Origin of the sequence: Microbacterium sp. SLBN-111 (assembly GCF_049739645.1) — a bacterium.
GTDB lineage: Bacteria > Actinomycetota > Actinomycetes > Actinomycetales > Microbacteriaceae > Microbacterium.
This window is the reverse complement of the sequence record NZ_JBMGQH010000001.1, coordinates 2,788,261-2,844,192: the sequence shown is the minus strand read 5'-3', so window position 1 is coordinate 2,844,192 and position 55,932 is coordinate 2,788,261. Positions and strand designations below refer to the sequence as shown.

Here is a 55,932-nt window from a genome sequence, read left to right as displayed (position 1 = left end):
GCGCCGACTACTTCGCCGGTCACACCGTCAAGGCCCGCGCGACCGGCGCGCTCGCATTCGCCAAGTACGTGACCGAGGTCGCGAAGAACTACCCCATCACGGTCGCGCTGCACACCGACCACTGCCCGAAGGACGCGCTCCCCGGGTTCGTGCTCCCCCTCCTCGAGGCATCCGAGGAAGAGGTCAAGGCCGGCCGCAACCCGATCTTCCAGTCGCACATGTGGGACGGGTCCGCCGTGCCGCTCGACGAGAACATCGACATCGCCGCGGAGCTGCTCCCCCGCCTCAAGAACATCAACGCGATCCTCGAGATCGAGGTCGGCGTCGTCGGTGGCGAAGAGGACGGCGTCGCGCACGAGGGCTCCAACGAGGCCCTGTACACCACCGTCGCCGATGTCACGAAGGCCGTCGAGCGTCTCGGCCTCGGCGAGAACGGCCGCTACATCTCGGCCCTCACCTTCGGCAACGTGCACGGCGTGTACAAGCCCGGCGGCGTGAAGCTCCGCCCCGAGCTCCTCGGCGAGATCCAGGAGGGCATCGCCGCGAAGTTCGGCACCGGCCCGAAGCCGCTCGACCTCGTCTTCCACGGCGGCAGCGGCTCGACCGACGCCGAGATCGCGCTGGCCGTCTCGAACGGCGTCGTGAAGATGAACATCGACACCGACACGCAGTACGCCTTCACCCGCTCGATCGCGGGCTACATGTTCTCCAACTACGACGGCGTCCTGAAGGTCGACGGCGAGGTCGGCAACAAGAAGCAGTACGACCCCCGCGCGTGGGGCAAGGTCGCCGAGTCGGCGATGGCGGTCCGCGTCGTCGAGGCGACGAAGCAGCTCGGCTCCTTCGGCAAGTCCCAGGGCTGATCCCCGCCACGAACGCCCCGGCTCCGGCCGGGGCGTTCGTGCGTTCCGGGCCGCGAGGGTAACGGCATCCGCAGGGGCTTCCTCACGCCGAGACTTCATCCGCCTGACATCCCGCGCGCATCCTGCAGCCGAGATGCCAGCGGCGTGCAGTCTCGCGGACAGACGCGACCGCAGGGCGCGCCCGGACGTCGGCTAGGACCGGTACATCTCCAGCACCGTCGGGGCGTCGGGCGGCGACGAGACGACTTCGACGGCGTCCCCGGCGTGCACCTCACCGGCGCGGCGCACCCGCAGGTAGGCGCCGAGGCGACCCTCGTCCGAGAACCGCTTCACCCAGCCGCGCGACGCCGCGCCGCCGACCCAGCGCGCGAACGTCGCGCAGGGGGTCCGGGGCATCGTGACCTCGAGCCGGACGGTCTCGCCGATCCGCCACACCTCACCGATCCGCGCCGCGTTGACGTCGATGCCGTCGAGCCGCAGGTTCTCGCCGAACCACCCGGGCGCGAGCTCGCGCCCGAGTTCCCGCTCCCAGAAATCCGCGTCGTCCTGCGCGTAGGCGTAGACGGCCTTGTCGGGGCCGCCGTGATGCTTGCGGCTCGCCTGCACGTCCGCCCGCACGCCCAGCGGACCGATCCGCACCGCGCCGTCGAGCGCGCGCTTGTCGATGGCGGTGACCCCGACGGATCCGGAGTCCGGGCGCAGGGCGTGGACGGCGCAGACGGCGAGGAGGCTCGGCATCCGTCGATGCTACGGGCTGCCGAAGTCCCGTCGCATCACGACGCGGTCGCCGTCGGCGGTGCGGATCTCGATGGAGTCGATCCGGGATGCCGACACGTCGGTGCCCGCGCTCAGCTCCGTCGTCGATCCGGGACCCGGCGCGCCACGTCGAGAGCATCGTCGTCGCACCGGAGTCGTCGGTGACGGCGAGGGCGTACGGCCAGCCGCCGGGCGGGGCGTCCAACACCTCCCCGCTGTAGCTGCACACGAGGTCGATGCGCGTACCCCACTCGACGGGGGTGAGCTTGACGGATGCCTCGAGCGGGGCGCCCGCGACGTCGTCGAGGGCGTACACGGTGCCCGTGCCGTCGGTCGGGGTGCTGGTGAGCGCCACGACGCTCGGAACCGCGATCAGGACGAGAGCCGCGGCGACCGCCCCCACCCACAGCGCGACCGTCCGGCGTCGGCGGCGCCGCACCGTGCGGACCAGCCGTCCGCGCAGCGCGGGGTCGGGAGCGCGGGGTGCCGCGCGCAGGGCAGGATCCCCGCCGTCGATCGCGCGCGCCCGCTCGGGCGACAGTCGCGACAGGAGCCCCGCGGTGGGAGCGAGTTCCGCGACGGCGGCGCGGCACAGGACGCACTCGTCGAGGTGGCGCTCGTACTCACCGCGATCCGCGGCCGACAGCGCACCCAGCACGTACGCGCCGTCCCAGGTGGCGAACCGCTCGTGTTCGGAGGTCATCGCGTCACGCCCCTCTCCTGCAGCGCGAGGCGCAGCGCGCGCACGGCGTAGTGCAGCCGCGACTTGACGGTTCCGGCGGGGATGCCGAGCTCCTCCGCAGCCTGCGCGACGCTGCGACCGCCGTAGTAGGCCGAGACGATGACCGCACGATGGTCGGGGGTGAGGGTCGCGAGCGCCTCCTCGACGAGCAGCGCGTCGAACATGGCATCCGTGTCGTCTCCGGCCGCCGTCTCGGGAAGCTCCTCGACGGGCTGCTCGTGACGACGACGCGCGCTGCGGGCGTCGTCGATGACGATGTTGCGGGCGACGGTGAACATCCACGAGCGCAGGCGCGAGGGGTCGTCCGCCATGACGCGCGGCGTGCGCCAGGCGCGCAGCAGGGTCTCCTGCACGACGTCGTCCGCCCCGGCATGGTCGCCCGTGAGACTGACCACGTAGCGCCAGACGGGTGCCGCGTGCGCGTCGTACAACGCGGTCAGCTGCGCGTGATCGTCTCGCATGCCGGCTCCCTCCTGTCGTCCTCAGGAGAACACGGGATGCCGGGCGCAGAGGTTCATTTCAGGAAGGCGCCGGTGAGAGAAGAGAAGTACGAGGGGTCGGACGTCAGCGCGATCGTGACGCACACGCTCGCTACCACCGTCGTCGCGACGAACCCGACGAGCGGCACCCAGAACGCGATCCGGCCCCGACGAAGACGACGCCACGTCAGCCACGCGGTGAGCAGGTACCCGACGCCGTAGACGACGGAGGCGATCGCCCCCCAGACGTAGCCGGCGCTCAGAGCCGTATACGTGGCCTCGACACCGAAGAGCCGAGCGGCCCGCTCGGCGTACCCGGGGAAATCGAGCAGCTGGATGATCGTCGTCACGACATTGACGAAGCCGTAGATCAGGAGACCGAAGGTGACGAACCGATCCGCGAGCGGACCCGGCTTCGGGGCTGCGGCCGGAGGCGCAGCGATCGGCGGCTCCGGTCGGGGAGCCACTCCCGCCTCGAGCGACTCCGTCACCTCGGGACGTCGGATCCGCGCACGCTGCTCCTCGGGAGTCGCGTATTCGCCGTACTGCGGCCGCGGTCGTTCGTCGCCGTCGGTCACGCGCGGCCCCGGCCGCCCAGGGCACGCTGGTCGCGCTTGCCCGAGGCATCCTGACGAAGCTCTTTGGGGAGCGAGAACATGAGGTCCTCCTCGGCCGTGCGCACTTCCTCGACATCGCGGTAGCCCGCACCCGCGAGCTCCTGCAGCACCTCGGTGACCAGCACCTCGGGCACGGACGCGCCGCTCGTGACGCCCACGGTCTCGACGCCCTCGAGCCATTCCTGACGCACCTCGTCGACGTAGTCGACGCGGTACGCGGCCTTGGCGCCGTGCTCGAGCGCGACCTCGACGAGCCGCACGCTGTTCGAGGAGTTGGCCGAGCCCACGACGATCACGAGGTCGGCGTCCCGCGCGACCTTCTTGATCGCGACCTGGCGGTTCTGGGTCGCGTAGCAGATGTCGTCGGACGGCGGATCCTGCAGCTCGGGGAAGCGCAGCCGCAGACGACGGACGGTCTCCATGGTCTCGTCGACGGAGAGCGTGGTCTGCGAGAGCCACACGACCTTCGACGGGTCGCGCACCTCGACGGTGTCGGCGTGCTCCGGCGAGTTGACGACCGTGACGTGCTCGGGAGCCTCGCCCGCGGTGCCCTCGACCTCTTCGTGTCCCTCGTGGCCGATGAGCAGGATCTCGAAGTCGTCGCGGGCGAAGCGCACGGCCTCGCGGTGCACCTTGGTCACGAGCGGGCAGGTCGCGTCGATCGCCTGGAGGTGCCGATCGGATGCCGCCGACACCACGGCCGGCGAGACTCCGTGCGCGCTGAACACGACGTGCGAGCCCTCCGGCACCTCGTCGACCTCGTCGACGAAGATCGCGCCCTTCTTCTCGAGCTCGGTGACGACGTGGATGTTGTGCACGATCTGCTTGCGCACGTACACCGGCGCGCCGTAGCGCTCGAGCGCCTTCTCGACGGCGATGACCGCGCGGTCCACACCCGCGCAGTAGCCGCGCGGCGCCGCCAACAGCACCTTCTTCTGTCCGTGGACGGGGATATCCTGGAGCCGCCCGCGTCGACCCGGGATCCGGGGAACGGGCAGGTGGACGGCAGGTGTGCTCACTCCTCGATTCTACCGGGGCGCCCCTGGACGACGGCCGAACCGCCCATCACCGACCCCCTGAGAGAGCATGACCTCCTTCCGACCCGAAGCCGTCGAGGGCCAGGCGCCCCCGGCCGACTCCGTCCACCCGCGCGACTCGAAGAACGAGGCGCCCACGTCGGTGTCGCGCCTGAACGACACCATCCGCGGGTTCATCGAGCGGTGGGGCTCGGTGTGGGTCGAGGGCGAGATCACGTCGTTCAACCGCCGCGGGGGCAACGTCTTCGGGCGTCTGAAAGACCTCGGCAGCGAGTCGACCGTCGCCTTCCGTATCTGGTCGAGCACGCTCGCGCGGCTCCCGAAGGACTTCGAGGTCGGCGACCACGTCGTGGCGTGCGTCAAGGCCGACTATTTCCCCCGCACCGGCGATTTCTCGTTCGCCGTGTCGGCGATGCGGCACGTCGGCCTCGGCGAGCAGCTGGAGCGCCTCGAGCGCTTGCGCGCGCAGCTGCGCTCCGAGGGGCTGTTCGACCCCGCGCGCAAGAAGAAGCTGCCCTTCCTCCCCCACTGCATCGGACTGATCACGGGCGAGAACTCGGATGCCGAGAAGGACGTGCACCGCAACGCCGAGCTGCGCTGGCCGCAGGTGCGCTTCCGCACGCGCTACGCCGCGGTGCAGGGCGACCGGTGCGTCCCCGAGACCCTCGCCGCGCTGAAGGCGCTGGACGCCGACCCCGAGGTCGATGTCATCGTGATCGCGCGCGGCGGCGGGGATCCGCAGACGCTGCTCGGGTTCAGCGACGAGCGACTGGTGCGCGCGGTGGCCGCGGCATCCACTCCTGTCGTGAGCGCCATCGGCCATGAGAACGACCGTCCTCTCCTCGACGACGTCGCCGACGTGCGCGCCTCCACACCGACGGATGCCGCCAAGCGCGTCGTGCCGGACGTGAGCGAGCAGCGCGCCCTCGTCGCACAGCTGCGGGCGCGCCTCACGAACCGGCTCACCCAGCGCGTGCTGCACGACATCGCGCAGCTCGAACAGCTGCGCTCCCGACCGGTGCTGCGCACGCCGCACTCGATGCTCACCGCCCGGGCGCAGGACGTCTGGATGCTCGCCACCCGCGGGCGCGACGTCGTCGACCGCCGCCTGCAGAGCGAGGAACGGCGCACGCGCGAGTTGCGGGCGTCGCTCCGGGCGCTCTCGCCCGAGGCGACATTGGCGCGCGGGTACGCCATCGCGCAGGTCGAGGGCGGCGGAATCGTGCGCGACGCGGCGCAGGCGCCGGCCGGAACCCGCGTGGTCGTGACCGTCGCCGAGGGCGCCTTCGGCTCCTCCTCCACAGGCCCGATCGGCGAGGCGGCCTCCTCCGCCGACGGCGGCCCGGCCGACGGGCGAGCCTAAGATGGATGCCATGACCGCGACGCCTTCCGGCCCCTCCGCCGACGTGGCATCCCTGTCGTTCGAGCAGGCGCGCGACGAGCTGGTCCGCGTGGTCGCCGAACTCGAGCAGGGCGCTCCGACGCTGGAGGAGTCGCTCGCGCTGTGGGAACGCGGCGAACGACTGTCGGCCCGCTGCGAGGAGTGGCTGCTGGGCGCGAAGCGCCGGCTGGATGCCGCGCGCGGCGAGGGCGAGGAGTCCTGATGGCACGCGTCGTCGCCGAGCTCGGCCGCCCCGAGACGCCGGAGGAGACCGCCGCCCGCAAGGCCGAATCCTCGCGGCGGTACCGCTCGAGCAAGACCTTCCGCAACCTCATCGCCGCGCTGCTCGTCACCGTCGGCGTGGTGCTGGTCGTGATCGCGGCCGTGCCCCGCGGCGAACCCGCCCCGCGTCCCCAACCGGACGTCGCAGCCCTCGCCGCCGACCTGTCGAAGGACATCGGCCGCCCCGCCCTGTCGCCGACGCTCCCCGACGGCTGGCGGGTCAACCAGGCCACGACCGAGGGCCAGGGCGGCACCGAGGCGTGGACGATGGTGTACGTCCGCTCCGGCGAGTCCGGCTTCGTGCGCGTCGCGCAGGGGCTCGACACGGGCGAGGAATGGGTGGCGCAGATCCTCGGCGGCGCGCGCAGCACCGAGACCGTCGCGATCGACGGCATCGACTGGAACGTCTACCGCCCGAGCGACCCCGAACGTGCGGGGAACGTCACGTACGCGCTGTCGACCCCGGCCGGCCCCGACCAGGTGCTGATCTACGGAGACGCCAGCCCCGAAACGACCGCGATCGCCGCGGCATCCGTCACCGCCCAGGTTCGAGAACTGAGAGAGACCCCGTGAGCGATGCCCTGACCCCCCAGGCCGTGTGGACCCAGATGCTCGAGGGGAACCGGCGCTTCGTCTCGGGCGATCCGGCGCACCCCCGCCAGGACGTCGAGCGCCGCGCCGAGCTGGCGAACTCGCAGCACCCCACCGCCGCGTTGTTCGGCTGCTCCGACTCGCGCCTCGCCGCCGAGATCATCTTCGACCAGGGCCTGGGCGACCTCTTCGTCGTCCGCAACGCCGGCCAGGTCATCTCCGACTCCGTGATCGGCAGCCTCGAGTACGCCGTCGGCGTCCTCGGCGTGCCCCTGATCGTCGTGCTCGCCCACGACGCGTGCGGCGCAGTCGGCGCCGCGATCGACAGCACCGCCGTCGACGCCCCGAATCTGCCCCCGTACATCTGGCGCCAGATCGCGCCGATCGTCCCGGCCGTGCGCCGCGTGATCCGCGAGGAGGCCGCCGCCGGCCGCCCGACCGATCACGTGGATGCCGAGCTCGTGGGCCGCGAACACCTTCGCCACACCGTCGCCGACCTCCTCCGCGCTTCCGAGCTCATCGCCGAAGCCGTGGCCGAGGGCCGGGTGGCGGTCGTGGGAGCCAACTACCGACTCGCCGACGGGGAAGCCGTCCCCGTCGTGAGCGTGGGCGACGTCGACGACGCCCACGCCGCCTGACACCGCACGACAAACGATCTGGAGGAACGACGACGTGACCGACATCGAGTACCGCATCGAACACGACACCATGGGTGAGGTGCGGGTGCCCAAGTACGCCCTCTACGCCGCGCAGACACAGCGTGCGGTGGAGAACTTCCCGATCTCGGGTTCGGGGCTGGAGTCGACGCAGATCGCCGCGCTCGCGCGCATCAAGAAGGCCGCCGCCCTCGCGAACAAGGAGCTCGGCACGCTCGACCCGCGCATCGCAGACGCGATCGCCCAGGCCGCCGACGAGGTCATCACGGGCGCGTACGACGCGCACTTCCCGGTCGACACGTACCAGACCGGCAGCGGCACCTCGTCGAACATGAACATGAACGAGGTCCTCGCGACCCTCGCGACCCGGATCCTCGGCGACACGGTCCACCCGAACGACCACGTGAACGCCTCGCAGTCCTCGAACGACGTCTTCCCCACCTCGGTCCACATCGCCGTGACCCAGGCCCTCATCGACGACCTGATCCCGGCGCTCGACCACCTCGCGGTGGCGCTCGAGGCGAAGGCCGAGGCATGGAAGGGCATCGTCAAGTCGGGGCGCACCCACCTGATGGATGCCACGCCCGTTACGCTCGGCCAGGAGTTCGGCGGGTATGCGCGCCAGATGCGTCTCGGCATCGAGCGCGTGCGCGCCACGCTCCCCCGCGTCGGCGAGGTGCCGCTCGGCGGAACGGCCGTCGGCACCGGCATCAACACCCCGCTCGGGTTCCCGCAGAAGGTCATCGAGCTGCTCGCGGCCGAGACCGAGCTGCCGATCACCGAGGCCAAGGACCACTTCGAGGCGCAGGCCAACCGCGACGGGCTCGTCGAGGCCTCCGGCGCGCTGCGCACGATCGCGGTGTCGCTGACGAAGATCAACAACGACATCCGCTGGATGGGCTCGGGCCCCAACACAGGCCTCGGCGAGATCCACATCCCCGACCTGCAGCCGGGCTCCTCGATCATGCCCGGCAAGGTCAACCCCGTCGTCCCCGAGGCGACCCTCATGGTGTGCGCGCGGGTCATCGGCAACGACGCCACCGTCGCGTGGGCCGGCGCGTCCGGCTCGTTCGAGCTCAACGTGGCGATCCCCGTCATGGGCACCGCGCTGCTGGAGTCGATCCGCCTGCTCTCGAACGCCATGCGAGTGCTGGCCGACAAGACCATCGACGGGCTCGAGGCCAACGTCGCCCGCGCCGAGGCCTTCGCGGGGATGTCGCCCTCGATCGTCACGCCGCTCAACAAGGTCATCGGCTACGAGGCCGCGGCGAAGATCGCGAAGCACTCCGTCGCAAAGGGCATCACGGTCCGCGAGGCCGTCGTCGACCTCGGCTACGTCGAGCGCGGCGAGATCACCGAAGAGGTGCTCGACGCCAAGCTCGACCTGCTGTCGATGACCCACCCGGGCTGAACCCGCGCAACGACCCCCGCAACGACGCCGAGGACCGCCATAATCGGAGGATGACCCCCCGCTCGAGACCCGTCTCGGCGCGCGTGCGGCTCCTCTCGGCGATCCTCGGCGTCGTGCTGCTCGGGCTCATCCTCGCCGGTGGCGTGACGTTCTTCGTCCAGAGCGCGCGGGTCATCGCGAACGCGGAGCGGCAACTCGACGGGTTCGTCTCGACCGTCTCGGTCAGCAGTCAGGATCCGGCGGACCTGGTCGCAGCGGCCGTACCGGGGCGCACCGACGGCACCCTCGCGCTGAACGACACGACGGTTCTCGCGACCACTCCGGCCCCGCCGGGGCTGGCGCTCGCCGGCGACACCGCGTTCCTCAGCGACCTCCGCGCCGCGTTGGATCGCGGCGACACGCGCGGTCGCCTGTCGTCGGCCGCCGGTCCCGTGCTGTTCGCGGCCGTCCGCGACGGCGACGCCTCGATCGTCCAGGCCATCTCGATCGACCAGCGCATGGAGCTCGTCACGCTCTCGACGATGACGTACGCGATCGCCGGAGCGGCGGTGCTGCTCGCCGTCGGGGTGGCCGGCTGGTTCGTCACGGGTCGTCTGTTCTCACCGCTCCGAAAACTCCGCGACACGACCGACGCGATCACGATCGCCGACCTCGGCACCCGCGTGTCCGCCGACGGCAACGACGAGATCGCCGATCTGACCGCCTCGGTGAATTCGATGCTCGACCGGCTGGCGATGTCGGTCGAGCAGCAGCGCCAACTTCTCGACGACGTGCGCCACGAGCTGAAGACGCCGATCACGATCGTCCGCGGGCATCTCGAGACGATGAACCCCGCCGACCCCGACGACGTCGTCGAGACGCGCGACCTCGGCATCGCCGAGCTGGACAGGCTCTCGCGACTCGTCGACGACATCGACGCCCTGGCGGACGTGGAGAGCGGGTCGCTGTCGTCCGGGGTCATCGACGTCGGCGCTCTCACCGATCGCGTCGGCGAGCTGGTCGCCGCCATCCCCGAGCACACCTGGACCGTCGAGGCCCGCGGACGCGGCACCTTCGTCGGCGATCACGACCGGCTCGTGCAAGCCTGGCTGCAACTGGCCGACAACGCCGCGAAGTACACCCCCGCCGGCAGCCCGATCGAGATCGGCAGCTCCACCGACGGCACGGTGGCGAACCTGTGGGTACGCGACCACGGACCCGGCATCCCTCCCGCAGCACGCCACCGGGTGTTCCGCCGGTTCGATCGCGTCTCGACGCGGCGCGGAGTCGACGGGTCCGGCCTGGGCCTTTCCATCGTGGATGCCATCGCCAAGGCGCACGAGGGAACCTGCAGCGTCGCCGACACCCCCGGCGGCGGCGCGACCGTGACACTGCACATCCCCCTGGGGGGCACGCACGCCGCGACCGATCTCCCCACGCCCGGTCCGCGCCGGCGATGTCGTCCTGCAGAGAGAGGCCACCGGATGACCCGCATCCTCATCGCCGAAGACGAGGAGCGCATCTCCGCGTTCGTGGCGAAGGGTCTCGAGGCCGCCGGCTATCAGACCCTCATCGTCGACGACGGGGCCGATGCGCTCGACACGGCCCTGTCGGGGGAGGTGGACCTCGTGCTGCTGGACGTGGGGCTCCCGACGATGGACGGCTTCGAGGTGCTGCGGAGTCTGCGCGGGCAGGGCTCCCCCATTCCGGTCATCATGCTGACCGCCCGGACGAGCACGCGCGACACGGTCGACGGGCTGGACTCGGGCGCCAACGACTACGTCGCCAAACCGTTCAAGTTCGACGAGCTCCTCGCCCGCGTGCGCTCGCGTCTCCGCGAGCCCACACCCTTGGGAAGCATCACGATCGCCCACGGCGACGTGTCGCTCGACGTCCTCACCCGACGCGCCACGGTGGGGGGACGCGAGGTCGACCTCAGCGCGCGCGAGTTCGCCCTCACCGAGGAGTTCCTGCGTCACGCGGGTCAGGTGCTCAGCCGTGAGCAGCTGCTGAGTCGCGTGTGGGGCCTGGACTTCGACCCGGGGTCGAACGTCGTCGATGTCTACGTGCGCTACTTGCGCGCGAAGTTCGGGGCGGCCCGCATCGTCACGGTCCGCGGCGCGGGCTACCGCTGGCAGTAGGCGCCGAAAACCCAAAAACCCCCGGTTGGGGGGAAACCGGGGGGATTGGGGAGATGATCCGCGGCGGTCTTCCGACGTACCCGAAACGTCGGTGACCTGCTCGGCGAACCGATCTCTTTTCATTTATCAGGGGGAACCGCCGGTGGCGGCGGCAAAGTTTCCCTCGCCGTTGAGACCACTCTGGTTGCTCCCCGTGAGAATCCCGAGAGCTGCAGATGAGAAACCTCTCATCTGCGCGGCACCGGACAGAGAAGGGGCCGGGATGCCTGGCATCCCGACCCCTTCTTCGCCCTGGTCAGGACAGCTCGCCGGCCTCCAGCAGTTCGGTCACGAGCGCGGCGATCGCCGAGCGCTCGGAGCGCGTGAGCGTGACGTGGCCGAAGAGCGCGTGGCCCTTCAGCGTCTCGATCACCGAGGCGACACCGTCGTGACGGCCGACGCGCAGGTTGTCACGCTGACCGACATCGTGCGTGAGCACGACGCGGGAGTTCTGCCCGATGCGGCTCAACACGGTGAGGAGCACGTTGCGCTCGAGCGACTGCGCCTCGTCGACGATCACGAAGGCGTCGTGCAGCGAGCGTCCGCGGATGTGGGTCAGCGGGAGCACCTCGAGCAGACCGCGCGCGAGCACCTCCTCGAGGACGTTGCCCGAGACGACTGAGCCGAGGGTGTCGAACACCGCCTGCCCCCACGGGTTCATCTTCTCCGCCTGGTCGCCGGGGAGGTACCCCAGCTCCTGCCCGCCGACGGCGAACAGCGGACGGAAGACGATGATCTTCTTCTGCTGCTGGCGCTCCAGCACCGCCTCGAGCGCCGCGCACAGTGCCAGGGCCGACTTGCCGGTGCCGGCACGCCCACCGAGCGAGACAATGCCCACCTCCGGGTCGAGCAGCAGGTCGAGGGCGATGCGCTGCTCGGCCGAGCGGCCGTGCAGACCGAACGCGTCGCGGTCGCCGCGGACGAGGCGGAACTCCCCGTCGCCGGTCACGCGGCCGAGCGCCGAGCCGCGCTCCGAGTGGATGATGAGGCCGGTATTGACCGGAAGCCCCCGGACGTCGTCGCTCGAAGCGACCTCCGCCTCGTACAGGTCGCTGAGGTCGTCGCCGGAGACGTCGAGGGACGCGATACCGGTCCAGCCCGAGTCCATCGCCTGCTCGGCGAGGTACTCCTCCGCGGTCAGGCCGAGGGACGCGGCCTTCACGCGCATCGGGAGGTCCTTGGACACGACCGTGACCTCGACGCCGCCGCGGGCGATGTTCATCGCCACCGCGAGGATGCGGCTGTCGTTGTCGCCGAGGCGCATGCCGGACGGGAGCACCGAGGGGTCGGTGTTGTTGAGCTCGACCCGGAGCGTGCCATCGGTGCCGACGGGCACCGGGAAGTCGAGGCGCCCGTGCTCGATGCGCAGTTCGTCGAGATGGCGCAGCGCCTGCCGGGCGAAGTAGCCGATCTCGGGATCGTGGCGTTTGCCCTCGAGTTCGGTGATCACCACGACCGGGATCACGACCGAATGCTCGGCGAAGCGGAAGAACGCCCGCGGATCGCTCAACAGAACGGAGGTGTCCAGAACGTACGTGCGCAGAGCCTGATCGGCTGAGGCATCCGATTCCGAAACACTGCTGTCAGCGACGTAAGCGTCGACGTTCCGCTGGTCGTACGGTGCTCGTGCAGTCACAACCCACTCCCGACCCGGGTGTCTCACCCGGCTGTCACGAGTCGACCTGTGGGTCACGAGTCGCGATCCGAAGGCCGACTCGATCGGGCTCCGTGCCCGATGACCTCACCGTAAGGCCTCGCGCGCCCCCGCCGGGGTCGCGAACACGCCCGGAAAAATGACGACTGCGTTAACGCTGGTGTCGCGGCTACTGACCGAAACGGCGATCGCGCGCGGCGAAGTCGCGGATGGCGCGCAGGAAGTCCACTTCACGGAGATCCGGCCCCAGCGCCTCGACGAAGTAGAACTCCGAGTGCGCCGACTGCCACAGCAGGAAGTCGCTCAGGCGCTGCTCTCCCGACGTGCGGATGACGAGATCCGGGTCGGCCTGACCGCCGGTGTACAGGTGCTCGCCGATCTGCTCGGGCGTGAGGCTCGCCGCGAGCTCCTCGAGCGTGCCCCCGCGCTCGTCGTGCTTCGCGATGATGCTGCGCACGGCATCCACGATCTCACTGCGGCCGCCGTACCCGACGGCGAGGTTGACGTGCAGCCCCGTGTGCGACCGCGTCCGCTCGGTGACCTCGTGCAGCACCTCGGCGAGAGCGGGCGGCAGCTCCTCGGAACGCCCCACGTGCTGCACGCGCCAGTCGGGCTCGTGCGACAGCTCGCGGGCGAGTTCCGCGATGATGTCGATGAGGTCTTCGAGCTCCCGCGGATCGCGCTTGCGGAGGTTGTCGTTGGACAGCAGGTACAACGACACGACTCGGATGCCGAGATCGTCGCACCATCGCAGGAACTCGTGCATCTTCGCGGCTCCGGCGCGGTGGCCGTGCGCCGCGCTGTCGAAGCCGAGCTGGCGCGCCCACCGGCGGTTGCCGTCGATCATCATCGCGACGTGGTGCGGCACGGTGGTCGGCATCTGGCGACGGAGGCGCTGAATGTACAGCCGGTAGAGGGGACCCCGCCCCTCGTTCCTCCACACGCGCGCCACGCGCCTACGCTATCGCGTCGCGGCGCCTGCGTCCGGCGCCGTGGGGCGCGTCGCTGGGCGTCTGCCCACAGAACGCTGTCCATGTACGGGGTCCGGTATGGGGCCCGTCGTACCCTCGAAGGGTGACATCCACCACCCCGACCGACGGACCCGAGATGCCCCAGCTTCCGCTCCTGGAAGCGGGGGCCGTCGGCGCGCAGGCCGATCTCAAGCCGACGTGGCGCGGCTGGATCCACGCCGGCACGTTCCCGGTGGCGATCGCCGCGGGGATCGTCCTGATCACGCTCGCGCACGGCGCCCCCGCGAAGTGGGCGTCGGCGGTCTTCACGGCCACCTCGATGCTGCTGTTCGGCAACTCGGCGCTCTACCACCGGTTCAACTGGAAGCCGAAGACCAAGGCCGTCCTCAAGCGCATCGACCACGCGAACATCCTGCTGCTCATCGCCGGCACCTACACGCCGCTCGCGGTGCTGGCCCTTCCGACGCCGAAGACGGTGCTGCTGCTGTCGATCGTCTGGGGCGGTGCGATTCTCGGCATCCTGTTCCGCGTCTTCTGGATCAACGCACCCCGATGGCTCTACGTCGCGCTGTATCTGGCGCTCGGGTGGGCCGCCGTGATGTACATCGTCGACCTGCTGGACGCGAACGTCGCGATGATGGTGCTCGTCGTGGTCGGCGGCGTGCTCTACACGATCGGTGCGGTCGTGTACGCCCTCAAGCGCCCGAATCCGTGGCCCGGCCACTTCGGCTTCCACGAGATCTTCCACGTGTGCACCGTGCTGGCGTTCCTGTGCCATTGGACCGCGTGCCTGCTGATCGCCCTCGCCCCGGCGTATCACGGTGGCTAGTCGAACGGATGCCGCGTCCCCGCGGCCACCGTCAGCTGCGAGGAGCGTCCCGGTCGATGTCCTCGTCGTCGGTCTCGCTCGCCGCCTGGGCCGCCCGCGCCTGCTCCTCGGCATCCAGCTCGGCGTTGACCTCTTCGCGGTAACGACCGCGGCGGATCCGGCGCAGCATGTCCCACACGAGCAGGATCACCGCCACACCGACGAACGCGACCGCGGCGAAGCCGAGCGGCCCCGGGGTCACGATCGATTCGTCGGGAGTCGACGCGGGGGTGGGCGTGGCCGCGAGGGCCGCGAGCGCGGTGAGCATGGAGTCCTTCGGTCCGGGCGGAAGCGCGTAGCCTGGAAGTCCAGCCTAAAGCCCGGGGAGACCATGACGACGCAAGCCGTGCTCGACGATCGCTACGGCCGCACCCGGTCGCCGCGACGGCGCATCGTGCAGTGGAGCATCGTCGGGATCGTAGCGCTCGGGCTGACGGTCGCACTCGGGTGGATCACCGTGTCCAACACCCTCGGGTCGGTCTCGACGACCGACACCGGATTCACGGTGGCGGACGCCCAGCGCGTGACGATCTCGTTCCAGATCTCCGCCCCCGTCGGCAAGCCCGTCGCGTGCGCCCTCGAGGCCCAGGACGAGGACCACGGGACGGTCGGGTGGCGGGTCGTGGAGTACCCGGCATCCCAGGATCACACCCAGGCGTTCTCGGAGGAGATCCCGACCGTTGCGCTGGCGACCACGGGTTTTGTCAACTCCTGCTGGGTGCCGTAGTCTCGATTTCCTAGACGCGCCCCGGCTCGAAGCCGGGGCGTTCGACATATGTCCCGGCGGGACCGCGCTTTCGTCGCCCCTCCCGTCGGCCGGATCGACGAAGGAGACCACCGTGTCCAGCGACGCTCAGGTGACGTTCCTCACCCAGGATGCCTACGACCGTCTCGCCCACGAGCTCGAGCACCTCTCCACCACGGGCCGCGAAGAGATCGCCAAGCGCATCGAGATCGCCCGCGAAGAAGGCGACCTCAAGGAGAACGGCGGCTACCACGCCGCGAAGGACGAGCAGGGCAAGCAGGAAGCCCGCATCCGCACCCTCCAGGCGCTGCTCAAGAACGCCAAGGTGGGCGAGGCCCCCGAGAGCACGGGCGTCGTCGAGTCGGGCACCGTCGTGACCGCGATCATCGCCGGCGGGGAGGAGAAGTTCCTCCTCGGCAACCGCGAGATCGCCGCCGACTCCGAGCTCGACGTCTACAGCGAGGCGTCCCCGCTCGGCGCCGCGATCCTCGGCCTCAAAGAGGGCGACAGCGGCTCGTACACCACGCCCAACGGCAAGCAGATCGCCGTCGAGATCGTGAAGGTCGAGACGTACTCGGGTCAGTGACCCGGAAACGCCGAGAGCCGCTCCCCCGGTCGGGGTGAGCGGCTCTTCGCGTTTCCGGGGGCGCCGCGTGCGCCTCAGTCCGAGATGACGGTGGCGGTGAAGCCGGCCTCCTCGAGCGTGCGGATGACCAGGGCACGATGCTCGGCCCCGCGCGTCTCGACACTCAGCTGCAGGATGACCTCGCTGATCTGCAGGCCCTGCCCGTGCCGCGTGTGCAGCACCTCGATGACGTTCGCCCCGACCTGCGCGAGCAGGTCCGACACGCGCGCGAGCTGCCCCGGGCGGTCGGGAAGCGGGATCCGCAGGGACATGTAGCGACCGGATGCCGAGAGCCCGTGGGCCACGACGCGCTGAAGCAGCAGCGGGTCGATGTTGCCGCCGGAGAGGATCGTGACCGTGGTCCCCGCGGCCCGGACCTTGCCTGCGAGGATCGCGGCGACGCCGACCGCCCCCGCGGGCTCGACGACCTGCTTGGCGCGCTCGAGCAGCACGAGGAGCGCACGGGCGATGTCGTCCTCGGTGACGGTCACGACCTCGTCGACGTACTGGCGGATGAGCTCGAACGGCAGGTCGCCCGGGCGGGCGACGGCGATGCCGTCGGCGATCGTCGGGGTCGTGGGCACCTGGATGGGGTATCCCGCCGCGAGGGACGTCGGGTAGGCGGCGGAGTTCTCGGCCTGCACGCCGATGATGTGCACGTCGCGGCCCTCGGCAGCCGCGCGCGCCTTGACGGCGGCGGCCACACCGGCCGCGAGCCCGCCCCCGCCGATGCCGACGATGATCGTGTCGAGGTCGGGGAGGTCCTCGACGAGTTCGAGCCCGAGCGTGCCCTGGCCGACGATGATGTCGCGGTGGTCGAACGGCGGGATCAGTACCGCGCCCGTGCGCTCGGCGAACTCGGCCGCGAGGCGCAGCGGCGTCTCGACGGTCGCGCCCTCCAGGATCACCTCGGCACCGTAGCCGCGCGTCGCGAGGAGCTTGGGCACCGGCACGCCCAGCGGCATGAAGATCGTGGCCGAGATCCCCAGCTGCTGCGCCGCGAGAGCCACGCCCTGGGCGTGGTTCCCCGCGGACGCGGCGACGACACCGCGCGCCCGCTCCTCCGCCGTGAGACGGGAGAGGCGGTATGTCGCGCCGCGGATCTTGAACGAACCGGTGCGCTGCAGGTTCTCGAGCTTGAGGTGCACCGGCACGCCGAGCAGTTCGCTCAGGTGCTGCGACTCGTCGAGCGGGGTCCGCGTGATGATGCCGCGCAGGGTCTGCGCGGCATCCTCGAACTCGGCCAGGGTGGGCGTGTCGTTCATGATCTCCTTCCGCGGTCGCGGGGCACGGTCTGCCAGATGAGGTCGGCGGAGTCGACGGAGGAACCGCCGTCCCGCCACGCGTGGCTGCTGAGGTACACCGAGACGACGTTGACGAACGCGGCGAGCGGCACCGCGAACAGCGCACCGGGGATGCCGCCGATCATGGCTCCCCCGGCGACGACCAGCACCACCGCGAGGGGGTGCACCTTCACGGCCGAGCCCATGAGGATGGGCTGCAGCACGTGGCTCTCGAGCTGCTGGACCCCCAGCACCACGATGAGCATGAACAGCGCGATGAGCGGCCCGTTGTAGACCAGCGCGATGAAGACCGCGAGCGCTCCGGTGACCACGGCTCCCACGAAGGGGATGAAGGCGCCGAGGAACACCAGGACGCCGATCGGGATGGCCAGTGGCACTCCGAGCAGGAAGGCGCCGAGGCCGATGCCGACCGCGTCGATCGTCGCGACGAGGAGCTGCGTGCGCGCGTACGTGATGACCGTCCGCCAACCGGCGCGTCCGGCGCCGTCGACGGCGGGACGCGCCGCCCGCGGGAACAGCCGCGTCGTCCAGCGCCAGATACCGCCGCCGTCCGCGAGCAGGCAGAGCAGGATGAAGAGCGTCAGCAGGAGCCCGGTGGCGACGTGGCCGATCGTGGTCCCGATCGCCAGGGCGCCCGTCCACAGCACCTCCGCCTGCTGCTGCAGGAAGGATCCCGCCTGCTGCAGGCCGTCGTCGATCTGCTGCGCGCTGAGGTGCAGAGGTCCGTCGATGAGGTACTGGCGGAACTGGCCGACGGCCGTGACGGTCCGCTCCTGGACCGAACCGAACTCGCGCGTGATCTGCCACACCGCCAGCCACACGAGACCCGAGATGATCGCGATCGTGCCGACGACCGTCACGACGATCGCGAGCCAGCGCGGCCACCGATGCCGCAGCAGGAAGGAGAACGCCGGCCAGACGAGCGCGGTGACGAGGATCGCGACGAGCAACGGCACCACGAGGAGCTTGAGCTGGATGACCAGCCAGACCACCACGCCGAGGGCGGCCGCGATGACGAGGAGTCGCCACGCGTAGGCCGTCGTCTGCCGCAGAGCGGGCGGAACGGCGGGCGACAGGTCGCTCGAGACGGTGCGTCGACGCAGGGCGTCGAAGAACGATCCGCGGTCCTCGGGATCGGTTCCGGTCATCCCGTCAGCCTACCGCTGCGCCCGCCGCTCCCACGCCGGGATGTCGGAGGTCCGGCCTACGGTGGAGTGCATGACGACGACCCTCCGCCGCGCCGACGCGCGTCGCATCGCGCTCGCCGCCCAGGGGTTCGGCCGTGCCCGTCCCACGACCGTCGGCACCCGCCAGATCACCGCGACGTTGCAGCGCATGCGCATCCTGCAGATCGACTCCGTCAACGTCTTCTCGCGGAGCCACTACATGCCGTTGTTCGCCCGCCTCGGCGCCTACGACACGACGCTCCTCGACCGCCTCGCGTTCTCGCGGCGCCCCCGGTGGGTGGAGTCGTGGGCGCACGTGGCATCCCTCGTCGACGTCGCCGACTGGCCCCTGCTGCAGTTCCGCCGCGACGCCGCGCGCGAGAAGTACGGCGACGACGACTGGGCCCGCGCGAACGCCGGCCTGCTGCAATGGCTGCGCGACGAACTCGCGGCGCGCGGGCCGCTGCGGCCTGCCGAGATCGAGCACGACGCCCGGGAGGGATCGCGCGGCTCCTGGTGGGGCTGGGACGACGTGAAGAACGGGCTCGAGCGCCTGTGGCTCATGGGCGACGTCGCCATCGCCGGGCGCCGCGGCTTCGAGCGGCGCTACGCGCTGGCCGAGGACGTGCTGCCGCCGGCGGCGCTCGACTCCCCTGTGCCGCGGTCCGAGGCCATTCCCGAGCTCGTCCGCCGCGCCGCCGCGGCCTACGGCGTCGCCACCGCGGCCGACCTCGCCGACTATTGGCGCATCCGCGATCGTCCCGCGGTCCTCGCCGCCGTGCGCGACCTCGTCGACGCCGGCGAGCTCGAGCCCGTGACCGTCGAGGGCTGGACGGTCGCCGGGAGGCCCGCGAAGGCGTGGCTGCATCGGGATGCCGCCCGCCCCCGCCGCATCGACGCGACGGCCCTCCTGACGCCGTTCGATCCCGTCGTGTGGTTCCGCGAGCGCGCGGAGCGCCTGTTCGACTTCGACTACCGCATCGAGATCTACACCCCGGCCGAGAAGCGGCGCTTCGGCTACTACTCGCTGCCCGTCATCGTGGGCGACGACGTCGTCGGGCGCATCGACCTCAAGGCCGACCGGGCCGCCTCCGCGCTGCGCGTGCAGTCCGCGTGGTGGGAGCACTGCGCACCCGCGGATGCCGCCGAGCGGCTTGCCGCGGAACTGCGGACCGCCGCCCAGTGGCAGGGGCTGGAGCGGGTCACGGTGTCGCGATGGGGCGATGCCTCGGACGCCCTGGCCGGTGCCCTCGCCGCGGAGCGGCACGAGCACCCTTCCGCGCCCACGGACGACGAGGCCCCCTCGCCCGTGGGGGCGTAGGGGGCATCGGAGTAAGCGTCAGAACTGGACGCGCGGCGGCTCCGAGATCGCGGCGCCATCGACGACCTCGAAGAATTCGCGGGCCTGGAAGCCCAGTTGGCGGGCGAAGAGGTTGTTGGGGAACACCTTGATCTTGGTGTTCAGCTCGCGGACACCGCCGTTGTAGAACCGGCGCGAGGCCTGGATCTTGTCCTCGGTGTCGACGATCGACTGCTGCAGCTGCAGGAAGTTCTGGCTCGCCTGGAGCTGCGGGTAGCCCTCGGCCACCGCGAACAGCGACTTCAGCGCCTGCTGCATGTGTCCCTCGGCCACTCCCGCTTCGGCGGGGCTCTGCGCCGAGATCGTCTCGGCGCGCGCCCGCGTCACGTTCTCGAAGACCGCCTTCTCGTGCGCGGCGTAGCCCTTCACCGTCTCGATGAGGTTGGGCAGCAGATCTGCCCTCCGCTTGAGCTGGACCGTGATGTCGCTCCAGGCCTCGTCGACCCGCACATTCAGGGACACGAGCGAGTTGTACGTCGCCCAGAGATAGATTCCCGCGATCACGAGGATCGCGACGATCACGATGAGGGGAACGAGCCACTCCCACATGTTCCGGTTCTCCGTTCGACGACTGCCCGGACAATCCTAACGGCGCGGCCATCGCCCGCCAGGGGCCTGGGGCCGACTCTCAGTCGATACGCACGCAGGCGACTCGATACGGCTGAACGACGCCCCCGCGGTACCCCCGGTGGGACTCGAACCCACACCTGGAGCGATTTTAAGTCGCCTGCCTCTGCCATTGGGCTACGGGGGCGGATGCCTCGATCCACCGTAGCGCGCGGGCGGACGGCATCCGGAAACGACGAAACCCCCGCACGCGAGGTGCGGGGGTTTCGAGCGGTGTCACTTGGCGGCGACGGCCTCGGGCTTCTTCTCGGCCGGGGCGTCGGCCGCGGGCTGCGCGGGGCGGGGACGCGCCGCGAACTCCTCGAAGGTCGCGCGGGGGTTCTGGACCGCCTCGAGCGACACGGTCTCGCGGCCGTGGAAGAAGTTCTGCACCCAGTCGCCGACGACGCGGAACTTGCGCTCCCACGTCGGCATCGCCAGGCCGTGGTAGCCGCGGTGCGCGAACCAGGCGAGGAGGCCGGTGAGGGCGATCTTGCCGGACTGGAACGCACCGTTGTACAGACCCAGGCCGGCGACGGCACCCAGGTTCTTGTGGAAGTACTGCTTGGGCTGCTCGCCACGGAGCACCGCGACGATGTTCTTCGCCATGAGCTTGCCCTGGCGCACCGCGTGCTGCGCATTCGGGACGCAGAAGCCGCCCACGCCACCACCGGACAGGTCGGGGACGGCCGAGACGTCACCGGCGGCCCAGGCGCCCTCGACGACCTCCTCGTCGGTGCCGACGCGGAGGTCGGGACGGGTGCGGATGCGACCGCGCTCCTCGACGGGCAGGTCGCTGCCGCGCACGACCGTCGGGTTCGCCATGACACCCGCGGTCCAGATGATCAGGTCGGTGGGCAGCTGCTCACCGGTCGACAGCTCGACGACGCCGTCGACGGCGCCCTTGACCTGCGTGTCGAGGTGCACGAACGCACCCTTCTTCGCGAGGTCGGCGAGCACCCACTCGCTCGTCTTCTGCGATACCTCGGGCATGATGCGGCCCATGGCCTCGATGAGGTGGAAGTGCGTGTCGTCGAACGCGAGCGTCGGGTACTGCTTGAGCAGCGAGGACGCGTAGGCGCGGAGCTCGGCGAACACCTCGATGCCCGCGAAGCCGCCACCGACGACGACGACGGTGAGCAGACGGTCGCGCTCGGGACCGGCCGGGAGCACCGACGCCTTCTCGAAGTTCGAGGTCAGACGGTCGCGGATCGCGACGGCCTCCTCGATCGTCTTGAGGCCGATGGCGTTCTCGGCGATGCCCGGGATCGGGAACGTGCGCGACACGGCACCGGCCGTCACGACGATCTGGTCGTACTCCTGCGTCCAGGTCTCGTCGCCCACGATCGGGGTGATGGTCGCGGTCTTGGTCGCGTGCTCGATGCCCGTGACCTTTCCGGCGATGACCGTGGTGCGCTTGAGGTGGCGGCGCAGGCCGACGACGACGTGGCGGGGCTCGATCTCGCCGGCCGCGACCTCGGGGAGGAACGGCTGGTAGGTCATGTACGGCAGCGGGTCGACGAGAGTGACCTCGGCCTCGTTGCGGCCGAGGAGCTTCTCGAGCTTCCACGCGGTGTAGAAACCCGCGTAGCCTCCGCCGACGATGAGGATCTTGGGCACGGTGCTGGTCACGATGGAAGAGACTCCTGGTTTGTGATGCGGCTCGGCTCGCGAGATGTGCGCGCCTTACGGATACGCCGGGCAGCAGCACTGACGCCGAGCGTGATCATTATAGCGGCGAGGGTCGCGCCCGCGAGCGGCAGCGTCCCGTACAGCAGGCTGTCGCGCGTCGGGAGGAGCGGGGAGGCCGCCTGTGGAGCCGACTCGACCGGCGGCAGCGGCGGGATGTCGACGGGCGCGGCGGTCGGTGAGCCGGTGGGCGCCGGGGCGTTCGCGCGGCGGTACAGCCGCACCCATTCCGCCAGGTCGCCGAGCGGGTTCGCGGACACCGTGGGCACGCCGGTGGCGGACACCGCGGCGGCGGCATCCACCAGTCCGTAGCCGTAGAGCTTGTCCTGGCCGGGTGCGGCACCGGCGGCCGGCTTGGCGGTGCGGATCAGCCGGTTCAGCACGTTGTCGGCGTTCAGATCTGGATGGGCGGCGCGGACGAGGGCCGCAATCCCGGAGACGATCGGCGCAGCGCCGCTGGTCCCGTTCCACTGCACGAGGGTGCCGTCGGCGGAGACGCCGAGGAGGCGCTCGCTCGGGGCGGAGAGGCCGATCGTGATGCCCTGCGTCGACGCGTCGTTGCTGGCCGTGCCGGAGGGGTCGACCCCGCCGACGGCGAGCACGCCGGGGATCGTCGCGGGAGCACCGACGCGGGACGTTCCGCTCCCCCGGTTGCCCGCCGCAACGACGATGACCACGTCGTGATCGAAGGCGTACTGGAACGCTTCGTCCCAACTGGGGTCCCAGTCGAGCGTGTTGGTCGTCAGCGACATGTTGATGACCGTCGCGCCCTGGTCGACCGCCCAGTGGATGGCATCCACGATCTGCTCGGTGAAGGGCTTCGACGTCACCGAGCCGAAGCCGACGGAGATGGACAGCAGTTGCGCGTCCGGGGCGACGCCGATCATTCCGGTCTGATCGCCCGTGCCGCGCGCCGCGGCGAGCGAGGCGACCCAGCTTCCGTGGTTGGCGTCGACCGCGCCGACCGGCGTGCGTCCGTCGGCCGCTCCCACGCCGGAGACGTCGGTGCCGCCCGCGACGGCGCCCGTGAACTCCACCGGCCCGCGGGCGATCCCGGTGTCGATGATCGCGATCTTCTGGCCCGCGCCGCGCGTCGTCTTCCACGCCTCGCGGATGCCGTACTGATCGAGCCAGTACTCCGCGGCGCGGGTGGGGTCGGTGGACTGCTGCGGATTCGGAGCCGGGGTCGCCGCCGCGCCCGTCAGCAGCACCGCGCCCAGGACGACGGATGCCACGGCCGCGACGACGCGTCTCATCCGCCCGCCCCGGGGGTCTCGCATTCGCACCGCTCGGGCGACCACGTGCCCCGCGCGAGGGCGCGGTCGCCGATCGGATTGACTCCGGGACCGGCCGCGAGCGCGTGCCCGGCGAGAGCGTGCAGGCACTTCACGCGCGTCGGCATCCCGCCCGCCGAGATCCCCGCGATCTCCTCCGGCTCGCCGTAGGCCGCGCGGTCGCGCAGATACGCCTCGTGCGCGGCCAGGTAGGCCGCGCGCAGGTCGTCGTCGGCGGCGAGCTCGTCGGAGAACTCCTTCATGACGTGCCCGGCCTCGAGCACCGACATCGCCGCCGTCGCCGCGGGGTGCGTCAGGTAGTAGAAGGTGGGGAACGGGCTGCCGTCGTCGAGACGGGGCGACGTCGCCACCACCGTCGGGTTCCCGCACACGCAGCGCGCGGCGATGCCGATCACCCCGCGCGGAACACGACCCAGCTGCGACCGCAGCACGTCGAGATCGGCGTCGGAGGCGGGGGGAATCAGCGGCGTAGTCATCGGTTCCAGGGTACCCGGCGCCCCCGACACGCTCGGTCGGCACCGTCGATCAGGGGGTCGGCGCGGGGTCCGGGACGCCGATGGTCGGTGCCGCCACCTGCGCCGCACCGGCCGAGGTCACCGACCGCACGAGCTGCGACATCCAGTCGGTGCGCGTCTGGCCGACATCCTGCGAGACGTCCTGCTGCTCCTGCGGGGCCTGCGACGCGGGAAGGTCGTCGTCGATGAGGTACACGACCTCGCCCGGCATCGTATAGAACAGCCGCTCGCGCGCCTGCGTCGTGATGTACGCGGGGTCGGACCAGCGCTCGCGCTGCGATTGCAGGTCGGCGACCTCGTTCTGGCTCAGCGCGACGGCGCTCTGCAGCGCCTGGATCTGCTGGCGCTGGTCCATGTACGTGCCGACCGTGGGCACAAGCACGAACGTCCCGAGCACGACCAGCCCGAGCATGATCACGACGAAGCCCGAGATGCGCAGTCCGCCGAGCCACTCCCGGACGTCGACGCGCGGCGCGCGCGCCGGGGTGGAGCGCACCGGTTCGCGCCTCACGGGCGTCTTCGAACGGCGCGCCTTCGTGGCCGGGGCCGCCGGCGTCTCGTTCCGCCCTCGCGGGGACGGGAGCGTCGGTCGATCCACGACGTCTCCTTCCTCACCGGCGCACGTGCACGCCCGGACGGTATCCGACTCTATGTCGCGCGCACCGGGCACCCCGGTGACGCGCCGGGCTCACGGCATCCGCTCGGCTTCCGCCGAGGAATGGCTCCGGAAACGACGGAGGGGGGAGCCTCGCGGCTCCCCCCTCCTCACGCGGGTGCGTTCAGCCCTTGAAGCGGGGGAACGCCGAGCGCCCGGCGAAGACGGCGGCGTCGCCGAGGTCCTCCTCGATGCGCAGCAGCTGGTTGTACTTCGCGACGCGCTCGCTGCGGGCCGGAGCACCGGTCTTGATCTGGCCGGCGTTCACGGCGACGGCGAGGTCCGCGATCGTGGTGTCCTCGGTCTCACCCGAACGGTGCGACAGCATCGACGTGTAGCCCGAACGGGTCGCCAGGGCGATGGCATCCAGGGTCTCGGACAGCGTGCCGATCTGGTTGACCTTCACCAGGAGCGAGTTGGCGACACCGAGGTCGATGCCCTGCTGGAGGCGCTTGGGGTTGGTGACGAACAGGTCGTCGCCGACGAGCTGGACCTTCGAGCCGATGGTCTCGGTGAGCTTCTTCCAGCCGTCCCAGTCGTCTTCGGCGAGCGCGTCCTCGATCGTGACGATCGGGAAGTTCGCGACGAGGTCGGCGAAGTAGTCGACGAGCTCGTCGACGCTCCACGCCTTGCCCTCGACGGTGTAGACGCCGTCCTTGTAGAACTCGGTGGCGGCCACGTCGAGGCCGACGGCGATGTCCTGGCCGGGGGTGAAGCCGGCCTTCTCGATCGCGCGGATCAGGAAGTCGAGGCCCTCGCGGTTGCTGGGCAGGTCGGGGGCGAAGCCGCCCTCGTCGCCGAGACCGGTGTTGTAGCCCGCGGACTTCAGCTCGCCCTTGAGGACGTGGTAGACCTCGGTGCCCCAGCGGAGCGACTCGCTGTAGGTGTCGGCACCGATGGGCGCGAGGAAGAACTCCTGGAAGTCGATGCCGTTGTCGGCGTGCTCGCCACCGTTGATGACGTTGAACAGCGGCACGGGCAGGAGGTGCGCGTTGGTGCCGCCGAGGTAGCGGAACAGGGGCAGGTCGGCGCTGTCGGCGGCGGCCTTGGCGACGGCGAGCGAGACGCCGAGGATGGCGTTGGCGCCGGTGCGCGACTTGTTCTCGGTGCCGTCGGTCTCGATGAGGATCTCGTCGATGATGCGCTGCTCGCTGGCCTCGACACCCTCGATCGCGGGGCCGAGCTCGTCGACGACCGCGGCGACGGCCTTCAGGACGCCCTTGCCGCCGTAACGGCTCTTGTCACCGTCGCGCAGCTCGTAGGCCTCGAAAGCACCGGTGGACGCGCCGGAGGGGACGGCCGCGCGCTGGACGATTCCGTCGTCGAGGAGCACCTCCACCTCGACGGTCGGGTTACCGCGCGAATCCAGGATCTCGCGCGCGTTGACAGCCTCGATAAGTGCCACGAAGGACTCCTCGTTGGTTCTGGGTGGAAGAGGGCGGAGCGTCGTCGGTCCGGGATCGAGTCTAGTGACCGCGGTCGCCGTCCATGTGGTCGGGATGGGTCCCGGATGCCACGGCGTCGGTGAGGACCGCGATCGCCAGGCCGTCCCACCCCTTGCGGTCGAGCGTCTGCAGTGCGGTGGCGTCGAAGCGGGGGTCATCGCCCAGCATCACGACGCCGGCACGCGCCCCGGCGACCTTCGTGTCCCCGAGCGGCGGATCGGCGACCGCCCCGGCCCGCACGACGTTGTCGAGCACGACCACGGTGCCCGGGCGCCCGAGCCGCGCGGCCCAGTCGAGGTACACGGGGTTCGACTCCTTGTCGGCATCCACGAAGACCAGGTCGAACGGCTCCTCCCCCGCGAGGGTCGGCAGGACGTCGGTGCCGCGGCCCACCCGGATGTCGACGCGGTCGGCGACGCCTGCCCGCTCGAGGTTCGCGCGGGCGATGGCGGCGTTGCGCTCCTCCGCCTCGATCGTGACGACCCGACCGCCGTCGGGGAGCGCGCGCGCGAGCCAGATCGTCGAGTAACCGGCGAGCGTCCCGATCTCCAGCACCCGCCGTGCGCCGCTGATCCGCGCCAGCAGGTGCAGGAGCTTCGCGCTGACCGGCGACACCTCGATCGCGGGGAGCCCGGCGTCCCGCTGCGCGGAGAGCGCGGCATCCAGGATCGGGTCGTCACCGACCAGGGTGTCGGTCAGGAAGCCGTCGACGTCGTCGTGGGTAGGCACTCCCCCAGCCTGGCGACGGGAACCGTGCGGGTCAACGGGGTCCGTGCAGGTGCGCCCGGGTCATCTCGTCGTACTCCTCGTCGGAGAGGTCGTCGTAGCTCTTCGCCTCGGCCCGGTCGGTGCGCATCCACCGAATCATGAGGATCACCAGGATCGGCACGTCGGCGAACTCGGCGATGAACCAGATGAGATCGCCGGCGAGGTGCTGGTCGTGCAGCGTCGAGGGCCACCACGCCGCCGCTTGCGTGGCATCCGGGATCAGGTCGAGCACCGAGTCGTTCAGACGCATCAGGAGACCCGGCACCGAGTCGATGAGCAGTTCGACGAACGCGAGCAGGAACTCGATCGCGATGAAGGTGCCGGTGTGGACGGCGCCGAGCGCCATCATCGGCAGCACCATCGCGAGTCCGACGAGCGGCACGACGATCCCGAGCGAGGCCTCGGTGACGGGGTTCACGCGCAGGATGCCGGCGACCGGCGTCAGGAACAGGCAGAACACCGCGGCGATGACGACGGTGGCGACCATCGCGTTGCCGGTGATGCGAACGAGGCGCGTCGCGAGCAGCCGGTCGAGGCGCGCGCGGCCCCGGTCGCCGGTCGCGAGCGAGTACAGATCGAGCGGGCGGCCGGCTGCGATGCCGGCGGGGACGGCGAAGATCAGCAGCGCGATGCGCGTCGAGAACGCCCACCGCAGCTCGGACGAGTACACCCCGAGGAAGCCCAGCTCGATCACGGTGTAGGGAGCGAGGCCGAGCGCGAAGAAGCCGATCGTGCGGAGCACCGGCCAGCTCTCCCCGCGACGTCGCACCCGCACGACCCCGCCGATGTAGAGAGCGGATGCCACGACGATCACGCCGAGCGGAACGGGCGCGGCGTGCCAAGTGGTCAGGAGAACGGTCAGAGGAGGCGTGCGGTCACGGTAGGCCGGACGGCTATGCGTTTGCCGGGACCGCGGCCGCCGCGAGCGCGGCGAGGACGGCGGGCAGCAGCGCCTCGGCCGTGCGGCGGTAGCCGAGGGCGCTCGGGTGGAAGCGGTCGACGCTGAACATCTCGTCCGGGCGCTCGGCGAACACGGGCCCGACGGCCCGCGCGAGGGGGACGACGCGGCCGCCCGCGCGGTGCACCGCCGCCGCCTGAGCCGCCGCGAGCTGCCGCGACGACCGCGCCGCGAGGGCGCGCAGCGGTTGCGGGATCGCACGGAGCGTCCCCAGGTCGGGGCACGTGCCGACCACCACCGGCACGCCGACGTCGCGGAGCGCGCGCACGATCCCCTCGAGCTGCTCCGCGGCACGGGACGCCGGGACGCGGTGCGTCACGTCGTTGCCGCCCACGACGATCACCGCGACGTCGGCTCGGTAGTCCGACGGCACGGCCGCGAGCTGCCCGGCGAGCGCCGAGCTCTCGGATCCGACCACCGCGGCCGTCCGCAGCCGCACCGGCCGCGCCTCTGCGCGGGCGATGCCCTTCGCGAGCCGGGCGCCGAGCGTGTCGCGGCGGTGTCCGGCGCCCAGACCCGCCGCGATCGAATCCCCGAGCAGCAGGAGCTCGACCGGCGGACCGGGGTGCTTCTTGCGGCGCCACACGCGGTCGGCATCCAGCGCCTGCTCCCCGAGGGGCTTGCCGATGCGGCGGCGCGCGATCGCGGCCTGTCGGGCGATGAGGGTGCGCACGCCCACCGCCGCCGTACCGAGCACCGCGACCGACGACGCGACGGTGACGGTGATCGGCCGACGCCTGCGCATGGCGTCATTCCATCGCGCCGGGGTGAACGGCGGGTGACGTCCGTTCGGCGCGAGGGGACCGTGCGCGGGGCTCAGGCGTCGGACCCAGCCCCCGCGCCCGGCTCAGGCTTCGACGCGACGCCGCCCCCGCGCCCGCAGCACGAGCGCGAGCACGAGCACCGCGACGGCGAGGACGATGTCGAGCCCGAGGCCGGCGAGCAGTTCGTCGCGGCCCTCGACGTGCGTGAACGACACGACCCCGCCGATCACGATGACACCGAAGGACAGCGCGATCTGCTGGGCCGTGCTGAACATGCCGCCCGACAGCCCCGCGGCCCGCACCGGCACCTCACGCACGACGAGCTGCGTCAGAGGCGAGAAGATCAGCGCCTGGCCCGCGCCCAGGATCACCAGGGCTGGCTGCAACCACAGGCCGATGTCAGAACCCCAGGCCAGCACCACGGTCACCGACATCGCGACGAGCGCCACGAGCTGCAGCCCGACACCCCACGCCAGCGTCGCGTCGCCCAGGCGTGCCTGCACGCGCGCGACCGTGAGCGACACCGCCGCGAACACCACCGCGAACGGCAGCAGCGCCAGGCCCGCCTGCAGCGACGTCATGCCGCCCGCCTCCACCGCGCGCGGGAAGACGTAGAGCAGCGCCGAGTACCCGGCGAAGAACAGCGCCGCCGACAGCAGCCCGAGCTGCAGCGGCCGCAGACGCAGGACGCTCGGGGGCAGCAGCGGCACGCGACCGCTGCGCTCCACGGCATCCTGGTGCCGCCACATCGCCACGAGCGCGACCGCGGCGACGAGCAGCACGACGTAGACCGGCCACGACCAGCCCCAGGCCGGGCCGAACGTCAGCGCGACGGACGCGGCCAGGATGCCGATGCCCAGCGCGGCGGTTCCGACGAGATCGATAGCGACGTGCTCGTGCGACCGACTCCGCGGCGCGAGGGGCGACAGCGCGATCGCGGCGGCGGCCACCAGCGCCACGACGACGAACACCGCGCGCCAGCCGTCGACCACGCCGAAGCTCGTCGCGGCGAGCGCGCCACCGGCCACCTGGCCGACCGCCGAGCCGATGCCGCCACTCGCGCCGAAGGCCGCGATCGCGCGGGTCCGCGCGGCTCCGCTCGAGGTCGCCTGGATGGTGGCGAGCACCTGCGGCGTGCAGAGCGCGGCTCCCACCCCCTGCACCACGCGCGCCACGATGAGCATCGCGACAGACGGCGCGAACGCGCACGCGACGGCCGAGACGAGGAACAGGCCCATTCCCACCGTGTAGAGGCGATGACGGCCGAAGCGGTCGCCCAGGCGCCCGCCGAGGATCAGGAGCACCGCGAAGGGGATCCCGTACCCGGCGATCACGAGCTCGAGCGAGACGTCGTCGGAACCGAAGCGGTCGCGCAGCGTCGGGAGGATGACGGTGACCGCGTTGAAGGCGAACGTCCCGACGCCGGGTCCGAGCAGGAACCCGATGTAGCGCCAGGTGGGGACCGCCGGGGAGGGGGATGCCGCCGGCACGGGCGACGCGCCGGTGGCGGGGTGCGCGGAAGTGGTCATGGTGCCAGCATGAAGGGTGCGGGATCCTGGTACCAGGAGTCTCCTCATCCTGGTACCGAGACCACTCCCCTCAGCGCGGCGCATGTCCGCCTCGCCCCCTATGCTCGCGTCGGAAGGAGACGCCATGACCCGATCCGACGACGCCCGCGCCGAGTTCGCGGCGTTCCTCCGCGGTCGGCGCGCACGGCTGCAGCCGGCCGACGTGGGCCTGCCGGACGGCTCCCGCCGCCGGGTCGCGGGTCTCCGACGCGAGGAAGTCGCGCAGCTCGCCGGCGTCGGTCTGACCTGGTACACGTGGCTCGAGCAGGGCCGCCCGATCGCGGCATCCGCCCAGGTCGTCGGGGCCCATCGCGCGCGCTCTGCGGCTCACCGACGACGAGCGCGACCACCTGTTCGCGCTCGCGGACCTCCCCCGGCCTGAGCGCGAAGCGCGCGGATGCGTCGACACCCCGCACCTCGACCTGCTCGAGAAACTGCTTCCGTACCCCGCGGCGCTGCAGACGTCGCGCTTCGAGATCCGCGCCTACAACCGCTCGTACCGGTACCTGTTCGGCGATCTGGACGCCCTGCCCGCCGAGCGGCGGAACTGCGCTGTGCTGCTCTTCACCGACGAGACGTGGCAGCGCGCGCACGTCGACCTCGAGCACGCGCAACGCCGCATGGCCGCGCGCCTGCGGTCCGCGTACGGCCGGCACCACGACGAGCCGTCGTGGCAGCGCTTCATCTCCGACCTCGAGCGGGCCTCGCCGCGCTTCGCCGAGCTGTGGAGCCACGGCGACGTGAGCAGCGAACGCCACTCGGTGAAGCACATCGTGAACGGTCGCGTCGGCGAGCTGCGTCTGGAGATGTCGAGCGCGTGGGTCGACGAGAGCCTGGGGTCCCGCGTGGTGTGGTTCTCCCCGAGGGATGCCGCGACGGCCGCGCGTCTGGAACGGCTGGCGTCCGAGCACCCCGATCAGGCCCTCATCAGCGCCGTGGCCTGACAAGAGTCCGGAGGTCAGCCGAGCGGCTTGATCTCGAGCGACTCGACGGCGCTGTCGGCGCCGACCGTCGCGAAGGACGTGTAACCGTCGGCGCTCGAACGTTCGAGCAGGGCCTTCATGTTCTTCGGTCGCTGCTCGAGTCGCACGCGGGCGCCGTCCGCGACGAGGGCGGCCTTGATCCGCAGCAGCTGCGCGAGCGGCACGTCGCGATCGTGCACCAGCACGAGGGAGCGGGAGCCCGAGTCGTCGGCATCCTGGAGCAGATCGACGATCCTCTCGAAGCCGATCGAGAAGCCGACCGCCGGCACGTCCTGTCCGAGGAATCGGCCGATCATGCCGTCGTAGCGCCCGCCGCCGCCGAGGGAGTAGTCGACGCTCGGGTGCGCGAGTTCGAAGATCGTGCCCGTGTAGTACCCCATGCCGCGGACCAGGAACGGGTCGAAGCGCAGCGGAGCCTCGGCACCGCGCGCGGCGGCGACCGTGTCGCCGAGGGCGACGAGGTGGTCGACGATCTCGTCCGGGATGCCGGCCGGCAGCGCCGCACGGATGCCCGCCGCGTCGAACCCCGCATCGTCCGCACTCGGCCGGTCGAGGTAGGCGGCGAAGGCGTCGACGGCATCCGGAGTCGCACCCCGCTCGCGGAGCTCGGCCACGACACCCGAAGGCCCGACCTTGTCGAGCTTGTCGATCGTGATGAGCACGCCGGGCCGCTCGTCCGCGGCGAACCCGAAGACGTCGAGCATCGCGTCCAGGGCGCGACGGTCGTTGACCCGGACGATGCCGCCCTCGAGCCCCAGGGCGTCGAGGACGTCGAGGCTCGCCGTCATCAGCTCGGCCTCGGCGCGCGCGGACGCGTCGCCGATGATGTCGATGTCGCACTGCACGAACTGCCGGTAACGGCCCTTCTGCGGCCGCTCCGCGCGCCACACGGGCGCCATCTGGATCGCGCGGAACACCGTCGGCAGCTGGGCGCGGTTGCTCGCGTAGAACCGGGCGAGCGGCACGGTCAGGTCGTACCGCAGACCCAGGTCGGCGAGCGCGGCAGGATCCTCGGCCGCGGCGCGGATCGCCTCGGCATCCATCCCCCGCTTGAGGATGCTGAACGAGAGCTTCTCGTTGTCGCCGCCCATGCCGGCGTGCAGCCGCGAGTACTCCTCCATGACGGGCGTCTCGATCTCGTCGAAGCCGTGCGCGCGGTAGCGCTCGCGGATGACGGCGAGCACGCGCTCGCGTCGGGCCTTGTCAGCGGGGAGGAAGTCGCGCATGCCGCGCGGCGGGTTCACGGATGCCACGTCCCCATTGTTCCAGGCTCGCGTGCCGGGGCCGTGCGTGCGTGTCGCGGAGGGCCGCCAGATCACGTGAACTCGCCGATAGCACCCGCCATGGGGCGTCGCGACGCGTGATCTCAGCCAGATCACGTGATCTAGCGCTTCAGACCCCGGACTCGGCGGCGCGCACCTCGGCCGACAGGCAGCGGAGGCGTTCGCGGAGGGCGCGGTCGGCATCCCAACCGTGGTCGCGGGCCTGCTGGACGAGCACCAGCAGCGCGTCCCCCAGCTCGGCCTCGGTCGCCGGGTCGGCCAGCCGGTGCGCGGGCGCCACCACGCCGACCTGCGCGGCCTTGCCGAGCAGCTTCTGCGCCAGGGCGAGCGACGGCATGTGCTCCGAGACGCCGTCCAGCACGCTCGTGCGCTCGCGCTTCTCGGCGGCTTTCGCGGCGTTCCAGTGCACGAGCACCTCTTCGGGAGTGGATGCCACGGCGTCGCCGAACACGTGCGGGTGCCGACGCACCATCTTCTCGGTCAGCCCGCGGGCCACGTCGTCGATGTCGAACGGATCCTCCGGGTCGCCCGCGGCGATCTCGGCGTGGAAGAGCACTTGCCACAGCAGGTCGCCGAGCTCCTCCCGGAGGTCGGCGCGGGTGCCGGACTCCACCGCGTCGATCACCTCGGCGCTCTCCTCGACCAGGTACGGCACGAGGTCGCGGTGGTCGATCGTCTGCGTCCACACGCAGCGTTCGCGCACCGCGCGCATCGTCTCGGCGGCTTCCCGCAGCGCGTCGTCGCTCACGGCCCCTCCTCCGGCGGCATCCGTGCACCGCTCGTGCCCCACTATGCCCCCGCCGGCACCGACCGGCGGCGGACACGACGAAGGAGATTCCGGATGCCGAGTCCCCGACTCCCCGGAATCCCGCGGCACGACGGCGGGCCCGACGCGGATTCTTCTGCATTGTGTCGCCAGAGGGATAGCACGTGATCTGGCCGCAACGTGACGCAACTATCCTGGGCCGTGTGCGTGAACTGACCCCGACCGAGGCGATCGACCTCGTGGGCCGCTTCGAAGCCGGCCAAGAGCTTCCTGAGCAGATGCGTGCCGACGTGCGCCTCCTCGGCTCCCTGCTCGGCCGGGTGCTGCGTGAGAGCGGCTCCCCCGGCCTGTACGAGGACGTCGAGGAGCTGCGGACCGCGACGATCCAGGCGTATACCGACGAGACGCCCGAGGCGTTCGAGCGGGCCGCGGCGATCGCCGACGGTTTCTCGATCGCCCGCGCCGACGAGGTGGCCCGGGCCTTCACGGCCTACTTCCACCTCGTCAACCTCGTCGAGGAGCACCAGCGCGTACGCGTCCTTCGCGAGCGCGGCGACCGGCCGTCCCGGAGCGGCACCCCCGACACGATCGCCGCGGCGTTCGAGAGCCTGTCGGCCGAGGTCGGTGAGGAGACGGCGCTCGCGCGCCTGCAGGCGCTGCGCTTCCACCCCGTGTTCACGGCGCACCCCACCGAGGCCCGCCGCCGCGCGATCTCGACGAGCATCCGCCGCCTGTCCGAGCTGCTGGGCGAGCACGACGCCGCCGCCGAGAACGACACCGAGGTCCGCCGCACCGAGCGGCGCATGCTCGAGGAGATCGACACGCTGTGGCGCACGGCCCCGCTGCGCCGGGAGAAGCCGTCCCCGGTCGACGAGGTGCGCTCGGTCATGGCCGTGTTCGACGAGACGCTCTACACCGCCGTCCCGCGCGTCTACCGCCGGATCGACGACATCCTCCAGGGCGACGACGCCGGGGCCAAGGCCCCGATCGTGAAGCCCTTCGTGCGCGTCGGCTCGTGGGTCGGCGGCGACCGCGACGGCAACCCCTTCGTCACGGCATCCGTCACCCGCAAGGCCGCCGCGATCGCGAGCGAGCACGTGCTGCTCGGCCTCGAACGGACGACGCAGCGGGTCGGTCGCGGCCTGACGCTGGATGCCGAGACCACCCCGCCGAGCGACGCGCTGCTGGCGCTGTGGCACCGCCTGCGCGCCGCGGACGAGGACGCCGCGGCCGAAATCGCCGAGCGCTCCCCCGCGGAGCCGCACCGCCGCATCCTGCTGCTTATCGCGCGGAAGATCGCCGCGACCCGCACGCGCAACGCCGACCTGGCCTACCGCGACCCCGAGCACCTCCTCGCCGACCTCCGGACCGTCCAGGACTCGCTCGTCGCCGCGGGCGCCGCGCGCCAGGCGTACGGCTCGCTGCAGCGGCTCGTGTGGCAGGTCGAGACGTACGGCTTCCACCTCACCGAGCTCGAGGTGCGCCAGCACTCCGCCGTCCACCGCAAGGTGCTCGACGAGCTGCGCGCCGGTGGCGAGCGCAGCGACCTGACCGAAGAGGTGCTCGAGGTCTTCCGCTCGATCGCCTACGTGCAGGAGCGCTTCGGCCCCCGCGCGGCCGGACGCTACATCGTCTCGTTCACGCAGTCCGCGGAAGACCTCGCGAACGTCCATGAGCTCGCGTCGTACGCGATGGGTCCCGGCGAGACGCCGCCGGTGCTCGACGTCATCCCGCTGTTCGAGACGTTCGCCGACCTGCAGGCAGCCCCGGGCATCCTCGCCGAGATCGTCGCGCACCCCGCGTTCGTCGCGCGACTGGATGCCACCGGCCGCCGCCTCGAGGTCATGCTCGGCTACTCCGACTCGTCGAAGGACGTCGGACCCGTCGCCGCGAACCTCGCGCTGTACGAGGCGCAGGCGAAGATCTCGACGTGGGCCCAGACCGAGAACATCGAGCTGACACTGTTCCACGGCCGCGGCGGCGCCCTCGGACGCGGCGGCGGCCCCGCCAACTCCGCGATCCTGGCGCAGCCGCCGCACTCGGTGGACGGCCGCTTCAAGCTCACCGAGCAGGGCGAGGTCATCTTCGCCCGGTACGGCGACCCCGACATCGCGATGCGGCACATCGACCAGGTCGCGGCCGCGGTGCTCACGGCATCCTCCCCCTCGATCGAGACGCGCAACCGCGAGGCGGCCGAGGCGTTCGCCGACGTGGCCGCCACGATGGACGTCGCCTCGCGCGAGCGGTTCTTCGCTCTCGTGAAGGCCCCCGGCTTCGCGCCGTGGTTCGCCACCGTGACCCCGATGGAGGAGCTCGGTCACCTGGCCCTGGGCTCGCGCCCGGCTCGCCGCGGCCTGTCGGTCGAGTCGCTCGAAGACCTCCGGGCGATCCCGTGGGTGTTCTCGTGGACGCAGGCGCGCATCAACCTCGCCGGATGGTTCGGCCTGGGTACGGCGCTGGATGCCGTCGGCGACGAGGAGCGCCTGCGCGACGCGTACGCGCGCTGGCCGCTGTTCCGCACGATGATCGACAACGTCGCGATGAGCCTGGCGAAGGCCGATGCGCGGATCGCCCGCCGCTACCTGGCGCTCGGCGACCGCGACGACCTCGCCGAGCTCGTCATGGACGAGATGCTCCTCACCCGCTCGTGGGTCGAGCGCATCACCGGTGGCGACCTGCTGGGCAACAAGCCCGTGCTGCAGCGCGCCGTGAAGATGCGCAGCCCCTATGTCGACGCGCTGTCGCTCCTGCAGCTGCGGGCCCTCCGCGCGCTGCGCGACAGCCACGCGGAGAACCCGACCCCGGATGCCGAGCACCAGCGCCTGCTGCTGCTGTCGGTGAGCGGCGTGGCGGCGGGTCTGCAGAACACGGGCTGACCCGGTCCCTCGCGAAGCGCCGGCGTCCCTCGGGGCGTCGGCGCTTTCCGTCTCAGTCGAGGCGGCGGTCGGCGGCGTGGCGCGCGAGGCTGCGGCCGTAGCGCTCGGTGAGCTGCACCATCAGGTCGGGCGTCTCGCGGTCGAGACCGAAGACGTACCCGGGGAAGTCGAGCTCCTTCTGCGCGGCCCAGATCTCGTCATGCCGGTCGGGCGAGAGCAGCTGCACGGGGTCGCCGACCGCGACCCAGCCGATGGGCACCACCGTCTCGGGCGGCAGCACCGTGCGCAGGTGCACGATCGCGTTGATGCGCACCTCGCTGCGATCGCCGATCTCCGCGCCGTTGAACACGCGGGTGCCGGTGGCGAGGAACACCTCGTCGCCGACGTCGGCTCCCGCGACGCTCGCCATCGGGCCGATGAGCGTGTGCGCGCCGACGTGCACCGCGTGGGTGGAGCTGGCCCGCAGCAGAGCGTTCTCCATCACGATGGTGTTCTCCCCCAGCACGATCCGAGTGCCCTCGGCGGTGAGGACCGCACCGTGGAGGACCTGGCATCCGGGCCCGATCGTGACGTCACCGCTGATGACCGCTGTGGGGGCGATCACGGCGTCCGGGTGGATGCGGGGCTCGGCCCCGAGATGAGCGAAGCGCATGGGCGGCGTCCTTCCCGTCGGTGCCCGCCAGCGTAGTCCTCGGTTCCGACGGCGGCGATCGTCAGCCGGCGTCCGTCACCGCATGGGCCGCGCGGACGCCCACGACGGCCGAGCGGACGGTGAACCCGAGGATCGCTCCCACGCCGGCGAGGACGGTCGTGACGATGACGGCCTCGCGGAAGCCTTCGGGCACGACCACGGCCGCCCACGGCAGGACCGCCGTCGCGAGCGCCGCGATCCCCGTCCTCTGGAGGTCGGCCGCCCCGGCCCGGTGGGCGGCGACCCACGCGGCGTCCGACGCGCGCGTTGCGGCGGTGCGGATGCCGATGAAGTCATTGCGCGGGAGCGTCCCCGCGGACGCGCGGCGTGCGGTCCAGAACGACACGGCCGCAAGGGCCAACATCGCCACCGTGCACGTGACGAGCGCGCCGATCATGGCATCCCCTCGCTCACGCCGGAGCCGTCTCGGTCGCCTTCTCCGCCGGGAGCGGCCACAGCGCGTCGAGGAGCTGCCGCACCCAGGCGATGAGGTTCGCGTCGTCGGCGTCCTGCGGGAGCGGGACGACCATGGCATCCCCGTTCGCGACGAGCTTCGCCTTCGGGTACAGCCGCTGCAGACGCACGCGCATCGAGTCGGCGAGGTGCGCCGGGGCGATGCGCAGGTTCGAGCCCATCGCCACGACGTCCGCGAGACCGGCCTGGGCGGCGCGACGCCGCAGGCGCGCGACCGCGATCAGTCCCTCGACCTCGGCGGGCGGCTCGCCGTACCGGTCGCGGAGTTCCTCGATCACGAGGTCGATCGCGTCGTCCTTGGCGGTGGCGGATGCCGCGGCCGACAGCTTCTGGTACGCCTCGAGGCGCAGCCGCTCGCTGTCGATGTACGTCTCGGGCAGACGTGCGTCGACGGGGAGTTCGAGGCGCAGCTCGGTGGGACCCTCGGTGTCCTCGCCGCGGAACGTCGCCACCGCCTCCCCGATCATGCGCAGGTACAGATCGAACCCGACGCCCGCGATGTGTCCCGCTTGCTCGGCGCCGAGGAGGTTGCCGGCGCCGCGCAGCTCGAGGTCCTTCAGCGCGACCTGCATGCCGCTGCCGAGGTCGTTGTTGACCGCGATCGTCTCGAGGCGGTCGGCGGCGGTCTCGGAAAGCGGCTTCATCTCGTCGTACAGGAAGTACGCGTACGCGCGGTCGCGCCCGCGGCCGACGCGCCCGCGGAGCTGGTGCAGCTGCGACAGGCCGTACTTGTCGGCGCGGTCGATGATGATCGTGTTCGCGTTCGAGATGTCGAGGCCGGTCTCGATGATCGTGGTTGACACGAGCACGTCGGCGCGACGCTCCCAGAAGTCGTCGACGACCTGCTCGAGCGCGTGCTCCCCCATCTGCCCGTGCGCGACGACGATGCGCGCCTCGGGCACGAGCTCGGCGAGGTGCGCCGCGACCCGCTGGATCGACGAGACCCGGTTGTGCACGTAGAACACCTGGCCCTCGCGCAGCAGCTCGCGCCGGATCGCCGCGGCGATCTGCTTGTCGTTGCGCGGACCGACGTAGGAGAGGATCGGATGCCGGTCCTCCGGCGGCGTCGCCAGCGTCGACATCTCGCGGATGCCGGTGACCGCCATCTCGAGCGTGCGCGGGATGGGCGTGGCGCTCATGGCCAGGATGTCGACGTTGGTCTTGAGCTTCTTCAGCGCGTCCTTGTGCTCGACGCCGAACCGCTGCTCCTCGTCGATGATCATGAGGCCCAGGTCTTTGAAGATGACCTTCTCGGTGAGGATCCGGTGCGTACCGATGACCATGTCGACCGTGCCGTCGGTGAGCCCCGCGAGCGTGGCCTTCGCCTCTTTGTCGGTCTGGAAGCGCGAGAGCGGACGGACCGTCACGGGGAACCCGGCGAAGCGCTCCGCGAAGGTCTCGAGGTGCTGCTTGACCAGCAGCGTCGTGGGCACGAGCATGGCGACCTGCTTGCCGTCCTGGATCGCCTTGAACGCGGCGCGCACGGCCACCTCGGTCTTGCCGAACCCGACGTCGCCGGAGAGCAGCCGGTCCATGGGGATGGGCTTCTCCATGTCGGCCTTGATCTCGTCGATCGTCTGCAGCTGGTCCTGCGTCTCGGCGAACGGGAACGCCTCTTCCAGCTCCCGCTGCCACGGCGTGTCGGGACCGAACGCGTAACCCTTCGCCGCCATGCGCGCCGAGTAGAGCTTCACCAGCTCGACCGCGATGTCGCGCACCGCCTTGCGGGCGCGCCCCTTCGCGGCGGCCCAGTCGCTTCCGCCCATCTTCGACAGCACGGGCGCTTCACCGCCGACGTACTTCGACAGGAGGTCGAGCTGATCGGTGGGCACGAAGAGCTTGTCGCCCGGGTAGCCGCGCTTGGACGGCGCGTACTCCAGGACCAGGTACTCCTTCGTGGTCTTCACGGCGTTGCGGCCGCCACTGGAGACCTCGCGGCGGGTCAGCTCGAGGAACTTCCCGATGCCGTGCGTCGCGTGCACGACCACGTCGCCGGGCTTGAGCTGGAGGGGGTCGACGACGTTGCGGCGACGCGACGCGAGCTTCTTCGCCCCGCGGTTGTCGTTCCCGACCGAGCGCCCGTAGAACTCGGTCTCGGTGATGACGGCGAACTTCACCTCGGTCAGTTCGAACCCGCGCTCCAGCGAGGCGCACACCACGTGCGCCACCCCGGGCTCGGGCGGCGTGCGGACGTCGTCGACCTTGCGCGCCGCGATCCCCCGTTCGGCGAGCACGTCGCGCGCACGGTCGACGAGACCCGGACCGGATGCCGTCACCACGACGGCCCATCCGTCGGCGAGCAGCTCCCCGACGTGTGCCGTCGCCCCGTCGACGTTGCCCTGGAAGGACGGCACGGGATCGGCCTTCACCCGATGCGCGGAGTCGTCACCCACGACGAGGCCCTCGGCCTCGGCATCCGCCGCTCCGGAGTCGAACGCGCTCAGGCGCCACCACACCCCGCCGCGGCCGCTCGCGACCTCCCGCAGGTCGTCGAGCGTGACGAAGTCGCCCGCGCCCAGATCGACGGGGGTGTCGGCTCCGGCGGTGGCCGCGGACCACGCCGCCTCGAGGAACTCGCGGTTGGTGTCGCCGAGCGTCGTGGCGCGTGCGAGCGACCGCTCGGGGTCGACGAGGGCGACGGCGCTGCCACACGGCAGGTAGTCGACGAGCGTGACGAGGTCGTCGACGAGCACCGGGATGAGGGACTCCATGCCCTCGGCCGGAATCCCCTCGGCCATCTTCTCCAGCAACTGTCGGAGTCCCGGGTAGCCGTCGCGCAGTTCGGCGGCGCGCTCGCGGACCGCGGTCGTCAGCAGCAGCTCGCGGCTGGGAACCAGCGAGACCGCGGACACCTCACCCGGCAGCGAACGCTGATCGGCCACGGAGAACGCGCGGATCTGGTCGACCTCGTCACCGAAGAACTCCACGCGGTAGGGGTGGTCGGCGACCGGCGGGAAGACGTCCAGGATGCCGCCGCGCACGGCGAACTCGCCGCGGCGGGACACCATGTCGACACGGTGGTACGCAAGCTCGACGAGACGCGTGGTCACGTCCTCGAGCTCGTGCCCGCGGCCGCCGACCCGCAGCTCGACCGGCTCGACGTCGCCGAGGCCCGGCGCCAGCGGCTGGAGCGCGCTGCGCACCGATGCGGTGACGACGAGCGGGATCGATCCGTCCCACGCGGCGATCCGGCGCAGCACGTCGAGGCGGCGGCCCACGGTCTCGGGGCTGGGGCTCAGGCGCTCGTGCGGCAGCGTCTCCCACGCGGGGAAGTGCAGGACCTGCGCGCCCGGGAGCACGGCATCCAGGGCCGGGCCGAGCGACTCGGCGCGGCGACCGGTCGGCGCGATCACCAGCACGGCGCCGGGCGCTCCCCCCGCGCGGCGACGCTCGAGGAGACCCGCGATGACGGGCGCGTCGAGCCCGTCGACGACGGAGAGAGACAGATCGGAGGATGCCGCGGCAGCGGCCTCCCGGTACGACTCAGCCTGCTCGAGGGCGCGAACGATCCCGGGAACTGTCACTCGACACATCCTACGCGGGGGCGCGGACACCGGCTCCGGAGCTGTGGACACAGGAGCGGGAACGGGTCCGTCGTGGTCGGACATCACCTTCCTCAGAACCGTCGGCGCCGCCGACGCGCGGGTCGTACAGTGAGGTCATGACCTCGCCCGGCTCGCCCGAGTTCGCCGCCCCGCACGCGGCGCCCCCGGTGGGAACGCTGCTGACGCCGCCGCCCTTGGCATCCCGTCCCCGGCCGCTCGGGGCGATCGGCCTCGTGCTCGCCCTCCTCGCGGGGGTGGTGGCGTCCGCGGTCGGCGGATTCGCCGCGTTCGTCGTCGCCCGGGGTGCCGGCGCGGAGTTCATCGCGCGGGGCGGACAGACCTTCGATTGGCGGGTGCTCTCGCCCGTCCGCGACGTCGTCCTGCTGGGCGAGATCGCCTTCTGGGCGGGAACCGTGCTCGGAGTCGCCGCTCTCGTCATCGGTATCGTCGCCACCGCCTGCAACCTCGGGCGCGGGACGGCGATCGCCGCGATCGTGGTCTCGGCGCTCGGGCCGTTCGTGTTCGGACTGCTGGTGTTCGTCGCCCTGGCCGCCGGGGCGACCGCGTCCGCCGGAACCGTCGCCTGAGCCCCTACCGCTTCCGTCGAGGACGTGTCGATCCTCATGGGCAACTTTCGGCGATTCCATAGACTGACGGCATCAGGACGTCCTCGTCCTCGTCGATCAGAGGAGCACACCGTGACCAGCACACCGCCGCCCCCCGAGCCGTACAACCCGCCGCCGGCCACGCGCGCCGAAGCGGCCCAGAGCGGATACGCCGCGTCGCCGGCCGGCTACAGCGCCCCGCCCGCCGCCTACGGTGCCCCCGCCCCCGGCGCACGGCCCAAGGGGTCGAGCCGGCTCGGCCTCATCGCGTTCGTCGCCGCACTGCTCGGCATCATCATCGGGTCGATCCTCGCGACGATCGGGGGGATGCAGACCGGCAGCCTGACGCAGTACGCCGACTACACCACGGGTACCGGGACCCTCGACTACGACAGCGTCCCTCCCTCTGCACAGCAGATGGGAATCGCCGCAGGCCTTCTCACGATCGCGGCTTTCCTCGTCTGGGGCGCGTTCGCCCTGTGGGGTTTCATCCAGGGCATCGTCGCCACGGTCAAGAACCGCGGGCGTGGCTGGGGAATCGCGGCGATCGTGCTCGCGGTGATCGGCGGCGGTATCGTTCTGATCTTCCTCACCGTCGGAGTCGGCGTCGGCGCAGCGCCGTACGTGTCCTGAGCACGGACAACGAAAGGCCCTGACTTCGGTCGGGGCCTTTCTGCGTGTCCGCCCCCTGTGCCCGGCAGAGGCTGAGCGCCACCCCTCCTCCACAGGCCGCGATCGCGGGGATTCATCCACAGATCCCGCGCTCTCCTCCGCGCGCATCGGAGCATCCCGCCTAACCTCGCCGGAGGCCTCACGGCCGCTCGCCGCAGGAGAGGACGCCCATGCCCCAGCCACGTTCGACCGAGACCCCCGAGTCCGATCTCCCGGCGACCGACGAGTGGACACACCCACGCCCGTCTCGACTTGTGGCGTTCCTCGTCTACGGCTCGATCTGCGCGGTGCTTCTCGTGGTGGCGGAGAAGACCATGCGGGACGACGATCCCGTCATCGCCGCGGTCGGCGATTTCTGCTGTCTCGGCGGCTGCCTCAGCGGTGTCGCCGCGGCGATCTTCGGGACCGTCACCCTCTCGCGCGTGATCCGCGCCCGGGGCTCCGGAGCCGCACGGTGAGGCCGGACAGGCCGATGCTCCAGCCGCGAGGCCGCCCGGGACCCGCTCAGCGCGGCGCGTGAAAGCGCTGCTGCGCCGCGAGGAGACCGTCCTCGACGAGGGTTTCGACCGCGTCGGCGGCGTCGGACACGAGGATCGGCAGCGTCTCGCGCTCCTTCGCACCGAAGGGGTCGAGAACCCAATCCGCTGGGTCTTGACGCCCGGCGGGGCGCCCGATGCCCACCCGTACGCGGGGGAAGTCCGGAGTCCCGAGGGCCTTCGCGACGTCACGGACGCCGTTGTGGCCGCCGTGCCCTCCCCCGGTCTTGAGCTTGATCGTGTCGAACGGGATGTCGAGTTCGTCGTGCACGACGACGACGTGATCGGGTTCGACACCGTAGAACTTCGCGAGCCCCGAGACCGGACCGCCCGAGACGTTCATGAAGCTGTTGGGCTTGGCGAGCACGAGCTTCGCCGCGCCCGGGCGCAACCAGGTCTCCACGACCCGGGCATTCGCCTTGTGCGCACGGAAGGCCTCGCGGCGACGACCGGCCAGCTCGTCGACGACCATCTGTCCGACGTTGTGCCGGGTCGCCTCGTACCGCGGGCCCGGGTTGCCGAGACCGACGATCAGCCAGGTGTCCACCATGGCATCCATCCTTCCGGGTCCGCGCGCGGACCCCGATACGAGAACGAGGGGGCGTGAAGCACGCCCCCTCGTCGATCACGGACCGCTCGCGCGGCCCGTCGAGATCAGTTCTCTTCGGCCTCGGCCGCAGCCTCGGACTCCTCGGACTGCTCCTCGGCGACCTCGGCGTCAGCCTCGGCGATCTCCTCTTCCGCGGCGAGGGTGTCGAGCGGCACCGAGACGGCGACGATCAGCGTCTCGGGCTCGGTCACGAGCGTGGCACCGGAGGGCAGCGTGAGGTCGGCGGCGGTGATCTGCGTGCCGTCCTCGAGACCCTCGACCGAGACCTCGACGTTCTGCGGGATGTGAGTGGCCTCGACCTCGAGCGAGACGGTGGCGCTGTCGAGCATGGCTACGGTGCCGGAGAAAGGCTCACCGGTCACGACGACGGGGACGTCGACGGCGACCTTCTCGCCCTTGCGGACGACGAGGAGGTCGATGTGCTCGACGATCTGGCGCACCGGGTCCTTCTGCACGTCCTTGACGAGCGCGAGCTGGCTCTTGCCGTTGATGTCGAGGTCGAGCAGCGCGTTGGCGCGGCGGATAAGCAGCGACACCTGGTGGCCCGGCAGCGCGACGTGCTGCGGCTCGGTGCCGTGACCGTAGATGACGGCGGGGATCTTGCCGGCGGCGCGCAGACGGCGGGCGAAGCCCTTGCCGAAGTTCTCGCGCAGCTCGGCGACGACCTTGTTGTCTTCCGACATGTTGTTCTCCTCGCGGGCACTGGTCCCGCAGCTTGTGAGCGGACGAAGTCCGCGCGTATGTGGTCTGGAATCGACTCGAACGCGAGCGCGTGAGGAAAGCCGGGAGCCTGCATCACCGCGTCGATCACGGATGCCGCGCGCGCCCGCCGGGCGCACGACGACGCATCCCTCGCCGAAGTTCCCCGGAAGTCTACCAGCGCGTCGCCCTTCGCACGACCCGCCCGTGTCATCGGCGACGACGACGCGACGGTACGATGGAAGACCCATCTACCCGGAGGATCACCATGGACAGCGGCTTCTTCTCCCACGTCGTGCTCTGGGTCATCGGCGGCATCGCCACCATCGGGCTCATCGGCACCGTCGGCGCCCTCTTCTCCATGGGCCGCAACGCGGGGTACAAGAAGCACTGACGCGCGTCTCGCGGGTCTCTAACCCCGGACCGACCGCGCCCCTCAGTCGTCGGAGATCGCGGATGCCATGGCATCCCCGGCTTCACGGACGATGAGCCGCATCGCCTGAGCCGCCTCCTCCGCACGACCGGCGGCGATCGCGAAGGCGACGTCCTGGTGCCACCGCACCGCGTGCGGATTGGCGTCGTGCGGCATGAGTTCGTGTCGCGTCCGACCGGTGAGCACGGCCTCGACGACGTCGCCGAGGGCCGCGAACATGCTGTTGCCGGAGGCGGCGAGCAGCGTGCGGTGGAACCGCACGTCCGCGGCGAGGTAGTCCGCCTCGTCGGCGGCGCCCTCGGTGCGGGCCATCTCGAGGACGGCCGCCACCAGTTCCTCGCGCTGCGCGGCGGTCGCCGACGTCGCCGCGCCCCGGGCCGCGAGGGGCTCGATGCCGCCGCGCAGCTCGCTGAGTTCGCGCAGTTGCGCGCCCCGCGCGGGGCCGCCGAGCCGCCACTCGATGATCTCGGGGGCGAAGACGTTCCAGTCGGCGGCCGGACGGACGACGACACCGGCCTTGCGGCGGACGCTCACGAGGCCGAGCGCCTCGAGCACCCGGACCGCCTCGCGCCCGGCCCCGCGCGACGACCCCTCGGCGAGGTCGCCGGTCACCAGGCGTGATCCCGCGGGCAGACGGCCCTGGACGATGTCTGCGCCGATGCGCGTGACGAGAGCGTCGTGCAGTGTCCCCGCGCCGGGACCAGCGGTCGTCATGCATCGATGATGCCAGACGTCACGACAATCGTTGCAAATATTCGTCGTGCATAAACCGCGGATCTGTGTTTTTATGTACGACAAATACGAATCGGCATCGCAGCCGCCGCCGGACCAAGGACGCTCATGGCCATACATCTCCTCCCCACCGCCCTCGTACTCGCCGCGGGCGAGCCCGCCGCCCCCGCCGCTCCGGCCGGGCAGTTGGTCACCGCCGCCCTCATCGGCATCGCCCTGATCGTGGTGCTCATCACGTGGGGCAAGCTCCACCCGTTCCTCGCGCTGACCATCGGCGCGTTCACCACGGGCGTCGTGGCGGGGATGCCGATCGGCACCGCCGTCACGAGCTTCACCGGCGGCTTCGGCTCGACGATGGGCGGAGTCGGCATCCTGATCGCACTCGGGGCGATCTACGGAAAGCTGCTCGCCGACTCCGGCGGAGCCGACCGCATCGTCGACACGCTCGTCGCGCGAGCGACGCCCCGGAGCCTGCCCTGGATCATGGGCCTCATCGGCGCCATCATCGGTCTGCCGATGTTCTTCGAGGTCGGCCTCGTGCTGCTGGTGCCCGTCATCATCCTGGTCGCTCGCCGCTCGGGCGCCTCGCTGATGAAGATCGCGATCCCCACCCTCGCGGGTCTCTCCGCCATGCACGGCCTCGTCCCGCCGCACCCCGGCCCGCTGGCGGCCATCGACGCGCTGGATGCCAACCTCGGCCTCACGCTCGCGTTCGGCGTCATCGTCGCGATCCCGGCCGTCATCATCGCCGGACCCCTGTTCGCGCCGATCGCGGCGCGGTGGGCGCCGGTTCCCGTGCCCGACCTGTTCGTCTCGGCGGAGGAGAAGGGCGAAGCGCCCGTCCGCCGTCCCTCGTTCGGCGCGACGCTCGCGAGCATCCTGCTCCCCGTCGTGCTGATGCTCCTCAAGGCGCTCGCCGACATCCTCGCTCCGGGGTCGACCGACGTGTGGAAGGTCGTCATCGACTTCCTCGGTCTTCCGGTCATCGCGCTGCTCCTCGCCGTCCTCGTCGGCTTCGTCGTGCTCGGTCGCGGCGCGGGCTTCGACCGCGCGCGTCTCACCGGCGTCGTCGGCTCCTCCCTCGGCCCCATCGCCGGCATCCTCCTCATCGTGGGCGCCGGCGGCGGCTTCAAGCAGGTGCTCGTCGACACCGGCATCGGCAAGGTGATCGCGGACCTCGTCGCCGGTTCCAGCGTCTCCGTGCTCCTGCTCGCGTGGCTCGTCGCCGTGGTGATCCGCGTCGCGACCGGCTCGGCGACCGTCGCGACGATCACCGCCGCCGGCATCCTCCAGCCGCTCACCGAGTCGCTCGACGCCCCGATGACGGCCCTCCTCGTGCTCGCCATCGGCGCCGGGTCGGTGTTCTTCAGCCACGTCAACGACGCCGGCTTCTGGCTCATCAAGGAATACTTCGGTCTGAGCATCCCGCAGACGCTGAAGACCTGGACGCTGTTGGAGTGCCTGATCTCCGTCACGGGTCTGGCCGGTGTGCTCGCGATCAGCGTGTTCGTCTGAGAACCGGAAGGACCCCGATATGACCTCCCCCGCCCCCGTCCTGGTGTTCATGGGACCGGCCGGAACCGGAAAGTCGACGGTCGCCGGCATGCTCGCCGGTCGCCTCGGCTGGGACTTCCAGGAGGGCGACGACCTCCACCCGGCCGCCAACGTCGCGAAGATGGCGGCCGGGCACGCTCTCGCCGACGACGACCGCTGGCCGTGGCTCGACCGCGTCGCCGCGTGGATCGACGGTGAGATCGCGGCGGGACGCCCCGGCATCATCACGTGCTCCGCGCTCAAACGCAGCTACCGTGACGTGCTGCGGCGCGACGGGGTGACATTCGTCCTGCTGCTGGGCGACCCGACCCTCGTGCGCGAGCGGCTCCTCCGCCGCCAGGGGCACTTCATGCCGCCCGCACTCCTCACCTCGCAGTTCGACACCCTGGAGATCCCGGATGCCGATGAGCGGGCGATTCACGTCGACCTCGACCTCACACCGCAGGAACAGGTCGACGAGGTCATCGCCCGACTGGACCTCTCCCCCACCCCCTGAGCGGTCCGCGCGGACGCCGGATCGGCGCCGCAGCGAGCCGATAAAGTGGCGGGGGCACGTGACTCTCGTCCGCCACCCCTCCCTTCGCACGTGAACACGGAGCAACGAATGACGTCGACCGATCAGAACCAGGCACCGCACGAGGCCGCTCAGGTGCACGAGGGTGCGCCCGGCATCGAAGAGGTGGAGCGTCCCACCACCGAGGCCGGCTCCCGTTCCCGGGGCGAGGGCGACGGCACCGCCAACATCGGTGTCGTGGGTCTGGCCGTGATGGGCTCGAACCTCGCGCGGAACCTCGCCAGCCGCGAGGGCAACACGGTCGCGGTGTTCAACCGCAGCGCCGACAAGACCGAGCACCTCGTCGCGGAGCACCCCGAGGCGGAGTTCGTGCCGTCGTTCTCGTACGAGGACTTCGCGGCCTCCCTGTCGAAGCCCCGCACGGCGATCATCATGGTCAAGGCGGGCCGGGCGACCGACTTCGTCATCGACGAACTGGTGAAGGTGTTCGAGCCGGGCGACATCATCGTCGACGGTGGCAACGCGCTGTTCACCGACACGATCCGCCGCGAGAAGGCCGTCCGCGACACCGGCATCAACTACGTCGGCATGGGCGTCTCCGGCGGCGAGGAGGGCGCCCTCAACGGCCCCTCGCTCATGCCGGGCGGCTCGGACGAGTCGTGGCAGACGCTGGGCCCGATCCTCACCTCGATCGCCGCGGTGGCCGAGGGCGAGGCGTGCGTCACCCACGTCGGCCACGACGGCGCCGGGCACTTCGTGAAGATGGTGCACAACGGCATCGAGTACGCCGACATGCAGCTCATCGCCGAGGCCTACGACCTCATCCGCCGCGCCACCGGCAAGACCCCCGCCGAGATCGCGGACGTGTTCGCCGAGTGGAACCGGGGCGAGCTGGAGTCGTACCTCATCGAGATCACCGCCGAGGTCCTGCGCCAGACGGATGCCGAGACCGGCGCCCCGCTCGTGGATGTCATCCTCGACCAGGCGGGCGCCAAGGGCACCGGCGCCTGGACGGTGCAGACCGCCCTCGATCTGGGCGTCCCCGTCTCCGGCATCGCCGAGGCGACCTTCGCCCGTTCGCTGTCCAGCCACCCCGAGCAGCGCAGCGTCTCCCGCGAGCTCCCCGGCCCGTCGGGCACCGACCTGCTCGCCGGCGAGGACGCCGACGCGTTCATCGAGCAGGTGCGTCTGGCCCTGTACGCGTCGAAGATCGTCGCGTACTCGCAGGGCTTCGACGAGATCCGTGCCGGTGCCGCGCAGTACGACTGGAACATCGACCTGGGCGCGGTGTCGAAGATCTGGCGCGGCGGCTGCATCATCCGCGCGCAGTTCCTCAACCGCATCGCCGAGGCCTACGACGCCGAGGCCACCCTCCCCGTGCTGCTGACCGCCCCGTACTTCGTCGAGGCCCTCGGCCGCGCGCAGGACGCCTGGCGCAACATCGTCGCGCTGGCCGCGGCCGCCGGCATCCCCGCCCCCGCGTTCAGCTCGTCGCTGGCCTACTACGACGGCCTCCGCGCCGACCGCCTCCCGGCCGCGCTCATCCAGGGACAGCGCGACTTCTTCGGCGCGCACACCTACCGCCGCATCGACAAGGAGGGCACGTTCCACACCCTCTGGTCCGGCGACCGCACTGAGATCGAGGCCGAGGACACCCACTGACGGACGTCCGGACGAAGCGGCGGCGGGCACTGCTCGTCGCCGCTTCGGCGCTGTACGCGTTCGGCGTGTGGTGGATGACGCTGCGGCCCGTCCCCTACGACGCCGAGACGGCGGGGTTCGTCCGGCGATTCCTGGAGATCCTCGCCGCGTGGCCGCCGACGGCCTGGGTGACGTTCGACGTCGTCGAGTTCTCCGCGAACGTCGTGATGTTCGTCCCCCTCGGTCTCCTGGTCCTCGCGTGGGGCGGGCGACCGTGGCACGGCATCCTGGGCGGTCTGGTGCTCAGCGCCGCAATCGAGACGACGCAACTGCTGTTCCTCCCCACCCGCGTGGCCGACGTGCGCGACGTCGTCGCGAACACCGCCGGGGCGGCGTTGGGCGTGCTCTTCGGCGCGCTGATCGCCCGCGCTGTCCGTTCTCACAGCGAGCGCATAGGCCGCGCCATAGAAAGCTCATAGCTACGAGCGCACAATGAGTCCCATGACCGCGACCGCCAGCGCTCCCGCCTTCACCCGCCCCGACGGCACCGCCCTGCGCGTCCTCGTCGTCGACGACGAGCAGATGCTCACCGACCTGCTGTCGATGGCCCTGCGCATGGAGGGGTGGGACGTCCGCACGGCGGGTTCCGGTTTCGACGCCCTGCAGGCCGCCCGGGATTTCGAACCGGATGCCATGGTGCTCGACATCATGATGCCCGACCTCGACGGCATGGCCGTGCTGCAGCGCCTGCGGCACTCCGGCAACGACGTGCCCGTCCTGTTCCTCACCGCCAAGGATGCCGTCGCCGACCGGGTCGCGGGTCTCACCGCCGGTGGGGACGACTACGTCACCAAGCCCTTCAGCCTGGAGGAGGTCGTTGCGCGGCTCCGCGGTCTCATGCGCCGCGCCGGCACCGCTCTGACGCGCGACTCCGAGCCGATCCTCCGCGTCGGAGATCTGTCGCTGAACGAGGACAGCCACGAGGTGATCCGCGGCGGCGTCGAGATCGAGCTCACCGCCACCGAATTCGAGCTGCTCCGCTTCCTCATGCGCAACCAGCGCCGTGTCGTGTCGAAGGCGCAGATCCTCGACCGCGTGTGGAACTACGACTTCGGCGGACGCTCCAGTGTCGTCGAGCTCTACATCTCCTACCTCCGCAAGAAGATCGACGCCGGCCACGAGCCGCTCATCCACACCGTGCGCGGCGTCGGCTACATGATCAAAGCCCCTCAGTGAGCGCCTCCCCCACCGACTCCTCTCCCGCGCCGCAGCGCGACGGTCTGCGGTTTCGTCTGAAGCGACCCTGGACGCTCCAGGCGCGCTTGATGACGGCCGTCATCGGCATGGTCGCGTTCATCCTCGTCATGATCGGCATCTCGACGAGCGCGATCCTCAGCCAGGTCCTGATCACGAACCTGGATGCCGCCGTGACCGACGCGGCATCCTCGATCCAGCCCCGCATCGTCTTCCAGAATTCCGCCAACGACGTCCTGAACTCCGGTCGATTCGACTCCGGCACGCTCCTCGTCATGAGCTCGCCCGCGATCGGCGTCACGGGCGCCGTGGTCGAGGACGCCGGGGCGCGCGCCCTCAGCAACGCCGACCTGTCCCGTATCGCCGACAGCCTGCGCGGGGCGGATCCGTCCGTCCGTACCGTGGACCTTCCCAATCTGGGCGAGTACCTCGTCCGCGCCTTCCCCGCACCAGGAAGCGACAGCTACTTCTTCGTCGGCCTTCCTCTGTCGCAGGTCACCGGCACCATCGGCGCCATCCTCACCACGGTCGCCCTGGTGACAGCGGGCGGTCTGCTCCTGCTCGCGGTCGTCATCGCGATCATCATCCGGCTCGGGCTCCGCCCGCTCCGTTCCGTCGCCGACACTGCGACCCGCGTCGCGTCCCTGCGCATGGACCAGGGCGACGTCTCGATCGAGGAACGCGTGCCCGAGGACCAGGTCGACGAGCACACCGAGATCGGTCAGGTCGGCGCCGCATTGAACACGCTGCTCGATCGCGTCGACGCATCGCTCAGCGCCCGGCAGCGCAACGAAGACCTCATGCGCCGATTCGTGGCGGATGCCAGTCACGAGCTGCGCACGCCGCTGGCATCCATTCGAGGGTTCTCCGAGCTCTCGCTCCGGGCCATGCGTCAGGCGCAGGACGACGAGAGCCGTCAGCGCATCGCGATGGCAGTCGAGACGACCGAGCAGTCGCTGGAGCGCATCCAGGCGCAGTCGCTGCGGATGACGGCGCTCGTGGAGGACCTGCTGCTGCTCGCCCGTCTGGACGAGGGACAGGAACTCGTCTACGGCACGGTCGACCTGACCCGGCTCGCCGTCGAAGCCGTCGGTGACGCGCGCCCCGCGGGGCCCGATCACTCGTGGACCATCGACGTCGACGCCGAACCCGTCGAGCTCGCCGGCGACGTCTCACGGCTCAATCAAGTGGTCGCCAACCTGCTGGCGAACGCGCGCACGCACACACCCGCCGGCACAGAGGTCACGGTCTCCGTGACGCGCGAGGGCGACGAGGCAGTTCTGCGTGTGCACGACGACGGCCCCGGCATCGATCCGTCGGTCGCCGCGCAGCTGTTCGAGCGCTTCGCGCGCGCAGATCGATCGCGCGACCGGAAGACCGGCGGCACCGGCCTCGGCCTGTCGATCGCCAAGGCGATCGTCGAGGCGCACGGCGGCGCGATCGGGGTCCGCAGCACTCCCGGCGACACGACGTTCGAGGTGCGCCTCCCCGCGAAGCCGCGCGACCCGGCCTGAGCCGCACCTTCCGGGGCGGTCACTCCCAGATCGGCCGCACGCCGCCGGCGAGCGACCGGAGCTCCGTCCCGTCGAGGACGGCCCGCGTCTCCGGGATGCCGAACGCCGGCCACTGCACCACCAGCTCGAGCGGCCCGTCGGGCGGTAGCGGCCACAGCCACAGGCCATCGTGCAACGTGTAGCGGTCCTCGCCCCCGCTGCCGCCGTGTCCGGTCATCCGCAGCGTGTGGCCGCCCGGCTCGTCACTCTCCGATCCCGCGAAACGGTCGTCGATGAAGAGGCGCTCGCCGTTGCCGAGCGCGAGACCGAACCGCAGTCGATCGGGCCCCGGCAGGGACATCCCCCAGTGGCCCGCGAAGTCCATCTGGATCAGATGCCATTGCCGCGCATCGCGCCCGCCCCGTCGCAGGTACCGGTCGACGAGGAACTCCACGCCGTCGGAATGGACGCGGGCGCCTGCGAGGACGATCACGACGTCGTCACCGCGTCCGAGGATCGTCGAGGTCGCGATCGGCACCGCGAGCTCGTCGCTCGGCGGTTCGAAGGCCGGCACGCGTTCCGGCACGCGGTCGTCCATCGGCTCATCGTTCGCGGGCCGGTCCGGGGGGAAGAAAGAGAACACGGCATCCACTCTGTCCTCTCTCTCCCGCCCGCACCACCCCGCGGTCAGTACCCCGCGAACGCGTCGGTGGTCAGCGACTTCGCGCGCGCGAGCGCGGGCGCGAGCGCCGCGATGAGCCGCGGCGGCCCGGACACGTAGGCCGCGCGCTGCGCGATGTCCGGCACGGCGCGGAGCAGGCCCTCGGCATCCACGCGATCCGGACCCGCCCACGACCATCCGGTCGGCAGGTCGCCCGGCTCGTCCCGGCTGAAGACCACCACCTGGATGCCACTGGCGACGAGGTCCTCGCGGAACGCGAGCTCGCTCGCCTCGGACACGACGTACACGAGGACGACGTCGCGGTCCTGCCCGGTCGCCGCGAGGTGCCGCAGCTGCGACACGAACGGGGTCACGCCGATGCCGGCGGCGACGAGCAGCACGGGAGCAGTCGGCCGCGACGGCAGCACGAAGTCGCCCCACACCCCCGTTACGGCGAGCGTCGCCCCGACGGGGACCTCCGCCAGCGCGCGCTTGTACGACGACTGCGAGCCGTCCTTGAACGCGATGCGGACCGTCGGAAGGTCCTCGGGTGCGGAGGCGATGGAGAACTCGCGCCGGGTTCCGCGCGCGTCCGGACGCCGGTGAGGCACGTCCAGTTCGAGGTACTGGCCGGGCGAGAACGAGAACGACCGCGCGGCGCGGAACGTGAGTTCCCGCACCGTCGGAGTGAGGTCGCGGCGCCCCTCGAGGCGCAGTCGCACGGCCGCGCGCAGGCAGAACAGGAACGCGACGAGGTTGCCGATGAGCAGGGCACGCTCCTGACCGAGGGTGATCGCGCCGATCGCGATCGGCCACCCGGCCAGCACGCCGACGACGACCGCCACGGCGAACTGCTGCCAGCGCCGCGGCGGCAGCGTCAACGGCTCGGACAGCATGAAGGCGCCGAGGAACAGGAACGGCGACGAGAACGCCACCTGCAGGATCACCGCCGGCACGTCGACGGGGAACCCCGCGGACTGGAACTGCACGATGGTCCGCACGAACGCGACGACCGCGGCCACGACCCAGAACACGGCGACGATCGCGAGCCGGTCGGTGCGCGCGAGGATCAGCAGCCCCAGGACCAGGACGGGACCGGCGAGCCACGGCGAGCCCACCCACCACGCCGAACCGCCCAGATCGGGCGCCGCGACGCTCAGGATCGTGAGCACCGCGGCACCGGTCGCCGCCGGGTTCAGCACGTGCCGCCCGCGCCACGCGAGCAGGTATTTCGACAGGGATGCCACGACCCCGGCGACGACGAGTCCGACCAGGCCCAGCGGCTCCACCGTCGGACGCAGCACGAACAGGAGGATCGCGGCGGTGATGAGCGAGGACTCCAGGCGGCGTGGCATCCGGAGCACGCTTCGCGCGGCGAGATCCGCCGCCGCGCACGCGACAACGAGCACCACGGCGCTGGCGAGGATCTCGAGCGGGTCGGGAACCACGAGCCCGGCGAGCGAGAGCCCGAGCGCGATCAGGGTGAGGAGACCGAGGGACGACAGCACGAGGCGGTACATCGAGACGCGGCCCAGAACCCCGCGCACGCGGGTCGATGAGGCGGTGAGGGTGGTGGTCATCAGAAGATCTCCCCGTCGAAGCCGGGCGACCACTCCACGCGGCCTTCCGTGCGCATGCGGACCCAGGGGGCGCCCCACGCCGCCGCGAGTTCGGGGCCGCCGTCGAAGAACAGGGCCGTCGCGAGGGCGTCGGCGCGCATCGCCGTGTCGGCGATCGCCCACGTCGCAGCGTAGGCGCGCACGGGTGCACCCGTCCGCGCATCGAGGACGTGGTGCAGGCCGTCGCCCCACGCGCGCCGGGTCACGGCCGACGCGCACAGCGCGGCATCCCGGACCTCGATCACCCCGATCGCCCGCGCGTGATCGTACGGGTGCTCGAGCCCGACGCGCACCGGCGTCCCGCGGACCGCGAGGTCACCGGAACCGTCGACGACGACGTCACCGCCGACGTGCCGCTGCACTTCCCGCAGCACGCGATCGACCAGCCGGCCCTTCCCGAGCGCGCCCACGTCGAGCGTCGCCGGGCGGGACAGCGACAGGATGCCACTCCCCCACGTCACGACGTCGCGCCAGTGGGGCGCGGGCTCCGGCGCGCCCCACGGCGCGAGCGTCAGCCGCGCGTCGTAACCGAGTCGGGCGAGGGCGTCGCCGACGAGCGGATTCACGGCCCCGCCCGTCGCGACGTCGAGTTCGTCGTACAGCGCGAGCATGGCATCCGTGTCCTCCGGGGAAGGGACGGATGACACCCGCCCCTCGGCAAGAGCCATCACGAGCGAGTCGTCCCGGAAGCGCGACCACTCCCGGTCGAAGTCTTCGACGACGGCCGACACCGCGATACGAGCGGCCGGCGACAGCGGCTCCTCGGTGTCGATGGACCAGGCGGTGCCGATCGCGTCGAACGTCCAGACCGCGCCGGTCGTCGTCGGCGAGGTCACCGTCTCAGGCCTTCGCCTCGGACTTGATCGCGTTCACGGCCTGCATGAACCCACCGCTCGTCAGCGACGAACCGGCGACCTTGCTCACCGAGATCTCGTCGAGCGACTTGCCGACGACCTCGTCCTTGATACCGCCGATGAACTCGCTCTGGTACCGACGGGACTCCGCGGCCTGCGGGTCACCCGTCACGGTGACGTCGGTGACCTTGTCTCCGGCGATCGTGAGGGTCACGTCGACCTTCTCGACGCTCTCCGGCGTCGCGTACTGGCCGGTGGCCTCGTACGTGCCATCGGTGTACACGCCGGTCGACGCGCCTCCGGCGGACGAGCCGGTGCTCGGAGCGCTCGCCGCGGACGACGCCGCGGGCGCCGGAGCGGCGGCATCCGCGTTCGTGCCGGAGCAACCGGCGAGCGTGACCACGCCGGCGACGCCCAGAAGGGCGGTACCGACGCGGACGGGGCGGGGGACGGCGGTCGTGCGGATCATGGGGTCCTCTTTCGGTCGTGCCTCGCGGAGCGGGGGATGCTCACGATGAAGACACGATCTCGAAACGGACCTGGTTCAGACCTCACCGAACCTATGCCCCTGCGATGAATCTCAGGCGTCGCCGCCGAACATGCTCGTGACCGAGCCGTCCTCGAAGACCTCGTGGATCGCGCGCGCCAGCAGCGGAGCGATCGGGAGGATCGTGAGGCGGTCGAACCGGCGCTCCGGGGGCAGCGGCACGGTGTCGGTCACGACGACCTCGTCGATCGCGGGGTCCTGGAGGCGCTCGGTCGCGGGATCGCTGAAGATCGCGTGGGTCGCGGCGACGATGACCTTGCGGGCACCGCTCGCCTTGAGAGCCTGCGCGGCCTTCTGGATCGTGCCACCGGTGTCGATCATGTCGTCGACGAGCAGACACGTGCGTCCGTCGACGTCACCGACGATCTCGTGCACCGAGACCTGGTTGGCCACCTTCGGGTCGCGACGCTTGTGGATGATCGCGAGTGGAGCGCCCAGGCTGTCGGACCACGTGTCGGCGACGCGGACGCGCCCCATGTCGGGCGAGACGACCGTGAGCGTCTCGCGGTCCTCACCGGTGAGACCCTGCTCGAAGTGCTCGAGCAGCACGGGCTTGGCGAACAGGTGGTCGACGGGGCCGTCGAAGAAGCCCTGGATCTGCGCGGCGTGGAGGTCGACGCTCATGATGCGGTCGGCGCCCGCCGTCTTCAGCAAGTCGGCGACGAGGCGCGCGCTGATGGGCTCGCGGCCACGGCCCTTCTTGTCCTGGCGCGAGTACGGGAAGTACGGGGCGACGACGGTGATGCGCTTGGCGGAAGCGCGCTTGAGGGCGTCGAGCATGATGAGCAGCTCCATGAGCCACTCGTTGACCGGCGGACCGAACGACTGCACGACGAAGACGTCGCAGCCGCGGATCGAGACCTCGAAGCGCGTGTAGATCTCGCCCGAGGCGAAGGTGCGATGCTCGGTCGGGGCGAGCTCCGTGCCCAGGTGGCGGGCGACGGCGTTCGCGAGTTCGGG

The 55,932-nt window shown here is 71.1% G+C and carries 56 protein-coding genes, 1 tRNA gene and 1 pseudogene (2 of these 58 cut by a window edge); 25 read left to right on the top strand and 33 right to left on the bottom strand.

The window, feature by feature from the left end; genetic code table 11:
- Positions 1-863: the 3' portion of a class II fructose-bisphosphate aldolase gene (gene fbaA, locus RKD05_RS13180; protein WP_022879579.1), read on the top strand. The gene continues 166 nt to the left of window position 1, outside the view; the window shows 863 of its 1,029 coding nt (coding positions 167-1,029); the start codon falls outside the window, past its left edge; the stop codon is at positions 861-863.
- Between the two features lie 192 nt (positions 864-1,055).
- Here fbaA and RKD05_RS13175 read toward each other — a convergent pair whose 3' ends face one another.
- From RKD05_RS13175 to RKD05_RS13160, 4 genes are all read right to left on the bottom strand, one after another.
- Entirely contained in the window at positions 1,056-1,601 is a 546-nt protein-coding gene (locus tag RKD05_RS13175) for an MOSC domain-containing protein (RefSeq protein WP_424710632.1), read from the bottom strand.
- A 717-nt stretch (positions 1,602-2,318) separates the two neighbouring features.
- Entirely contained in the window at positions 2,319-2,822 is a 504-nt protein-coding gene (locus tag RKD05_RS13170; RefSeq protein ID WP_424710629.1) for a sigma-70 family RNA polymerase sigma factor, read from the bottom strand.
- Between the two features lie 53 nt (positions 2,823-2,875).
- Positions 2,876-3,418, bottom strand: coding sequence for a DUF6264 family protein (locus RKD05_RS13165; RefSeq protein WP_424710627.1), 543 nt, complete (start codon positions 3,416-3,418; stop codon positions 2,876-2,878).
- The gene (locus tag RKD05_RS13160) at positions 3,415-4,455 is read right to left on the bottom strand and encodes a 4-hydroxy-3-methylbut-2-enyl diphosphate reductase (protein WP_083896653.1); all 1,041 of its coding nucleotides are present in this window, start codon (positions 4,453-4,455) and stop codon (positions 3,415-3,417) included. The genes RKD05_RS13165 and RKD05_RS13160 overlap by 4 nt, the downstream gene beginning before the upstream one ends.
- A gap of 88 nt (positions 4,456-4,543) precedes the next feature.
- Between RKD05_RS13160 and xseA the strand changes: the two genes are divergently transcribed.
- From xseA to RKD05_RS13125, 7 genes and pseudogenes are all read left to right on the top strand, one after another.
- Positions 4,544-5,857, top strand: a complete 1,314-nt coding sequence (gene xseA / locus RKD05_RS13155) for an exodeoxyribonuclease VII large subunit (protein WP_424710624.1) — start codon at positions 4,544-4,546, stop codon at positions 5,855-5,857.
- A 1-nt stretch (position 5,858) separates the two neighbouring features.
- A complete protein-coding gene (locus RKD05_RS13150; RefSeq protein WP_424710622.1) occupies positions 5,859-6,098 on the top strand; it encodes an exodeoxyribonuclease VII small subunit in 240 nt (79 codons plus the stop codon).
- Positions 6,098-6,730, top strand: coding sequence for a DUF4245 family protein (locus RKD05_RS13145; RefSeq protein ID WP_424710619.1), 633 nt, complete (start codon positions 6,098-6,100; stop codon positions 6,728-6,730). Before RKD05_RS13150 ends, RKD05_RS13145 begins: the two co-directional genes overlap by 1 nt.
- A 35-nt stretch (positions 6,731-6,765) precedes the next feature.
- Positions 6,766-7,386: a carbonic anhydrase gene (locus tag RKD05_RS13140; RefSeq protein ID WP_148286501.1), complete on the top strand. Its 621-nt coding sequence runs from the start codon at positions 6,766-6,768 to the stop codon at positions 7,384-7,386.
- 34 nt (positions 7,387-7,420) lie between these two features.
- Positions 7,421-8,815: a class II fumarate hydratase gene (locus RKD05_RS13135; RefSeq protein ID WP_424710616.1), complete on the top strand. Its 1,395-nt coding sequence runs from the start codon at positions 7,421-7,423 to the stop codon at positions 8,813-8,815.
- 50 nt (positions 8,816-8,865) lie between these two features.
- A pseudogene (locus tag RKD05_RS13130) lies at positions 8,866-10,140 on the top strand (ATP-binding protein); the annotation flags it as partial.
- A gap of 138 nt (positions 10,141-10,278) precedes the next feature.
- Positions 10,279-10,935: a response regulator transcription factor gene (locus RKD05_RS13125; protein WP_424711855.1), complete on the top strand. Its 657-nt coding sequence runs from the start codon at positions 10,279-10,281 to the stop codon at positions 10,933-10,935.
- 295 nt (positions 10,936-11,230) lie between these two features.
- On the opposite strand, the gene RKD05_RS13120 is transcribed toward RKD05_RS13125, so the two are convergent.
- Together RKD05_RS13120 and RKD05_RS13115 are read right to left on the bottom strand one after the other, a co-directional pair.
- On the bottom strand, positions 11,231-12,610 hold the full coding sequence (locus RKD05_RS13120; protein WP_063257256.1) for a PhoH family protein: 1,380 nt from the start codon (positions 12,608-12,610) through the stop codon (positions 11,231-11,233).
- Positions 12,611-12,797: 187 nt separating this feature from the next.
- The gene (locus RKD05_RS13115; protein ID WP_036328304.1) at positions 12,798-13,571 is read right to left on the bottom strand and encodes an isoprenyl transferase; all 774 of its coding nucleotides are present in this window, start codon (positions 13,569-13,571) and stop codon (positions 12,798-12,800) included.
- Positions 13,572-13,735: 164 nt separating this feature from the next.
- On the opposite strand from RKD05_RS13115, the gene trhA reads away from it, so the two are divergent.
- Complete coding sequence (gene trhA, locus RKD05_RS13110; protein WP_424711853.1) at positions 13,736-14,428, top strand: PAQR family membrane homeostasis protein TrhA; 693 nt, start codon at positions 13,736-13,738, stop codon at positions 14,426-14,428.
- A gap of 31 nt (positions 14,429-14,459) precedes the next feature.
- On the opposite strand, the gene RKD05_RS13105 is transcribed toward trhA, so the two are convergent.
- Positions 14,460-14,735 carry a hypothetical protein gene (locus RKD05_RS13105; RefSeq protein WP_424710614.1) on the bottom strand — a complete coding sequence of 92 codons (276 nt, stop codon included), beginning with the start codon at positions 14,733-14,735 and terminating at the stop codon, positions 14,460-14,462.
- A 63-nt stretch (positions 14,736-14,798) separates the two neighbouring features.
- Between RKD05_RS13105 and RKD05_RS13100 the strand changes: the two genes are divergently transcribed.
- Positions 14,799-15,194: a DUF4307 domain-containing protein gene (locus tag RKD05_RS13100; RefSeq protein WP_424710611.1), complete on the top strand. Its 396-nt coding sequence runs from the start codon at positions 14,799-14,801 to the stop codon at positions 15,192-15,194.
- A gap of 112 nt (positions 15,195-15,306) precedes the next feature.
- Entirely contained in the window at positions 15,307-15,798 is a 492-nt protein-coding gene (gene greA / locus RKD05_RS13095) for a transcription elongation factor GreA (protein ID WP_022879596.1), read from the top strand.
- A gap of 74 nt (positions 15,799-15,872) precedes the next feature.
- Here greA and ilvA read toward each other — a convergent pair whose 3' ends face one another.
- Together ilvA and RKD05_RS13085 are read right to left on the bottom strand one after the other, a co-directional pair.
- Entirely contained in the window at positions 15,873-17,102 is a 1,230-nt protein-coding gene (ilvA, locus tag RKD05_RS13090) for a threonine ammonia-lyase (protein ID WP_022879597.1), read from the bottom strand.
- Positions 17,099-18,289 carry an AI-2E family transporter gene (locus tag RKD05_RS13085; RefSeq protein ID WP_424710609.1) on the bottom strand — a complete coding sequence of 397 codons (1,191 nt, stop codon included), beginning with the start codon at positions 18,287-18,289 and terminating at the stop codon, positions 17,099-17,101. The genes ilvA and RKD05_RS13085 overlap by 4 nt, the downstream gene beginning before the upstream one ends.
- A 70-nt stretch (positions 18,290-18,359) precedes the next feature.
- Between RKD05_RS13085 and RKD05_RS13080 the strand changes: the two genes are divergently transcribed.
- Complete coding sequence (locus RKD05_RS13080; protein ID WP_424710607.1) at positions 18,360-19,628, top strand: winged helix-turn-helix domain-containing protein; 1,269 nt, start codon at positions 18,360-18,362, stop codon at positions 19,626-19,628.
- Positions 19,629-19,646: 18 nt separating this feature from the next.
- Here RKD05_RS13080 and RKD05_RS13075 read toward each other — a convergent pair whose 3' ends face one another.
- The 11 genes from RKD05_RS13075 to RKD05_RS13025 all read right to left on the bottom strand — a co-directional run bounded on the left by RKD05_RS13075 (position 19,647) and on the right by RKD05_RS13025 (position 29,891).
- Positions 19,647-20,216 (bottom strand): LemA family protein, encoded by a 570-nt coding sequence (locus RKD05_RS13075; protein ID WP_022879785.1) that lies wholly within the window; start codon positions 20,214-20,216, stop codon positions 19,647-19,649.
- Positions 20,217-20,347: 131 nt separating this feature from the next.
- Positions 20,348-20,421 (bottom strand) — tRNA-Leu (locus RKD05_RS13070).
- Positions 20,422-20,510: 89 nt separating this feature from the next.
- A complete protein-coding gene (locus RKD05_RS13065) occupies positions 20,511-21,893 on the bottom strand; it encodes an NAD(P)/FAD-dependent oxidoreductase (protein ID WP_424711852.1) in 1,383 nt (460 codons plus the stop codon).
- 8 nt (positions 21,894-21,901) lie between these two features.
- Positions 21,902-23,218 (bottom strand): S8 family serine peptidase, encoded by a 1,317-nt coding sequence (locus tag RKD05_RS13060; protein ID WP_424710604.1) that lies wholly within the window; start codon positions 23,216-23,218, stop codon positions 21,902-21,904.
- On the bottom strand, positions 23,215-23,733 hold the full coding sequence (locus tag RKD05_RS13055) for a DUF501 domain-containing protein (RefSeq protein ID WP_424710602.1): 519 nt from the start codon (positions 23,731-23,733) through the stop codon (positions 23,215-23,217). Before RKD05_RS13055 ends, RKD05_RS13060 begins: the two co-directional genes overlap by 4 nt.
- A 49-nt stretch (positions 23,734-23,782) precedes the next feature.
- Positions 23,783-24,283 carry an FtsB family cell division protein gene (locus tag RKD05_RS13050; RefSeq protein WP_424710600.1) on the bottom strand — a complete coding sequence of 167 codons (501 nt, stop codon included), beginning with the start codon at positions 24,281-24,283 and terminating at the stop codon, positions 23,783-23,785.
- Between the two features lie 268 nt (positions 24,284-24,551).
- Complete coding sequence (gene eno / locus RKD05_RS13045; protein ID WP_424710597.1) at positions 24,552-25,832, bottom strand: phosphopyruvate hydratase; 1,281 nt, start codon at positions 25,830-25,832, stop codon at positions 24,552-24,554.
- Between the two features lie 61 nt (positions 25,833-25,893).
- Positions 25,894-26,601 (bottom strand): O-methyltransferase, encoded by a 708-nt coding sequence (locus RKD05_RS13040; protein ID WP_424710594.1) that lies wholly within the window; start codon positions 26,599-26,601, stop codon positions 25,894-25,896.
- 31 nt (positions 26,602-26,632) lie between these two features.
- Positions 26,633-27,445, bottom strand: coding sequence for a cytochrome c oxidase assembly protein (locus RKD05_RS13035; RefSeq protein ID WP_424710591.1), 813 nt, complete (start codon positions 27,443-27,445; stop codon positions 26,633-26,635).
- 88 nt (positions 27,446-27,533) lie between these two features.
- Complete coding sequence (locus RKD05_RS13030; RefSeq protein WP_424710589.1) at positions 27,534-28,343, bottom strand: SGNH/GDSL hydrolase family protein; 810 nt, start codon at positions 28,341-28,343, stop codon at positions 27,534-27,536.
- Positions 28,344-28,445: 102 nt separating this feature from the next.
- On the bottom strand, positions 28,446-29,891 hold the full coding sequence (locus tag RKD05_RS13025; protein WP_424710586.1) for an MFS transporter: 1,446 nt from the start codon (positions 29,889-29,891) through the stop codon (positions 28,446-28,448).
- Between the two features lie 124 nt (positions 29,892-30,015).
- On the opposite strand from RKD05_RS13025, the gene RKD05_RS13020 reads away from it, so the two are divergent.
- Together RKD05_RS13020 and RKD05_RS13015 are read left to right on the top strand one after the other, a co-directional pair.
- Positions 30,016-30,312 (top strand): helix-turn-helix domain-containing protein, encoded by a 297-nt coding sequence (locus tag RKD05_RS13020; protein ID WP_424710584.1) that lies wholly within the window; start codon positions 30,016-30,018, stop codon positions 30,310-30,312.
- The gene (locus RKD05_RS13015) at positions 30,239-30,874 is read left to right on the top strand and encodes an XRE family transcriptional regulator (protein ID WP_424711850.1); all 636 of its coding nucleotides are present in this window, start codon (positions 30,239-30,241) and stop codon (positions 30,872-30,874) included. Before RKD05_RS13020 ends, RKD05_RS13015 begins: the two co-directional genes overlap by 74 nt.
- A 14-nt stretch (positions 30,875-30,888) precedes the next feature.
- Here RKD05_RS13015 and hisS read toward each other — a convergent pair whose 3' ends face one another.
- Positions 30,889-32,139, bottom strand: coding sequence for a histidine--tRNA ligase (hisS, locus tag RKD05_RS13010; RefSeq protein ID WP_424711848.1), 1,251 nt, complete (start codon positions 32,137-32,139; stop codon positions 30,889-30,891).
- A 166-nt stretch (positions 32,140-32,305) separates the two neighbouring features.
- Positions 32,306-32,908, bottom strand: coding sequence for a MazG family protein (locus RKD05_RS13005; protein ID WP_424711846.1), 603 nt, complete (start codon positions 32,906-32,908; stop codon positions 32,306-32,308).
- Positions 32,909-33,165: 257 nt separating this feature from the next.
- On the opposite strand from RKD05_RS13005, the gene RKD05_RS13000 reads away from it, so the two are divergent.
- Positions 33,166-35,838 (top strand): phosphoenolpyruvate carboxylase, encoded by a 2,673-nt coding sequence (locus RKD05_RS13000; protein ID WP_424710581.1) that lies wholly within the window; start codon positions 33,166-33,168, stop codon positions 35,836-35,838.
- A gap of 52 nt (positions 35,839-35,890) precedes the next feature.
- On the opposite strand, the gene RKD05_RS12995 is transcribed toward RKD05_RS13000, so the two are convergent.
- The 3 genes from RKD05_RS12995 to mfd all read right to left on the bottom strand — a co-directional run bounded on the left by RKD05_RS12995 (position 35,891) and on the right by mfd (position 40,527).
- Complete coding sequence (locus RKD05_RS12995; protein WP_424710578.1) at positions 35,891-36,490, bottom strand: gamma carbonic anhydrase family protein; 600 nt, start codon at positions 36,488-36,490, stop codon at positions 35,891-35,893.
- A gap of 61 nt (positions 36,491-36,551) precedes the next feature.
- Positions 36,552-36,926 carry an SdpI family protein gene (locus tag RKD05_RS12990; RefSeq protein ID WP_424710575.1) on the bottom strand — a complete coding sequence of 125 codons (375 nt, stop codon included), beginning with the start codon at positions 36,924-36,926 and terminating at the stop codon, positions 36,552-36,554.
- A 13-nt stretch (positions 36,927-36,939) separates the two neighbouring features.
- A complete protein-coding gene (gene mfd, locus RKD05_RS12985; protein ID WP_424710573.1) occupies positions 36,940-40,527 on the bottom strand; it encodes a transcription-repair coupling factor in 3,588 nt (1,195 codons plus the stop codon).
- Between the two features lie 137 nt (positions 40,528-40,664).
- Here mfd and RKD05_RS12980 point away from each other — a divergent pair, with 137 nt between their 5' ends.
- From RKD05_RS12980 to RKD05_RS12970, 3 genes are all read left to right on the top strand, one after another.
- Positions 40,665-41,135, top strand: a complete 471-nt coding sequence (locus tag RKD05_RS12980; RefSeq protein ID WP_424710572.1) for a hypothetical protein — start codon at positions 40,665-40,667, stop codon at positions 41,133-41,135.
- A gap of 111 nt (positions 41,136-41,246) precedes the next feature.
- Positions 41,247-41,786 (top strand): hypothetical protein, encoded by a 540-nt coding sequence (locus tag RKD05_RS12975; protein WP_424710570.1) that lies wholly within the window; start codon positions 41,247-41,249, stop codon positions 41,784-41,786.
- A 209-nt stretch (positions 41,787-41,995) separates the two neighbouring features.
- Positions 41,996-42,283 (top strand): hypothetical protein, encoded by a 288-nt coding sequence (locus tag RKD05_RS12970; protein WP_424710568.1) that lies wholly within the window; start codon positions 41,996-41,998, stop codon positions 42,281-42,283.
- Between the two features lie 46 nt (positions 42,284-42,329).
- Here the strand turns inward: RKD05_RS12970 and pth are convergent, their stop codons facing one another.
- Both pth and RKD05_RS12960 read right to left on the bottom strand, forming a co-directional pair.
- Positions 42,330-42,911, bottom strand: coding sequence for an aminoacyl-tRNA hydrolase (gene pth / locus RKD05_RS12965; protein ID WP_424710567.1), 582 nt, complete (start codon positions 42,909-42,911; stop codon positions 42,330-42,332).
- Positions 42,912-43,015: 104 nt separating this feature from the next.
- Positions 43,016-43,654, bottom strand: a complete 639-nt coding sequence (locus tag RKD05_RS12960) for a 50S ribosomal protein L25/general stress protein Ctc (RefSeq protein ID WP_424710564.1) — start codon at positions 43,652-43,654, stop codon at positions 43,016-43,018.
- Between the two features lie 284 nt (positions 43,655-43,938).
- Here RKD05_RS12960 and RKD05_RS12955 point away from each other — a divergent pair, with 284 nt between their 5' ends.
- A complete protein-coding gene (locus RKD05_RS12955) occupies positions 43,939-44,064 on the top strand; it encodes a hypothetical protein (RefSeq protein ID WP_022879297.1) in 126 nt (41 codons plus the stop codon).
- A 42-nt stretch (positions 44,065-44,106) separates the two neighbouring features.
- Here the strand turns inward: RKD05_RS12955 and RKD05_RS12950 are convergent, their stop codons facing one another.
- Positions 44,107-44,817 carry a FadR/GntR family transcriptional regulator gene (locus RKD05_RS12950; RefSeq protein ID WP_424710561.1) on the bottom strand — a complete coding sequence of 237 codons (711 nt, stop codon included), beginning with the start codon at positions 44,815-44,817 and terminating at the stop codon, positions 44,107-44,109.
- Positions 44,818-44,943: 126 nt separating this feature from the next.
- Between RKD05_RS12950 and RKD05_RS12945 the strand changes: the two genes are divergently transcribed.
- The 6 genes from RKD05_RS12945 (at position 44,944) to RKD05_RS12920 (ending at position 51,312) form a co-directional block, all read left to right on the top strand.
- Entirely contained in the window at positions 44,944-46,350 is a 1,407-nt protein-coding gene (locus RKD05_RS12945) for a GntP family permease (protein WP_424710559.1), read from the top strand.
- Between the two features lie 19 nt (positions 46,351-46,369).
- Positions 46,370-46,885, top strand: a complete 516-nt coding sequence (locus RKD05_RS12940) for a gluconokinase (protein ID WP_424710556.1) — start codon at positions 46,370-46,372, stop codon at positions 46,883-46,885.
- A 108-nt stretch (positions 46,886-46,993) separates the two neighbouring features.
- The gene (gndA, locus tag RKD05_RS12935; protein ID WP_424710555.1) at positions 46,994-48,565 is read left to right on the top strand and encodes an NADP-dependent phosphogluconate dehydrogenase; all 1,572 of its coding nucleotides are present in this window, start codon (positions 46,994-46,996) and stop codon (positions 48,563-48,565) included.
- Positions 48,562-49,023 carry a VanZ family protein gene (locus tag RKD05_RS12930; protein WP_424711844.1) on the top strand — a complete coding sequence of 154 codons (462 nt, stop codon included), beginning with the start codon at positions 48,562-48,564 and terminating at the stop codon, positions 49,021-49,023. The genes gndA and RKD05_RS12930 overlap by 4 nt, the downstream gene beginning before the upstream one ends.
- Before the next feature lie 22 nt (positions 49,024-49,045).
- The gene (locus RKD05_RS12925; protein WP_424710553.1) at positions 49,046-49,780 is read left to right on the top strand and encodes a response regulator transcription factor; all 735 of its coding nucleotides are present in this window, start codon (positions 49,046-49,048) and stop codon (positions 49,778-49,780) included.
- A 107-nt stretch (positions 49,781-49,887) separates the two neighbouring features.
- On the top strand, positions 49,888-51,312 hold the full coding sequence (locus tag RKD05_RS12920; protein WP_424711842.1) for a sensor histidine kinase: 1,425 nt from the start codon (positions 49,888-49,890) through the stop codon (positions 51,310-51,312).
- Positions 51,313-51,331: 19 nt separating this feature from the next.
- Here the strand turns inward: RKD05_RS12920 and RKD05_RS12915 are convergent, their stop codons facing one another.
- The 5 genes from RKD05_RS12915 to RKD05_RS12895 all read right to left on the bottom strand — a co-directional run.
- Positions 51,332-51,889 carry a hypothetical protein gene (locus tag RKD05_RS12915; RefSeq protein WP_424710551.1) on the bottom strand — a complete coding sequence of 186 codons (558 nt, stop codon included), beginning with the start codon at positions 51,887-51,889 and terminating at the stop codon, positions 51,332-51,334.
- Between the two features lie 89 nt (positions 51,890-51,978).
- Complete coding sequence (locus RKD05_RS12910) at positions 51,979-53,532, bottom strand: FAD-dependent oxidoreductase (RefSeq protein ID WP_424710549.1); 1,554 nt, start codon at positions 53,530-53,532, stop codon at positions 51,979-51,981.
- Positions 53,532-54,407 carry an FAD:protein FMN transferase gene (locus RKD05_RS12905; RefSeq protein WP_424710546.1) on the bottom strand — a complete coding sequence of 292 codons (876 nt, stop codon included), beginning with the start codon at positions 54,405-54,407 and terminating at the stop codon, positions 53,532-53,534. Before RKD05_RS12905 ends, RKD05_RS12910 begins: the two co-directional genes overlap by 1 nt.
- Before the next feature lie 4 nt (positions 54,408-54,411).
- Positions 54,412-54,894, bottom strand: a complete 483-nt coding sequence (locus tag RKD05_RS12900) for an FMN-binding protein (protein ID WP_424710544.1) — start codon at positions 54,892-54,894, stop codon at positions 54,412-54,414.
- Positions 54,895-55,005: 111 nt separating this feature from the next.
- Positions 55,006-55,932, bottom strand: partial view of a ribose-phosphate diphosphokinase gene (locus RKD05_RS12895; protein WP_424710542.1) — the 3' portion only. 108 nt of this gene lie beyond the right edge of the window; only the last 927 of its 1,035 coding nucleotides appear in the window; the start codon falls outside the window, past its right edge; it ends in the stop codon at positions 55,006-55,008.

What these genes read in the sequence shown, in the direction of transcription:
- gndA (WP_424710555.1), top strand. Translation starts at nt 46,994, where the DNA reads ATGACGTCGACCGATCAGAACCAGGCACCGCACGAGGCCGCTCAGGTG.
- RKD05_RS13085 (WP_424710609.1), bottom strand. Translation starts at nt 18,289, where the DNA reads ATGACCGGAACCGATCCCGAGGACCGCGGATCGTTCTTCGACGCCCTG.
- RKD05_RS13060 (WP_424710604.1), bottom strand. Translation starts at nt 23,218, where the DNA reads ATGAGACGCGTCGTCGCGGCCGTGGCATCCGTCGTCCTGGGCGCGGTG.
- RKD05_RS13075 (WP_022879785.1), bottom strand. Translation starts at nt 20,216, where the DNA reads ATGTGGGAGTGGCTCGTTCCCCTCATCGTGATCGTCGCGATCCTCGTG.
- RKD05_RS12900 (WP_424710544.1), bottom strand. Translation starts at nt 54,894, where the DNA reads ATGATCCGCACGACCGCCGTCCCCCGCCCCGTCCGCGTCGGTACCGCC.
- RKD05_RS12960 (WP_424710564.1), bottom strand. Translation starts at nt 43,654, where the DNA reads ATGTCGGAAGACAACAAGGTCGTCGCCGAGCTGCGCGAGAACTTCGGC.
- RKD05_RS13125 (WP_424711855.1), top strand. Translation starts at nt 10,279, where the DNA reads ATGACCCGCATCCTCATCGCCGAAGACGAGGAGCGCATCTCCGCGTTC.
- RKD05_RS12925 (WP_424710553.1), top strand. Translation starts at nt 49,046, where the DNA reads ATGACCGCGACCGCCAGCGCTCCCGCCTTCACCCGCCCCGACGGCACC.
- RKD05_RS13150 (WP_424710622.1), top strand. Translation starts at nt 5,859, where the DNA reads ATGGATGCCATGACCGCGACGCCTTCCGGCCCCTCCGCCGACGTGGCA.
- RKD05_RS13175 (WP_424710632.1), bottom strand. Translation starts at nt 1,601, where the DNA reads ATGCCGAGCCTCCTCGCCGTCTGCGCCGTCCACGCCCTGCGCCCGGAC.
- RKD05_RS13145 (WP_424710619.1), top strand. Translation starts at nt 6,098, where the DNA reads ATGGCACGCGTCGTCGCCGAGCTCGGCCGCCCCGAGACGCCGGAGGAG.
- RKD05_RS13080 (WP_424710607.1), top strand. Translation starts at nt 18,360, where the DNA reads ATGACGACGACCCTCCGCCGCGCCGACGCGCGTCGCATCGCGCTCGCC.
- RKD05_RS13100 (WP_424710611.1), top strand. Translation starts at nt 14,799, where the DNA reads ATGACGACGCAAGCCGTGCTCGACGATCGCTACGGCCGCACCCGGTCG.
- RKD05_RS12910 (WP_424710549.1), bottom strand. Translation starts at nt 53,532, where the DNA reads ATGACCACCACCCTCACCGCCTCATCGACCCGCGTGCGCGGGGTTCTG.
- RKD05_RS12970 (WP_424710568.1), top strand. Translation starts at nt 41,996, where the DNA reads ATGCCCCAGCCACGTTCGACCGAGACCCCCGAGTCCGATCTCCCGGCG.
- RKD05_RS12995 (WP_424710578.1), bottom strand. Translation starts at nt 36,490, where the DNA reads ATGCGCTTCGCTCATCTCGGGGCCGAGCCCCGCATCCACCCGGACGCC.
- RKD05_RS13025 (WP_424710586.1), bottom strand. Translation starts at nt 29,891, where the DNA reads ATGACCACTTCCGCGCACCCCGCCACCGGCGCGTCGCCCGTGCCGGCG.
- RKD05_RS12915 (WP_424710551.1), bottom strand. Translation starts at nt 51,889, where the DNA reads ATGGACGACCGCGTGCCGGAACGCGTGCCGGCCTTCGAACCGCCGAGC.
- RKD05_RS13055 (WP_424710602.1), bottom strand. Translation starts at nt 23,733, where the DNA reads ATGACTACGCCGCTGATTCCCCCCGCCTCCGACGCCGATCTCGACGTG.
- RKD05_RS13020 (WP_424710584.1), top strand. Translation starts at nt 30,016, where the DNA reads ATGACCCGATCCGACGACGCCCGCGCCGAGTTCGCGGCGTTCCTCCGC.
- RKD05_RS13030 (WP_424710589.1), bottom strand. Translation starts at nt 28,343, where the DNA reads ATGCGCAGGCGTCGGCCGATCACCGTCACCGTCGCGTCGTCGGTCGCG.
- RKD05_RS13140 (WP_148286501.1), top strand. Translation starts at nt 6,766, where the DNA reads ATGCTCGAGGGGAACCGGCGCTTCGTCTCGGGCGATCCGGCGCACCCC.
- RKD05_RS12920 (WP_424711842.1), top strand. Translation starts at nt 49,888, where the DNA reads ATGGTCGCGTTCATCCTCGTCATGATCGGCATCTCGACGAGCGCGATC.
- RKD05_RS12950 (WP_424710561.1), bottom strand. Translation starts at nt 44,817, where the DNA reads ATGACGACCGCTGGTCCCGGCGCGGGGACACTGCACGACGCTCTCGTC.
- RKD05_RS13105 (WP_424710614.1), bottom strand. Translation starts at nt 14,735, where the DNA reads ATGCTCACCGCGCTCGCGGCCCTCGCGGCCACGCCCACCCCCGCGTCG.
- RKD05_RS13170 (WP_424710629.1), bottom strand. Translation starts at nt 2,822, where the DNA reads ATGCGAGACGATCACGCGCAGCTGACCGCGTTGTACGACGCGCACGCG.
- RKD05_RS12940 (WP_424710556.1), top strand. Translation starts at nt 46,370, where the DNA reads ATGACCTCCCCCGCCCCCGTCCTGGTGTTCATGGGACCGGCCGGAACC.
- RKD05_RS12990 (WP_424710575.1), bottom strand. Translation starts at nt 36,926, where the DNA reads ATGATCGGCGCGCTCGTCACGTGCACGGTGGCGATGTTGGCCCTTGCG.
- hisS (WP_424711848.1), bottom strand. Translation starts at nt 32,139, where the DNA reads ATGCGCGACTTCCTCCCCGCTGACAAGGCCCGACGCGAGCGCGTGCTC.
- RKD05_RS12980 (WP_424710572.1), top strand. Translation starts at nt 40,665, where the DNA reads ATGACCTCGCCCGGCTCGCCCGAGTTCGCCGCCCCGCACGCGGCGCCC.
- trhA (WP_424711853.1), top strand. Translation starts at nt 13,736, where the DNA reads ATGCCCCAGCTTCCGCTCCTGGAAGCGGGGGCCGTCGGCGCGCAGGCC.
- pth (WP_424710567.1), bottom strand. Translation starts at nt 42,911, where the DNA reads ATGGTGGACACCTGGCTGATCGTCGGTCTCGGCAACCCGGGCCCGCGG.
- ilvA (WP_022879597.1), bottom strand. Translation starts at nt 17,102, where the DNA reads ATGAACGACACGCCCACCCTGGCCGAGTTCGAGGATGCCGCGCAGACC.
- RKD05_RS13005 (WP_424711846.1), bottom strand. Translation starts at nt 32,908, where the DNA reads ATGCGCGCGGTGCGCGAACGCTGCGTGTGGACGCAGACGATCGACCAC.
- RKD05_RS12955 (WP_022879297.1), top strand. Translation starts at nt 43,939, where the DNA reads ATGGACAGCGGCTTCTTCTCCCACGTCGTGCTCTGGGTCATCGGCGGC.
- xseA (WP_424710624.1), top strand. Translation starts at nt 4,544, where the DNA reads ATGACCTCCTTCCGACCCGAAGCCGTCGAGGGCCAGGCGCCCCCGGCC.
- RKD05_RS12945 (WP_424710559.1), top strand. Translation starts at nt 44,944, where the DNA reads ATGGCCATACATCTCCTCCCCACCGCCCTCGTACTCGCCGCGGGCGAG.